Origin of the sequence: Pseudomonas sp. QL9 (assembly GCF_041409665.1) — a bacterium.
In the GTDB taxonomy this organism is placed as follows: domain Bacteria; phylum Pseudomonadota; class Gammaproteobacteria; order Pseudomonadales; family Pseudomonadaceae; genus Pseudomonas; species Pseudomonas knackmussii.
Map to the genome: position 1 here is coordinate 2,360,016 of NZ_CP166971.1, position 55,075 is coordinate 2,415,090.

Consider the following 55,075-nt stretch of genomic DNA (forward strand, 5'->3'; position numbering starts at 1 on the left):
GATCCAGAACGCCGACGATTTCAGCAAGCCCCTGCAGGAGCTAGTCACAGAGTACTGCTGGGGCCACGTCTGGGGCCGCGAGGGTTTGTCGCTGAAAGAACGCAGCATGATAAACTTGGCGATGATTTCGGCCCTCAACCGGCCGCACGAACTGAAGCTGCACATCCGAGGCGCCCTGCGCAACGGCCTGAGCCGCGAGCAGATTCGCGAGATCCTGCTCCAGGTCGGCATCTACTGCGGTGTGCCGGCGGCAGTCGACAGCTTCCGCATCGCCCGCGAGGCCTTCGCCGAGGCCGAGGCCGAAGCCCAGAGCTGAACCGCGAACGATCCGGCCGACTCGCTTCATCCCTACGGACAGCCATAACCAGAGCGGACCACATGAAACGCTTGCCCCTCGACGATAGCTTCAAGGTCAACCGCAACCCCGTGACCCTGCGCGAGATTGTGCTGGACAAGCTGCGCGGCGCCATCCTCAACTTCCAATTGCTGCCGGGCGACCGCCTGGTCGAGCGCGACCTCTGCGACCGCCTGGGCGTCAGCCGTACCTCGGTACGCGAAGCGCTGCGCCATCTGGAGTCCGAGGGCCTGGTCGAATTCGCCGACGCCAAGGGTCCGCGCGTCGCCATCATCACCCTGGAAGACGCCTGCGACATCTACGAGCTGCGCTGCGTGCTCGAGGGCATGATCGTCCAGCTGTTCACCCTGAACGCCAAGGCCAAGGACATCCGCGCCCTGGAGCGCGCCCTCGACGAGAACCGCGAGGCGCTCGAAACCGGCGACCTGCAGCAGGTTCTGGATTCGGTGCAGGGCTTCTACGACGTACTGCTGGAAGGCTCGGGCAACCGCATCGCGGCCACCCAGCTGCGCCAGCTGCAGGCGCGCATCAGCTACCTGCGCGCCACCTCGGTATCCCAGGCCAACCGCCGCGGTGCAAGCAACCAGGAGATGGAAAAGATCGTCGCGGCGATCAAGAGCGGCGACCCGCAGGCCGCGCACCAGGCCTCGGTGGACCACGTGCGCGCAGCGGCAAAGGTGGCGCTGGACTACCTCAGGTCCAAGCAGGAAGAAGGCGGCAAGGTCCGCGAGATCGCCACCCCCATCCTCATCAAAGAGCCGCGCATAGGTCGCTGACGCCATGCCTGCGCCGCGCTTCTGCCCGCAATGCGGCGGCGACCGGATGGAACGCCGCCAGCCGCCCGGGGACACCCATGAGCGGCTGATGTGCGGCGGCTGCGGCTACATCCACTACGAGAATCCCAAGGTCATAGCCGGCTGCATCATCGAGCGCGATGGCCGTTATCTCCTGTGCCAGCGCGCCATCCCTCCGCGCCCCGGCACCTGGACCCTGCCCGCCGGTTTCATGGAAAGCGGCGAAACCACCGAGCAGGCGGCCCTGCGCGAAGTCTGGGAAGAAAGCGGCGTGCGCGCGGAGATCCTTTCGCCCTACTCCATCTTCAGCGTGCCGAGAATCAGCGAGGTGTACATCATCTTCCGCGCCCAGGTCCTGGAGATCGCCGACGAATTCGGCCCGGAGACCCTGGACCGGCGCTTCTTCGCCCCCGAGGAAATCCCCTGGGAGCAGATCTACTACCCGGCGATCCGGCAGATCCTCGAGCGCTACATCGAGGAGCGGCAGGCAGGGGTGTACGGCATCTACATGGGCAACGACGACTGCGGGAAGATCCACTTCATCCGCTGAGGGCCCGCCGGCCTGTGGCATGACCTCCTTCTCCGCGATTCGCGGACATGGCCCGCTCCTGCAGGTGGGGCCGTACACCGTTCGCGGTCATACGCCGCCGTCCAAGCGGAGATCGCTCGATCCCGCGCCCCTCACCTCAAGGCTCCACCCCCTCGACGATGATCACCTCGGCCTTCGCTGCGCCCTGCCGCTTGGCGCAGGCTTCCTGGTATTCCGCCGAGTGGTAGCAGGCCAGCGCCTGCTCGTAGGAATCGAACTCGATCACCACGCTGCGCTGCGGCGTCTCGCGCCCTTCCATCGCCTGGGAACGGCCGCCGCGAGCGAGCATGCGGCCTCCGTACAGGGCAAAGGCAGCAGGCGCGCGGCTCGTGTATTGGCTGTACTGATCAGGGTCGGTTACGTCCACATGGGCGATCCAGTAGGCCTTCATGGTTACCTCACGGCGATGGCTCATTTCGTCTGATGGTATACCATAAGTTCATTCCTGCCACCCGGAGCTCGACATGCCGTTCAACACCACCCAAGAAATCATCGAAGACTTCCGCCAAGGCCGCATGGTGCTGCTGGTGGACGACGAGGACCGCGAGAACGAGGGCGACCTGCTGCTGGCCGCCGAGTTCTGCAACGCCGAAGCTATCAACTTCATGGCCCGCGAGGCGCGCGGACTGATCTGCCTGACGCTGACCGAGGAGCACTGCCTGCGCCTGGGCCTCGAACAGATGGTGCCGAGCAATGGCAGCGCCTATTCCACGGCCTTCACGGTATCCATCGAAGCCGCGACCGGCGTGACCACCGGCATCTCCGCGGCCGACCGCGCGCGCACCGTCCAGGTGGCGGTAGCGCCGGGCGCCCGCGCCGAAGACCTGGTGCAGCCCGGGCACATCTTCCCGTTGCGCGCCCGCGAGGGCGGCGTACTCACCCGCGCCGGGCACACCGAGGCCGGCTGCGACCTGGCGCGCCTCGCCGGGTTGACGCCGGCTGCAATAATCGTCGAAGTGATGAACGACGACGGCAGCATGGCCCGTCGCCCTGAGCTGGAAGCCTTCGCCCGGCAGCACGGGATCAAGATCGGCACCATCGCCGACCTCATCCACTACCGCCTGAGCACCGAGCACACCGTGCAGCGCATCGGCGAGCGCGAGCTGCCGACCGTGCATGGCACCTTCCGCCTGGTCACCTTCGAGGACCGCATCGAAGGTGGCGTACACATGGCCATGGTGATGGGCGAGATCACCCACGACGAGCCGACGCTGGTGCGCGTCCACGTGATCGACCCGCTGCGCGACCTGGTCGGCGCCGAGTACGCCGGGCCGAAGAACTGGACCCTGTGGGCGGCGCTGCAACGCGTGGCCGAGGAAGGCCGCGGCGTGGTGATAGTCCTGGCCAACCACGAATCCTCGCAGGCCCTCCTGGAGCGCGTACCGCAGCTGACCCAGCCGAGCCGGCCGTTCACCCGATCGCAGTCGCGCATCTATTCGGAAGTCGGCACCGGCGCGCAAATCCTCCAGGACCTCGGAGTCGGCAAGCTGCGCCACCTGGGGCCGCCGCTGAAGTACGCCGGTCTTACGGGCTACGGCCTGGAAGTCGTGGAAAGCGTGCCTTTCGACGACTGGAAGCCAGCCAGCGAGGCATGACCATCGGTCGGCGCCCGCTGGCCGTCGTCCAAGCCCAGGGCCTCCAGGCGCGCTGACAAATCCCAGGTAAATCAGTGAATTGACGCTCAGGCGCAGGAGCGTCAAGGCCACCGGAGGGGCCGCCATACGCAGTCATGCGCAGCCTTCGCCCGTCCGGAGGCTTGCAGAAAGTTTGGAATACCATAATATGGAACTCCGTAGGCCGAACACTGCCAGGGCATCCCTCGAGGACCGCCCCACCGACCGGCCAGGCCCCCGAGGCCATTGCTCCAGATGAGCGGGCACGAAAAGCCCGCCCTCCTACAAACACAAGAAAGAGGGCAAGTAGATGGTGTTCAAGAAACGTGCAGTGGCAGCGGTACTCGCTGCCTCCCTGGGTCTGGCCGGCGCCGCCAGCGCAGCCGACAGCATCAGCTTCGTCAGCTGGGGTGGCACTACCCAGGACGCCCAGAAGCAGGCCTGGGCCGAGCCCTTCAGCAAGGCCAGCGGCATTACCGTGGTGCAGGACGGCCCTACCGACTACGGCAAGCTCAAGGCCATGGTCGAGAGCGGCAACGTGCAGTGGGACGTGGTCGACGTCGAGGCTGACTTCGCCCTTCGCGCCGCCAGCGAGGGCCTGCTGGAACCACTGGACTTCAATACCGTCAAGCGCGACCGCATCGACCCGCGCTTCATCTCCGACCATGGCGTCGGCTCCTTCTACTTCTCCTTCGTCCTGGGCTTCAACCAGGGCAAGGTCGGCGGCAAGGCGCCGCAGGACTGGACCGCGCTGTTCGACACCAAAACGTATCCGGGCAAGCGCGCGCTGTACAAGTGGCCGAGCCCCGGCGTGCTCGAACTGGCCCTGCTGGCCGACGGCGTGCCCGCCGACAAGCTCTATCCGCTGGACCTCGACCGCGCCTTCAAGAAGCTCGACACCATCAAGAAGGACATCGTCTGGTGGGGCGGCGGCGCCCAATCCCAGCAACTGCTGGCCTCCGGCGAAGCGACCCTCGGCCAGTTCTGGAACGGCCGCGTCTACGCCCTGCAGCAGGACGGCGCCCCGGTCGGCGTGAGCTGGAAGCAGAACCTGGTCATGGCCGATTTCCTGGTCATTCCCAAGGGCTCGAAGAACAAGGACGCGGCCATGAAATTCCTGGCCGAAGCCAGCAGCGCCAAGGGCCAGGCCGACTTCGCCAACCTGACCGCCTATGCCCCGGTCAACCTCGACAGTGTCGGCCAGCTCAAGGGCGATCTCGCCCCCAATCTGCCGACCGCCTACGCTAAGGATCAGATCACCCTCGATTACGCGTACTGGGCCAAGAACGGCCCGGCCATCGCGGCACGGTGGAACGAATGGCTGGTCAAGTGAAGATGACGGCCGCTTCCCACGGCCGCCCTGCCACTCCCGTCGACGGCGCCTCGCGCGCCGCCGACGCGGTCGAAAAGAGGTCGTCGATGAAGCCGCAGCAGCACAGCGTTTCGCGTTGGCGCGGTTCGGCCAAGCTGCTGCCGGCCCTGCTGTTCCTCGGCCTGTTCTTCCTCGCCCCGCTGATCGGCCTGCTGCTGCGCGGCGTGCTCGAACCCACTCCGGGCTTTGAGAACTATGCCCAGCTGTTCGCCAACTCGGCCTATTCGCGGGTGCTGTTCAACACCTTCGCGGTTGGCGGCCTGGTCACCCTGATCAGTCTGCTGCTGGGCTTCCCGCTGGCCTGGGCGATCACCCTGGTGCCGCGCGGCTGGGGCCGCTGGCTGCTGAACATCGTGCTGCTGTCGATGTGGACCAGCCTCCTGGCGCGCACCTACTCCTGGCTGGTGTTGCTGCAGGCCTCAGGCGTCATCAACAAGGTGCTGATGGCCCTGGGCATCTTCGACCAGCCGCTGGAACTGGTGCACAACCTTACCGGTGTGGTGATCGGCATGAGTTACATCATGATCCCGTTCATCGTCCTGCCACTGCAGGCGACCATGGCCGCCATCGACCCGATGGTGCTGCAAGCCGGCTCCATCTGCGGCGCCAGTCCCTGGACCAACTTCTTCCGGGTGTTCCTGCCGCTGTGCCGCTCCGGGCTGTTCTCCGGTGGCCTGATGGTCTTCGTCATGTCCCTGGGTTACTACGTCACCCCGGCGCTGCTCGGTGGCGCGCAGAACATGATGCTGCCGGAGTTCATCGTCCAGCAGGTGCAGTCCTTCCTGAACTGGGGCCTGGCCAGCGCCGCCGCGGCGTTGCTGATCCTGATCACCCTGGTGCTGTTCTACGTCTACCTGAAAGTGCAGCCGGAATCCCCGGTCGGCGCCAGCAACGCGAGGTAAGCCGCCATGCTGCTCTCCCCCAATGCCATGGGCCCGCGCCTGCGCGGCGGGCTCTACCTGGTCACAGCGGCCATCGCCCTGTTCCTGCTGCTGCCCATCGTGTTCATCGTGCTGCTGTCGTTTGGTTCCTCGCAGTGGCTGGTGTTCCCGCCACCGGGCTGGACCCTGAAGTGGTACACGCAGTTCTTCTCCAACCCCGAGTGGATGCAGGCAGCCCTGGCCAGCCTCAAGGTCGCGGTGCTGACCACGATCTGCGCGGTGGCCCTCGGCATGCCGACCGCCTTCGCCTTGGTGCGTGGCAAGTTCCCCGGCCGCGAACTGCTCTACGGGCTGTTCACCCTGCCGATGATCGTGCCGTTGGTGATCATCGCCGTGGCGGTGTATGCGCTGTTCCTCAAGCTCGGCTACACCGGCACGCTGTTCGCCTTCGTGGTCAGCCACGTGATAGTCGCCCTGCCCTTCACCATCATCTCGATCATCAACTCGCTGAAGCTGTTCGATCAGTCGATCGAGGACGCGGCGGTGATCTGCGGCGCCTCGCGCCTGCAGGCGGTGTTCAAGGTGACCTTCCCGGCGATCCGCCCGGGCCTGGTCGCCGGCGGCCTGTTCGCCTTCCTCGTCTCCTGGGACGAGGTGGTGCTCAGCGTGATGATGGCCAGCCCGACCCTGCAGACCCTGCCGGTGAAGATGTGGACCACCCTGCGCCAGGACCTGACCCCGGTGATCGCCGTCGCCTCGACGCTGCTGATCGGCCTGTCCGTCCTGGTTATGCTCGCCGCCGCCGTGCTGCGCCGGCGCAATGAAGTCAGCGCCTGAGCGCGAGGAGAACAACAATGAGTGCCGTCATCCAAGAATCCGCACAGCCCCGCACCCTGGTCAGCCTGCGCAACCTGAACAAGCACTACAGCGACTTCGCCGCGGTGGACAACATCAACCTGGAGATCCAGGACGGCGAGTTCCTCACCTTCCTCGGCTCCAGCGGCTCGGGCAAGAGCACCACGCTGTCGATGCTGGCCGGCTTCGAGACGCCCAGCAGCGGCGAGATCCTGGTCGAGGGCAAGTCGCTGGTGAACGTGCCGCCGCACAAGCGCGACATCGGCATGGTGTTCCAGCGCTACTCGCTGTTCCCGCACCTGTCGGTGCGCGACAACATCGGCTTCCCGCTGGACATCCGCAAGCTGAAGGGCGACGACCGCGAGCGTCGTGTCGACGCCATGCTCAAGCTGGTGCAGCTGGAGAAGTTCGCCCATCGTCGCCCGGCGCAGCTTTCCGGTGGCCAGCAGCAGCGCGTAGCGATCGCCCGCGCGCTGGTCTACGAACCGCGCATCCTGCTGATGGACGAACCGCTCGGCGCGCTGGACAAGAAACTGCGCGAAGACCTGCAGGACGAGCTGCGTCACCTGCACCGTCGCCTGGGCATCACCATCGTCTACGTGACCCACGACCAGGAAGAAGCCATGCGCCTGTCGCAGCGCATCGCGATCTTCAGCCACGGCAAGATCGTCGGCCTGGGCAGCGGCTACGACCTCTACCAGAACCCGCCGAACACCTTCGTCGCGTCCTTCCTCGGCAACTCCAACTTCCTCCGCGTGCAGGCCCAGGGCAACGCCGCGGCGCGCTTCGAGAACGGCGTGCTGGGCATCCGCCCGACCGCCAACCTGCGCGAAGGCCAGGAGCTGGTGCTGATGGTCCGCCCGGAAAAAGCCCTTGCCCTGACCGCCGAACAGGCCGCCGCGCAACCGCTGGCCGCCGGCTGGAACGAGATCGGCGCGACCGTCCAGGAAGTGGTGTTCCTCGGCGAAAGCCAGACCTGCAGCGTGGTCACCGCCGGTGGCACCCCAATGACCCTCAAGGCGCTGTCCGGCACCCAGCCGCTGCACCCGGGCAGCCCGGTGCGCGTGCGTTGGGCCGCGGCCGATGCCTGCGTCTACAGCGAGTGGAACGAGAGCGACCTGATCAAGGGCGCGCACTGATTTCCTGATGTCCCTTGCGCCCCCGGCCGTTATGGCGGCCGGGGGCTTTTTTTCGCCTGGATGAATTCAGGCCGATGCACTCCGAGCAGCCGCCTTGCCGGCTGCGCCGAAGCCCGCTCCTACGAAAAACCGCGCCGTCCGCTGAGGTAGGAGCAACTGTCTTCTGGGCTCCCGCGTTCGCGGGAGTGACGGAACTAAGATTCGTTTTCCCCTTCGTCATCCCCGCGAACGCGGGGACCCAGAAACCACACAGGCGGACCATGTCCGCGATAGCCGGAGGTTCCGGCGCGCATCGCGGATGAGACACGCTCCTACGCTCCCACCCACACCGCTCCCCGCAGGAGCGCGCCATGCGCGCGAATCGCAGTCAAAGCCCGCGCCTACATTCCACCTGGGCAACGGCATTTCCCGGTGGGCGCGCGCCTTGCGCGCTGATCGCGGGCAAGGCCCGCTCATGCAGGGTGACGCCGAACGCCGGCCAGCCCGTAGGGCGAATAACCCTTCGCGGTTATCCGCCGCAGACCTCCGCACCATTACTACCGACGGAAGCGAGAGCTTCCCTTTCCGAATCGCAGGCAAAAAAAGCCCCGTCAGAGCTGCTACACAGGACGGGGCGGAGAGGTGGAACGGTAGAAGCTTATTCAGCCAGGCCCAGCGCGCCTTGTACGCCTTCACTCGACTGGCCGCGGGTGGCCAGGCAGTAATACAGCGGGCAGGTCACCAGCAGGCCGGCGAGCCAGGACAGGTCCACGCCCGACAGGTAGTTGGCGTACGGGCCGACGTAGAGCGCGGTGTTGGCGAACGGCAGTTGCACCAGGATGCCGATGAAGTAGGCCGTGATCGCGTGCGGGTTGACCCGGCCGTAGATGCCGCCGTCGGCGCGGAAGATCGAGGCGATGTCGTAGCGGCCGCGCTTGATCAGGTAGAAGTCGATCAGGTTGATCGAAGCCCAGGGCACTAGAACCAGCAGCAGGGGCAGGATCAGCCCGATGAACTGCGAGATGAAGTTCGCCGAGGCGCTCAGCGCCACCAGGCAACTGCCACCGAGCACCACGGAGGACAGCACTACGCGCAGGCGCACGCTGGGCGTCCAGGTGCTGGCGAAGGTCTGGATCGAGGTGACGATGGAAAGCACCGCGCCATACAGGTTCAGGGCGTTGTGGCTGATGATGTTGAGCAGGAACAGCACCATCAGCGCCGGGCCGAATACGCCGGTGGCCTGTTTCACGGCGGCCATCGCCTCGGTGCCTTCCGGGGTCGCCAGCACCGCCACCGCGCCGAAGCTGAACGAGAGGCTGGTGCCCAGCACCGCGCCGAAGAAGGTGGCGAAGAACGGCTTTGCGATGCCGATGCTGGCAGGCAGGTAGCGCGAGTAGTCCGAGGTGTAGGGAGAGAAGCTGATCTGCCAGATGATGCCCAGGCACAGGGTGGCGAGGAAGCCGGAGAGGTTGAAGCCACCCCGCGTGAAGAAGTCCGCCGGCAGCTCATGGCCGAAGATGTAGGCGAAGCCGGCCAGCAACGCGCCGCCCATCACCCAGGTACCGATGCGGTTGAGGGTGTGGATGAAGCGGTAGCCGATCACGCCGCTGGCGGTCGCACCCAGCGCACCGAGCAGGATGCCCGCGGGCAGCGGTATCGAGGGGGCGATACCGTGGATCGACTCGCCCGCCAGGACGATGTTGGAAATGAAGAAGCCGACGTAGATGAGCGCGGTGAAGAACACGATCAGCAGCGCGCCGTAGCGGCCGAACTGGCCCCGGCTCTGGACCATCTGCGGGATGCCCAGTTGTGGCCCCTGGGCCGAGGCCAGGGCGATGCCGACGCCACCCAGCACATGGCCGAGGACGATGGCCAGCAGGCCCCAGAGCAGGTCCAGGTGGTAGACCTGGACGACCATGGCGCCGGTCACCACCGGCAGGGGAGCGATATTGGTGCTGAACCACAGGGTGAACAGGTCACGCGCGCGACCATGGCGTTCGGCTGGCGGCACGTAGTCGACGGTGTGGTTCTCGATGAGCGGGGTGGACGGGGACTGGGACATCTTCGGACTCGCAGCGGATCATCGGCGCGGCCACGGATCGCCACGGCGCGTGCGCAGGCACGGCCAAGGGCAGACTACGACGGGCGCGGACAGTCAGGAAACGGGTGACAGGGTTCAGGCCGCGAAGGGCCGGGCGGCGGACCTGGGGTCCACGCGCGGAGATAACCTGGGAGAGTCGTACCAGACCCGGATACGGGCACAGCGGAAGTGCGTATTGGACAGCATCGTTTTGCCTTGCTTCTTGTCTTTGTTCGAAAGCCACACGGAAAAGCCGTGTCGCAGCGCAGTCCCCTAGGGTGGCAGGCGCCGCAAACTGAAGACCATATTATGGTATTCCAAACTTCAGGCAAGCGTTTTCCGCGCAACGGACCGGCCATACAACGGCCCCTCAAGCCCCTGTCGAGCACCCGAAATCACCCTGAAAGTCAGACCGCATGCGGCCTCTCCCATATGCCACAGGCAGCGGAGAGATCCGACTAACGGCATCCCGGGGGCTTGAACTTTCAGTATTACGGTATACCATCAGACGAAAGAACCTCGTCCAACCCGCCACCCAGCTGGCAGCAGGTACCCGCAATGATCGACGCCAACGTCTACAAGCAAGTCATGGGCTCCTTCCCCTCCGGCGTGACTGTGATCACCACCCTGGACGAGGACGGTCACCTGGTGGGCCTGACCGCCAGCGCCTTCAGCTCGCTGTCGATGGACCCTGCGCTGGTGCTGTTCTGCCCGAACTACAGCTCCGACTCCTACCCGGTGCTGATCCGCCGCAAGCAGTTCGCCATCCACCTGCTCTCCGCCGAGCAGCAGCGCGAAGCCTACAGCTTCGCCAAGAAGGGCAAGGACAAGGCCGAAGGCATCGAATGGCAGTTGAGCGAGCTGGGCAACCCCGTCCTGGATGGCGCGACCGCCGTGATCGAATGCGAGCTGTGGCGTGAATACGAAGGCGGCGATCACGCGATCATGGTCGGCGCGGTGAAGAACCTGATCGTCCCCGAGCAGCGCGTGCAGCCGATGGTCTACTGCCGCGGCAAGATGGGTGCGCTGCCGGCGATGGCCTGAACCGCCAACGCCCCCGCAAGAATCCGAAAAGGCGCTGCCGTCGATGACGCAGCGCCTTTTTTGCGTTTGGGCGTACTTGTAGGAGCGGACCTTGCCCACGATTCGCGCGCATGGCGCGCTCCTACAGGGGGGTGTTGGTGCGGGGATTTTCGCGGATGAGATCCGCTCCTACAGGATGACGCCGCACCTTCCGGCCACGCCGATCAGCCCCCTCTCCCGCTCGCGGGAGAAGGTTAGGGAGAGGGAGCTGGATCAATCACCAGCACAATCGTTCAGGAGCAAGCCCGTCTCTGGTTCCCCGCGTTCGCGGGAATGACGTGATGAAGAGCGGTGCGCGGAGGTTCCACGTAGGGCGAATAACCACGAAGTGGTTATTCGCCGCCACTCAAATCCCCTCAAGTCCTGAACCGCGAAACCAGCCGATTCAACTCATCCGACAGCCCGTTCAACACCTGCGCATCCCCGCGCGTGGCGTCGGCCAGGCCGGCGACTTCCTGGGCGTCGCGGTGGATCTGGCTGATGTGGCGGTTGATCTCCTCGGCCACCTGGTGCTGCTCTTCCGCCGCCGTGGCGATCTGCGCATTCATGTCGCGGATCACGTCCACCGATTCGCGGATGGCGCCGAAGCAGGCGCGGGCCTCGCGGATCGAGCCGACCGTGCGCTGCGAGGCTTCCAGGCTGGCCTGCATCTGCTTGCCGGTGTCGTGGGTACGACGCGCCAGGTTGCCCAGCAGCGCGTCGATCTCGCCGGTGGACTCGGCGGTCCGTCGCGCCAGCGCGCGAACCTCGTCGGCCACCACCGCGAATCCACGTCCCTGGTCACCAGCGCGGGCCGCTTCGATGGCGGCGTTGAGCGCCAGCAGGTTGGTCTGTTCGGCGATCGAGCGAATGGTGCCAAGGATCGACTGGATGTCGTTGCTGTCCTGCTCCAGCTGACGCATGGCGTCGGCCGAGTGGGCGATCTCGTCGCTCAGGCGGCCGACGCTCTCCACCGCCTCGTCGATCTGCTGCTGGCCGTCGTGGGCCTGGCGCTGGCCGCTCTCGGCGGAGTCCGCGGCCTGGCTGCAGGAACGCGCCACCTCGTTGGCGGTCATGACCATCTCGTTGAAGGCCGTGGACACCATGTCCACCGCCTCGCGCTGGCGTGCCGCCGTATCGGCCAGGGCCTGGGAGGTTTCGCGGGAGCTGCCGGAACTCTGGTGGATGCTCGCCGCGGCCTGGCCGATGTTCTGCACCAGGCGGCGGATCGCGTCGAGGAACTGGTTGAACCAGCCGGCGAGCTGCGCCGTTTCGTCGCGCCCGCGCACCGCCAGGCGACCGGTCAGGTCGCCGTCGCCCTGGGCGATGCCCTCCAGGCCCTCGGCCACCGCGCGCACCGGGCGCACCACCAGGCCGGCAAAGAGCGCACCGACACCGGCGAAGGCCAGCGCGATGATCGCCGCGATCAGCGCCACGCCCCAGGTCAGGCGGGTCGCCGCGCTCATCACCTCGCTTTCCTTGATCACGCCGACGAAGCGCCAGCCCAGCGCGTCGGACGGCCAGACGTTGGCCAGGTAGCGTTCGCCGTCGATGGTCACTTCCACCAGGCCCTTTTCCGCACTTGCCAGCTGCGCGTAGTTGGCGCCCAGCTCGCCGAGCTTCTTGAAGTTGTGCTCCGGCTGGTTGGGGTCGACGAGGATGGTGCCGTCGCCTTCCATCAGCATCAGGTAGCCGCTGCTGCCCAGCTTGATGCCCTTGACGATGTCGGTCAGGCGCTTGAGGGACACGTCGATGTTGACTACCCCTCCCTGCTCGCCCAAACGGTTGCCGAAGGTGCGCACCGTGCTCACCAGCGCCACCTTGTCCGCCGCCCAGTAGTAGGCGTGGGTGCGCTGGGTCTTGCCCGGCTGGGCCATGGCCGCCTGGTACCAGGGACGGGTGCGCGGGTCGTAGCTGGCGAGCTGGTCGTCGCCGGGCCAGAAGGCGTAGCCGCCGTCGCGGGTACCGACGGAGACATAAGCGTAGTCCGGGTGGCTGTGGGCCAGGCCGGCGAACAGGTCGAACACCTGGCGGTCCAGCGGGCCAGCCGGGTGCTGCGGGGCGTCGGCGCCGATGAACTGCTTGAGGCTGCCGTCGATGGCCTGCATCTGCGGGTGGCTGGCCAGGTACTCGACATTCTGGGTGATGCCATCGAAGAACAGCTGCATGGCGTTCTCCACCTGGCGGATCTCGCGGCCACTGCCGTCGATGAAGCTTTGCCGCGCCTCGCTGCGCAGGTTGAGGATCACCAGTACGGCGACGAGGATCACCGGCAGGCTGGCGATGGCGGAAAAGGCGAGGATCAGTTTCTTTTTGAGATTCATCCTTTCTTCCTTGGCTGCACGCTGGGCAGAAACGCCTTGCAGATATTCCGTATTATGGTATACCAATAATCCATGGAAACCCAGTACCGTGATGGCAGCCCGCCATGACCGTGCCGATCCCCGAATTCCGTGGCGCGCCCCTCCGCGCCTCCCCATCCGCCGGGCCGCAAGCCCGGATACAAGAAAGGTTCGAGGTAAGCGATATGAAATTTTCCCTGTTCGTGCACATGGAGCGCTACGACGAGCAACCCAGCCATCGCCAGCTGTTCGAAGAACTCACCGAACTGACCCTGATGGCCGAGGCCGGTGGCTTCAGCACCGTGTGGATCGGCGAACACCACGCCATGGAATACACCATCTCGCCGAGCCCGATGCCGCTGCTGGCTTACCTCGCCGCGCGCACGGAGACCATCCGCCTGGGCGCCGGCACCATCATCGCGCCCTTCTGGCACCCGATCCGCGTCGCCGGCGAATGCGCCCTGCTCGACGTGATCAGCAACGGCCGCATGGAAGTGGGCCTGGCGCGCGGTGCCTACCAGTACGAATTCGACCGCATGGCCAACGGCATGCCGGCCACCGACGGCGGCAAGTACCTGCGCGAGATGGTCCCGGTGGTCAAGGCGCTGTGGCAGGGCGACGTCGCACATGACGGCGAGATCTGGAAATTCCCCACCTCGACCTCCTCGCCGCGCCCGCTGCAGAAGCCGACTCCGCCAATGTGGATCGCCGCGCGCGACCCGGACTCGCACAACTTCGCGGTGGCCAACGGCTGCAACGTGATGGTCACCCCGCTGATGAAGGGCGACGAGGAAGTGGTCGACCTGAAGAACAAGTTCGAGGCCGCCCTGGCCAACAACCCCGGCGTGCCGCGCCCGCAACTGATGGTCCTGCGCCACACCCACGTACACACCGCGGACGATCCGGAAGGCTGGAAGGTCGGCGCCGCCGCCATCTCGCGCTTCTACCGCACCTTCGACGCCTGGTTCGGCAACAAGCAGACCCCGGTCAACGGCATCCTGCCGCCCAGCCCGGAAGAGAAGTTCAAGGATCGTCCGGAGTTCGAGCTGGAAAACATCCGCAAGAACACCATGATCGGCACCCCCGAGGAAATCATCGCGCGCATCCGCCACTACCAGGAGCTGGGCGTCGACGAGTTCAGCTTCTGGGCGGACAACAGCCTGCCGTACGCCGAGAAGAAGAAGTCCCTGGAACTCTTCATCAAGCACGTGGTGCCGGCCTTCCGCTGAGTGCCGACTGTGCCGAATGCACTGAAAAGAGCCCGCCTTGCGCGGGCTTTTTCATAGGCCTCCGCGGCCAGACCGTCCCTCAACGCCGGTTCCCTTATTGCCCAGGATATCCGCCTACGTGATGCATCACTCGGCCTCTGGGCCGAAGCCCATGACACGCCCGCCCCCTGGTGCTGGCCGACGCCGTACTGGCGGAATTTGGCCTCGACTTGCAGATCGGGGCCCGGGCGGTCTCGCTGGCTGAAATCGCCCGACCGGTGGGTAGCGCGCTGAGGGGGGTCATGACCCGCGGCGAAAAACGGCGATGACCGGACAGCGGGATCGCCCTGCGCCGACTAGTCTTAAGCACCTGCCCCACACATCTCCAGCCGTGAGTGGATATTCCTCTTACAAGAAAAAAGGAGTTCACCGTGCGCACCCTATTAGTCGTGCTCCTGGCGGCCGGACTTGCCGGCTGCGCGGCAGAGGTCAAGAAGGACGACGGCATGTCGCCGATCAGGACCTACGCCGATACCCAGAACCATCTGCTCGTGAGCTTCCAGGGCGATCCGTCGATCACCGCCCGTCCGGATTGGCCGCGCCTGACCGGCGCCTGGCGGCGCGCCCTGCAGCAGGCCGCCAGCGACGCGGACTACCAACTGAGCGAACAGGTCGGTGCGCTGCCCGGCGGCGCCCAGGCCGCCACTTTGCTGGTCGTCGAAGTGCAGCGCCTGCAGCAGGCCGGCCCGGCTGGCGGCGACCTGGGCGATGCGGTGATGCGTGTCGACGTGCGCTTCGCCGATGGCCCAAGCGGTCGTCTGCTCGGCTCGCGCCGCTATGAAAGCGAATCCGACGAGCCGGAATCGGTGCAGGGCCAGATCAAGACCATCTCCGCGGAAATCATCAACGAACTCACCAGCGCCCAGCGCATCGCCAAGCGCGAGCCCCTGCCCGCGCCGCCGGCCACCAGCCCCGAGCAGGAGCCTGCCAAAGCCAAGCCGGCACCGGGACCCGGGCAGTCACTGGCGGGAAGCGAGCACCTGGGCAAGCCCGTGGCGGTAAATGACGGGCGCGAGCAGCAGTTGCAGAAATTGCAGGGCAGCAACCTGCCGTTCGACCAGTACCAGACGGAGTACCGCCGCCTCACCGGCCAGTAGCCGGGGGCCGGCTCAGTCGTCGTGCCAGTGGGCGTCGGAGTCGTCCTCATCCCAGTCGTCGAGCGCCGCGTCTTCCTCGCCTTCCTCCTCGACCGTTTCCTCAAGATCGTCCAGCAGGCCGGTGGCGTCGTCCTCACCGGTCTCGGGCAGGTCGTGGAATTCGTGGTCCAGCAGGTGGTCGTGTTCCGGTTCGGGAAGGTCGATGTCGTCGTCGTTCATGGGGGCAGCCTCGATCGGCCTGGGGTTGATGCGGGGCGCACATGCTAAGGCGTTGCGGTCGCGGCGGGAACTGCGCGGGTCGCTCGCCGGGCAAGCCGCGGGCGAGCGAGCTATACACTCAAGTGTGACGCATGAGGTTTCGCTATCGAAGCGATGGATTGCGCGGTGTTGCCCGCCGTCCGTCGCCTGACGATCCTGTTGCCTACCCAGCGCCCAGCGCCCCCAGCCAGCCACCGAGGGACACCCTGAATGAAGACCGTTGCGCAGATCCTCCACACCAAACAGGAACAGCAAGTACACACCATCGGCTCGCAGGAGATGGTGCTCGACGCCCTCCGGGTGATGGCGGCGAAGAACGTCGGTGCCCTGCCGGTGGTGGACAACGGGGTGGTGGTGGGTGTGATCAGCGAGCGTGACTATGCGCGCAAGATGGTCCTGCAGGGCCGTTCCTCGGTCGGCACGCCGGTGAAGACCATCATGAGTTCGCCGGTGGTCACGGTGGACTCGCAGCAGAACGTCGACACCTGCATGCAACTGATGACCGACCGCCACCTGCGCCACCTGCCGGTGGTGGAGAACGGCAAGCTGATCGGCCTGCTGTCGATCGGCGACCTGGTCAAGGAAGCCATCGCCGAACAGGCCGCGCTCATCCAGCAGCTGGAGCAATACATTCGCGGCGAATGACGATCACCGCCTCCCGAAAGCCCCGGCCACGCCGGGGCTTTTTTCATCCCGCCGCCCCGTCCCAGCGCCAGGCCGCTGCCAGTCGCTCGCGCAGGTAGTCGACGAACACCCGCACCCGCGGTGCCAGGTGTCCGGCATGCGGATAGAGCGCATGCAGCGGTGCCTCGGGCGCGCGGTAGTGAGGCAGGATGCGCTGCAGCTGCCCGGCGGCCAGGGCGTCGCCGACATCCCAGATCGACTTCAGCGCTATGCCCATGCCGGCCAGCGCCCAAGCCTGCACCGCGCCACCATCGTTGCTCACCAGCGCCCCGCGCACCTTCACCGCGACACGCTCGCCGTCCGGCCCGCTGAAGCGCCATTCGCCGCGGGGCTGGTCGCTGTTGAGCAGGCAGCGGTGCTCGGCCAGCTGCGCCGGGTGCTGCGGCTCGCCGCATTCACGCAGGTAGGCCGGCGCAGCGCAGAGCACGCGGTAGTTGTCCGCCAGCGGGCGGGCGATCAGCGAGGAATCGGCCAGGCTGCCGACGCGGACCGCCAGGTCGAGGCCGTCGTCGAGCAGGTCGGCCAGCGAGTCGCTCAGTTCCAGCTGGATGTCCAGGTGCGGATGCAGGCGCTGGAAGTCGCCGGCGATGGGCGCGATCCAGCGTCGCCCAAGGTCCACCGGCGCCCCCAGGCGCAGCAGGCCGCTCACCGCTTGGCGGCGTTGGCCGAGCAGCGCCTCGGCGGACTCCAGCTCGGCAAGGATGCGCACCACGCTGGCATGGAATAGCGCGCCTTCCTCGGTCAGCGTCTGACGCCGGGTAGTGCGCTGCAGCAGGCGTACGCCGAGCCCCGCCTCCAGCTGCGCAAGACGCTTGCTGACCACGGCCAGGGAGAGGTCCAGCTCGCGCGCCGCGGCGGAGAGGCTGCCGCTGCGGACGATACGGTCGAATGCGACCAGGGCGGGCAGGTTATCGATCATCGAATCCTTCGCTTTTCAGAAAGAATGCATCTTCCCGAATAGCGTATTTCCCCACGAATCGGCAACCAACAATAGGCGCATCCCCACCGCAGCCCTTGAGGAGCCGCCATGACCCGCCTGCGTTCCACCCTCGCCAGCCTCGCCCTGCTCACCGGCATCGCCGCCCAGGCGCACGCCGAACCCGCCCTGCTCGAACCTGCCCAGGTGATTGCCGACGCCTCGCTGCCGGCCTCCCAGCGCGACGCGCAGATCCTCGCCGCACGCCGCTACGCCAGCTTCTGGAACAGCGGCGACCCGGCGCTGGCGCGCGCCGCCCTGGCCGCCGACTTCACCGACCGCACCCTTCCCGCCGGACGCGTGCAGGGCATCGAAGGTCCCCTGCAGGCCTCGAAGATGATGAAGAGCGCCATTCCCGACCTCGATTGCCACATCGAGCAACTGCTGGTCGCCGGCGACCGGGTGGTCGTCCACCTGCGATTCCGCGGCCACTTCAGCGGGCGCTTCCAGCAGGTCCAGGGCAAAGGCCAGACGGTGGACTTCATCGCCACCGACATCTACCGAGTGGTCGACGGGCGCATCGCCGACAACTGGCACATCGAGGACAACCTGACCCTGCTGCGCCAGCTCGGCGTGGTCGGCAGCTGAGGAGCGCGGCCATGGACAAGCCCTCCACCCACGGCGTCGGACGCCGCACCTTCCTCGGCGGCGTCGGCGTGCTCGCTGCCGGCGCCGCCCTCGCCCAGACCGCCTCGGCAACCACCCCGGCCGTGCAGCCAAAACCCGGCAAGGGCGGCTTCTGGCCCGACGGCGTCCGCCTGGTGATCTCCATCTCCATGCAGTTCGAGGCGGGCGGCCAGCCGCTCAAGGGCACCGACAGCCCCTTCCCGAAGGTCGACTTCCCGGCCAGCGTGCCGGCCGACGCGGCGGCCAACAGCTGGTTCGCCTACGGCTACCGCGAAGGCATCCCACGGCTACTCGACCTGTGGGACAAGCATGGCGTGAAGGTCACCTCGCACATGATCGGCGAAGCGGTGCGGAAGCACCCCGAGCTGGCCCGCGAGATCGTCCGTCGCGGCCACGAGGCGGCCGGCCACGGGCCGCGCTGGAGCTCGCAGTACGCCATGCCGCGCGACGAGGAACGGGCCTTCCTGATCGCCGCGCGCGACATGGTCGAGGCGGTCACCGGCCAGCGCCCGCAGGGCTACAACTGCAACTGGCTGCGCCGCGGTCCCAACACGCTGTCGCTGCTGCAGGAGCTGGGCTACCTCTACCACATCGACGACTTGAGCCGGGACGAGCCCTTCATCGAGCCGGTCAACGGCAAGGACTTCGTGGTGGTGCCCTACACCCTGCGCAACAACGACATCCTGCTCGTCGAAGGGCGCAACTACTCGCCGCAGCAGTTCCTCGCACAGATCCGCGGCGAGTTCGACCAGCTCTACGAGGAGGCCGGCAGCCGGCGGCGCATGATGTCCCTCAGCGCCCACGACCGTATCAGCGGCACTCCACAGATGACGCGGGTGTGGGACGAATTCCTGGCCTACGCGCGGCAACATCCGGGCGTGGCCTTCCTGCGCAAGGACGAGATCGCCCGCTTCACCCTCGCCAGCCCGGCGAGCCTGCGCGAAAGCGAGGTCATCTGAATGCCACGCAGGCGGCGCTCGCCAGGAGTGCCGCCGGCGGAACGGGCGCCGTGCCATGGCAGCCGGCGGAGCGCGGCATTAGAATTCGATGCACATCCGCATCCGAGCAAGCAGACCGGCCCATGGAAAACCGCACCGCACGCCTTACCGTGCTGATCGACCCGCAGAAGAAGAAGGCCTTCGAGGAACTCTGCGCCAGCCAGGACCTGACGCCCTCGCAGGTGGTCCGCCAGCTGATCCGCGACTACCTGGAGAGCCACGGCGTCAGCTACGCCAGCCAGGCGAAGGGCGGCGCGGAGCAGGACTGAGCCAAGCGCGTTACCGCGCATGGCCCCTGTAGGAGCGGATTCATCCGCGAAGATCCCCGTGCCAATACCCACCTGTAGGAACGCGCCATGCGCGCGAATCGCGGCCATGGGCCGCTCCTACGAGGGGACACCGTGCAAGGCCGTTCGCGGATGAGATCCGCGCCTACGGGGCGCCCGCTTCTTCACGCTGCTCGCAGGCCGCCAACGCCAGCGCAAAGGTGGCGTGATAGTTCTGCCGCCCCACCGCCTCGATGATCCCCGCGCGCAGCAGCTTGTGCCTGACCCGCGCACTCGCCTCGCAGAGCTTCACCGTGACCCCGCGCTTGCGCAGTTGCTGGATCACTTCCTCCAGGGTCTGCATGCCGGTGATGTCCATGAAGGGCACATGGCGCAGGCGGATCACCAGCAGGCGCGGGTCGCTGTGGGTCTGCTGGAGGGCGCGTTCGAAGGTTTCGGCGGCGCCGAAGAACAGCGGGCCTTCGATGCTGTATACCAGCACGCCCGGCGGCAGCGCCTTGGGCAGCTCGCCCTGAAGTTCGGCGTCTCCTTGCTGCGACACTTCCACCGCCGAGGCCATGCGCCGCATGAACAGCAGCATGGCCAGGATCACGCCGATGTTCACCGCGATCACCAGGTCGCTGAACACCGTCAGGCCGAAGGTGATCAGCAGGATAGCCACATCGGGCCGGGGCGCGCGGCGGACCATGCGCACGAAGTGGCGGGCCTCGCTCATGTTCCAGGCCACCACGAAAAGGATTGCCGCCAGCGCGCACAGGGGAATGCCCGAGGCCAGCGGGGCGAGGAACAGGACGATCAGCACCAGGGTCGCCGAGTGGGCCACGCCGGCCAGCGGGCTGCTGCCGCCGTTGCGGATGTTGGTGGCGGTACGGGCGATGGCGCCGGTGGCGGCGAAGCCGCCGAACAAAGGTGCCAGGAGGTTGGCGATGCCCTGGCCGATGAGCTCCTGGTTGGAGTCGTGGCGGGTGCCGGCCATGCCGTCGGCGACCACCGCCGAGAGCAGCGACTCGATGGCGCCGAGCATGGCGATGGCGAAGGCCGGGCCGATCAGCTCCAGCACGCGCGGCAACGTGATCTCCGGCAGGCTCGGGGTCGGCAGGCCGCGCGGAATGCCGCCGAAGGCGCTGCCGATGGTGGCTACCCCGTCGAACTGGAACAGCGTCTGCAGCGCGCTCACCAGGACCATCGCCAGCAGCGGCCCGGGCACCCGCGAGAGGTACGGCAGCCGCGGCCCGTAGAGCACCGTCGCCAGCCCCAGCAGGGCCAGCAGGGTGGTCGCCAGGTGCAGTTGCGGCAGCACCTGCAGCAGGTGCCAGAGCTTCTGGTGGAAATGCTCGCCGCCCACCGCCGGCAGGCCGAAGAAGTCCTTCCACTGGCCGACCCAGATGATCACCCCGATGCCGGCGGTGAAGCCGACGATGACCGGGTCGGGGATGAACTTGATGACGCTGCCCAGGCGGCTGACGCCCAGCAGCAGGAGGATCGCCCCGGCCATCAACGTGGCCAGCTGCAGACCGTCCACGCCGTAGCGCGCGGTGATGCCGGCGAGGATGACGATGAAGGCGCCGGTCGGCCCGGCGATCTGCACTCGGCTGCCGCCGCAAAGCGACACGACCAGGCCCGCGACTATCGCGGTGTACAGGCCCTGCTCGGGCTTCACGCCGGAAGCGATGGCGAAGGCCATGGCCAGCGGCAGCGCGACCACCCCGACTATCACTCCCGCCAGCAGGTTGCGCGGCCAGTGCCGCCCTTGCAGCAGGCCGGCCTGCCAGGCTTCGCGTATGGCGATCATGCTCCGCTCCTTCGTCGAAGAATGCACATCACATTAACATCACATGTTAATCAAAGTTTACTCGTTTTCCGCCATCAAACCCCTTCGTCGCCCATCGACTGACGGGCTGGCGAACAGCCGCTACCTTCGTTGCAATACGCTGCGCATTCGCCAACAGTGCTGCAGATTTGCATACACCCTGGCCAGCCGCCCCCCACAGCAGCGGGCCCGCGCGCCTGGCACGCAACCTGCCTGGATGCCAGGATGGCCGTCGCCCCACCGCGTCGACCGCCGCTATCCCGTATGGAGAAACATAGATGGACCCGCTACGCCTGTTGTCCGATCGCGGCCTGCTGCTGGCCGACAGCATCGCTTCGGACGGACGTTTCCTCGAGGTGTCCGCCGAGCAGAGCGACCAGCTCGGCTACCCGCCGGGCAGCCTGCCCGGCCAGGGCATCGAGCAGGTCTACACCGCCGAGTCGGTGCGCACCCTGCAGCAGCTGTTCGCCAATCCGCCAGCCGACGAGCGCGTGCAGGACCTGGAGCTGACCCTGATCCGCCACAGCGGCGGCCTGCTGCCGGTGCTGGCCAGCGGCGTGCTGCAGTGGCGCGACGGCCAGCCCGCCCGCCTGCACCTGGTGAAGATGCCGCTGGGCGGCATCAGCCGGCGCCTGGGCGAGTTGCAGAACGCCAACGAAGTGATGAGCCAGATGCTCTACAGCGCCAAGGTCGCCTACTGGTGCATCGAGTTCGACGAGCCTGTGGATATCCGCCAGACGCCCGACGAGATCGTCCGCCAGGTATTCGAGAACCGCTCCTACTGGCGCATGTGCAACCGCGCCATGGCGGCGATCTACGAGATGCCCGCCGACGTCGACTTCAGCCAGCAGCCGGTGCGTCTGTACTGGCCGCGCAGCCCGGCCAACGAGGAGTTCGTGCGGCGTCTGATCGAAGCCGAGTTCCACGTCGACGGCGCGCTCTCGGTGGACCGCCGCCACGACGGCTCGCCGGCCTATGTGGAGAACGACGTGCGCGCCAGCATCCACAACGGCAGCCTGCTGCGCATGTGGGGCAGCCTGCGCGACGTCAGCCAGGAACTGCGCATGCAGCACGACGCCGAGCAACGCATCGAGTCCCTGCGCCGGGTGTTCGACGCCGTGCCCGACGCGGTCCTGGTGATCGACGAAGACGCCCAGCCGCAATGGCGCAACGCCGCCTTCGAGCAGGTCTTCGGCATCACCCGCGCCGCCGGCGTGGCCGCCACCCTCGACCGCCTGCCGCTGCCCGAACGCACCTGGCAGCGCCTCGACCTGCCCGACCAGTACGGCAGCTACCGCACCTTCGACAGCCACTGCTCGCGCATCCTGATCCGCGAACACCAGGCCTGGCGCGTGATAGTGCTGCGCCCCGACGGCGTCGAACGCCGGCCGGCGGAACTGCATCCATGAACGGCGAGGGCTTCTTCGCGCCCATGCGCATGGGCATGCGCTCGTCGGTCAACGTCAGCGCCGAGATGCTCGCCGCGCTGCTGGAGACCCCGGCGCTGCACGCCCTGCTCGACGGTTTCGGCGAGGCCCTGATCGTCTGCGACGGCGACTCGCGGGTGCGCTTCCTCAACCTGGCAGCCGAGCGCATAAACCGTGTCGCCCGCCAGGACGTGCTGGGCCTGGCCGACAGCGACTTCTTCCAGCGCTCGGCGCTGCAGTTCGACGACTTCCTGCAGGCCGTGCGGCGCGGCGGCAAGAGCGCGCTGACCCGCTCGCGCGACGGCCGGCTGTTCCTCACCCGCGTGCAGAGCGTGCCGGTCGGCGCCTACGAGAAGCCCTACACGCTGCTGATCCAGCACGAATACGAAGCCCGCGAGAGCGCCGGCCGCGCCAGCGCGCCAAGTCTGCCGGACACCCCAGCGAGCCTGGGCGACCCGCAGGACAGCGCGCTGCACATGTCGCCGCTGCTCTCCAGCATCGCCGACATGGGCGTGCGCGCCTTCCGCCGCCGCGCGCGCCTGTTGCTGCTCGGCGAGCCCGGCGTGGGCAAGACCGCCATCGCCCGGCACATCCACCGCGCCGCCGGCTGGGGCGACCGGCCCTTCATCGACGTGAACTGCGCGAGCATTCCGGAAAGCCTGTTCGAGTCGGAGGTCTTCGGTTACGAGCGTGGCGCCTTCACCGGCGCGCTGCAGCAGGGCAAGCGCGGCTACATCGAAAGCGCCTCCGGCGGCACGCTGTTCCTCGACGAGATCGGCGAAATCCCGCTGCAGGTGCAGGCCAAGCTGCTCAAGTTCCTCGACGACGGCACCATCCAGCCGGTCGGCTCGCCGCTGTCGAAGAAGGTCCAGGTGCAGGTCATCGCCGCCACCAACAAGGATCTCAGGGCGCTGGTCGCCGCCGGGCTGTTCCGCGCCGACCTCTACTACCGCCTGGCCGTGCTGCCGGTGGACATCCCGCCGCTGCGCGCCCACCGCGACGACCTGCCGGTGCTCATGGACATCCTCCTGGCCCGCATCAACCGCGACCGCCAGCCGCCTCTGCGCTTGTCCACAGCCTGCCGCCAGCGCCTGCTGGGCTACGACTTCCCCGGCAACATCCGCGAGCTGGTGAACATCTTCGAGCGCCTGGCGGTGCTGGCCGACGACGTGGCAGACGATCACCACCTACCGCCGGAACTGCTCGGCATGACGCTGCCGGCCAGCGACGACGAGCCCTTGCCCATCGCCATGGGCAGCGACGAGCCGCTCAAGGCGCAGGTGCAGCACTTCGAACGCCAGGTGATCCTCCACGCCGTGCGCCTGTGCGGCAGCAAGCGCAAGGCCGCGCAGCACCTGGGCATCGACGTCGGCACGCTGATTCGGAAGTTGCAGCGGGATTGAGATTGATCGGCACGCGGCTGTAACGCTGTGCGAGCGGCGGATTCCCTTCCCTCTCCCCAACCCTCTCCCGCAAGCGGGAGAGGGGGCCGTACGGCGAGAGCGCAAGGCTCGGCGCCATCCTGCAGGAGCGGATTCATCCGCGAAATTCCCCACGCCGATCTACCTGTAGGGCGCATAACCGCGTTCGCGGTTATGCGCCGTGGCCCGGCACGAAAACGGCGGATAACCCCTTAGGGGTTATTCGCCCTACGGGGTTGGTATTCGTGCCGTGCGGTTCGCGCATGGAGAACGCTGCAGTTTTGCCTACGACCGTTGTCATTTCTGCTTACACCCTTGGTCGCAGTCGAATCAATAAATCCTTTTATTTTAACAACTTAGAATATTGGCACAGCCTGTGCTCTACCTCCTTCGACCCGTGACCGTGCACGGGTCCTCGAATCGCGCCTGGCTTTCCCGACCGAGGAGCCCGGCAGTTCTGGAGGCACAACAACAATGCTCATCACAGGTATCAAGAGCCGGCCGGTATACGACCGCCTCGAGCCGCTTGCCGGCGGCACCCACCACATCGTCGCCGGCCAGGGCAGCGGCGGCAGCGCCATGCTTCGCCTGCTCGCGCAGATGCCGCGTACCGCGCCCATCCGCGTGCTCTATTCCACCGAGACCTTCTCCGGGCAGAACCACCTGGCCGCGCTGCGCGACCTCGGCGACGTCGAGCTGCAGGTCTATCCGAGCAACCGCTCTCTGGTCGAGGACCTGCACGCCCTGCTCGGCGAGTCGCGCATGGGCACCCGCCTGTACCTGGCGGGTTCGGAAAGCTTCATCGGCACCGCGATGCAGGCCGCCACCGCGATCAACCTGAACAAGGACGAAGTGCTGCGCGAGCACTGCGGCTCGTTCGTCCGCCGCGTCTGGTGCGTGCACTGCGACGGCTACACCGAGAACGTCACCCAGCGCGTGTTCACCTGCCCGCACTGCGCGCGGACGCTGGTGGTGCGCGACCACTACTCCCGCCGCCTCGCCGCCTTCCAGGCGGTCAAGGCCGACGCCGAAGTCCCCGGCGAACTGCCGGCAGCCGAGGAGCTCGACACATGAGCCAGTCCACCGGAACCCTCAACGTCCGCGTCGCCCGCATCGAGCAGGTCACCCCGGAGATCAAGCGTTTCACCCTGGTGTCCACCGATGGCGCGCACCTCACGCCCTTCTCCGGCGGCAGCAACGTCGTGGTGCTGATGCCCCATGCGACCGGCACCTACCGCAACGCCTACTCGCTGATGAGCTCGCCCTACGACGCCAGCGCCTACCAGATCGCCGTGCGTCGCGTGGAAGAGGGCCGTGGCGGCTCGAAGCACATGCATGACGTGGTGAAGGAAGGCGACGAGCTGGAAATCCTCCGCCCGGTGAACCTCTTCCCGCTGAGCAAGCACGCGCGCCTGCACCTGTTCATCGCCGGCGGCGTGGGCATCACCCCGGTGTGCTCGCAACTGGCCGAGCTGCGCCTGCGCGGCACGCCCTTCGAAGTGCACCTGGCGGTGCGCGGCGACGCCCATGCGACCCTCGGCGAAGAGCTGGTCCGCGAATACGGCGACGCCGTGCGCCTGTACCGCGACGACCGCGGCGAGCGCCTGGACATCAGCGCCGTGCTGGCCGACCGCCCGCTGGGCAGCGACGTCTACGTCTGCGGCCCCGAGGGCATGATCCAGGGCACCATCGACGCGGCCCGCGCCCACGGCTGGACCGACAGCCACATCCACTACGAACGCTTCCTCGAACAAGGCAGCGTCGGCGAGGCCTTCAGCGTCACCCTGGCGCGCAGCGGCGCGACCATCGACGTGTCGCCCGACCAGAGCCTGCTGGAAGCCGCCGAGGCCGCCGGCCACGAGATCCCCTACCTGTGCCGCGGCGGTGCCTGCGGCATGTGCGAGACCCGCGTCCTCGAACTGGACGGCGAGATCCTGCACACCGACGACTGGCTGTCCGACGAGGACAAGGCCGCCAACACCAAGATCATGCCCTGCGTGTCGCGTGCCAAGTGCTCGCGGCTGGTCATCGACTGCTGAGCCGGAGAACGCCCATGAGCATCCAATTCCGCCCCGACGAAACCTACCGCGACGACTACACCTACGCGAACAGCCCCGAGTGCATCGCCCGCGCACCCTGGCCCTTCCCGGACGACGAGTACATGTACTCGATGAACCTGGAGCCGCACGTCTCGGTCGGCGATGGCGCCTTCCGCGCGGTGTTCGACATCGACGAGCACTACATCAGCGAGTGCCGCGATCGTGCGATCACCCTGGAGAAGGACCCGGGCATGCACTACGTCTCCGCGCCGCACATGATGGAGGCGCAGTGGGACCTGCTCGAGCTGATCATGGAGTCCTACGCCAAGGACTACCCGGAGTACTTCGCGCTGGAGAAGGACGGTACGCGCTGGCACTGGACCAACAAGCTGCTGAACATCGACGACACCTTCACCTTCGGCGATCCGTCCACCCTGCCCTACGAGCCGATGGAGTACGTCACTCGCCAGGCCCAGGGCGACTGGGTGCTGCAGGAAGAGCGTGACGGCACCCTGTACTGGGGCGCCGGCATCGCCACCCAGCGCGCCGACTACTCGCTGCGCTTCAACCTCGGCATGGCCTGGCACGAGTTCCACGGCCCGGTGCCGCTGGTGAAGGAAACCGGCATGCTCGACCGCGCGCTGAAGTTCCTCCTGCGCCTGCGCAACGGCCACCCGGTGCGCCGCCTGAACTGGTCGCTGACGGTCAACCCGCGCCTGGACGTGTCCGCCGAGAGCCTGCCGGAGTGGGCCCCGGACCGCACCACCGTGACCGCCGAGAACGCCGGCAAGCTGGTCTACCTGCGCATTGAGCTGCAGCCGCTGCACCGCCTGCCGCGCAGCAACGCCATCGTCTTCCCGATCCGCACCTACCTGCTGAACCTGGAAGACATCGCCACCAACCCGGCCTGGGCCAAGCGCATGCACCGCGTGCTCAAGTCCCTGAACCAGGAACTGGTCGACTACAAGGGCTTCACCCGCTACCGCGACGCGGCGGTGGAGTGGCTCTCGAAGTACGACGACGGCAAGTAAGCCCACAACGACAACCCGAAAAGGGACAAGCCGGCGAGGCCGTGAGACTCGCCGGCCGCTTCAGCTCTGCCCATTACCCCCTGAGAGGAAACAACGATGAGTGGGTCCCCTGCCAAGCGTGCCGCTGGCGTAACCGATTCCGACGCCGAGCAGCTCGCTGCCCTCGGCTACAGCTCCAACTTCGAACGCAGCATGAGCCTGTGGGAGAACTTCTCCCTCGGCTTCACCTATCTGTCGCCCGTGGTCGGCGTGTACACCCTGTTCGGCCTGTGCCTGGCCGCCGGCGGTCCGCCGATGTTCTGGACCTACCTGCTGATCGGCCTCGGCCAGATGCTGGTGTGCCTGGTGTTCTGCGAAGTGGTCTCGCAGTTCCCGATTTCCGGTGGCGTCTATCCCTGGGCACGCCGCCTGGTCGGCAAGCGCTGGGCGTGGATGGTCGGCTGGGTCTACGCCTGGGCGCTGTGCACTTCCATCGCCGGCATCGCCGTGGGCGCCGCGCCGTACATGGCGGTCATGCTCGGCTTCGAGATGCACGGCAACGCCGCCATCGGCATCGCCCTGGGCCTGATCGCCCTGTCCACCGTGCTCAACCTCAGCGGCACCAAGCTGCTCGCCCGCGTCGCCATGTTCGGCTTCCTCTGCGAGCTGGTCGGCGCCCTGCTGGTCGGCGGCTACCTGCTGATCTTCGAGCGCCACCAGCCGTTCTCGGTGCTGTTCAACACCTTCGACATCAAGATCGACGGCTCCTACTGGCCGGCCTTCCTCGCCGCTTCCCTGGCGGGCCTGTTCCAGTACTACGGCTTCGAAGCCTGCGGCGACGTCGCCGAGGAAACCCCGAACCCGGGCAAGATGATCCCGAAAACCATGCGCATGACCATCTACATCGGTGGTGCCGCGGCGATGTTCGCCTGCCTCGCGCTGATCCTCTCGGTGCCGGACATCCAGCGGGTGATCCACGGCGAGGACACCGACCCGGTGACCACCATCCTGGCCAACGCCTTCGGCCCGGTCGGCTCGCGCCTGGTGATGGCAGTGGTCATGGTTTCCTTCGTCTCCTGCGTGCTCAGCCTGCAAGCCGCCGCCAGCCGCCTGCTGTTCGCCTATGCGCGTGACGAGATGATCGTCGGCAGCAAGCAGCTCTCGCGCCTCAACGCCAACCACGTGCCGGCCGTCGCGCTGGTCGTCGCCGGCGTGATGCCCGCCGCCATCGTCTGCCTGGGCCTGTTCATGGCCGACGCCGTGGCCACCATCGTCGGCTTCGCCGCCATCGGCATCTACGTGTCGTTCCAGCTGATCGTGATCGCCGCGCTGATCGCCCGCGCCAAGGGCTGGTCGCCCAGCGGCCAGTTCAGCCTGGGCAAGTGGGGCGTGCCGGTGAACGTCGCCGCGCTGGTCTACGGTGTCGCCGCGATCGTCAACATGGTCTGGCCGCGCACCCCGGACGCGCCCTGGTACATGAACTACTCGATGATCCTCACCACCGCCGTGGTGCTGGGCGCCGGGCTGTTCTACATGTTGCTGGCCAAGCCCTACGACAAGGGCACCGCGCCAGCTGGCGACGCCCACCGGATTTCCGGCCGCCAACGATCCGGGCGCGCTACGGGCGCGCTTTCCGAACCGGTTTGATCGCAACCCTGACGCAATTCGGGCCATACGCCTGAGGGGCTGCGTCAGGCAGCGGCGCGAGAACTCTCCCGCGCCACTGCCAAGTGGTTTGCGAACGGGCCTGCCATCCCCGATTGGCAGGCCCGTTTTTTATTCCAGGTTAAATGCCGCACCTGTAGGCGCGAGGGGGACGCCCAGTCCCTGCTCGCGAACCGCCCAGCAAAGGAGTCGCCGGGAAGTCCGTTCGCGAGCAAGCTCGCTCCTACGAAAAAACGTCCGCCACGCCACTCAGGCGATCACTTCACCAGGCGCGCATCCAGGCTGTTCTGCGCAAGGCGCTTGGCCTGGGCTTCGGTCATGCCCAGGTGCTCGCGCATGGCCTGGAAATTCTCGTTGACGTAGCCGCCGAAGTAGGCCGGATCGTCCGAGTTGACCGTCACCTTCACCCCGCGCTCGAGCATCTGCAGGATGTTGTGGTCGCGCATGTGGTCGAACACGCGGAGCTTGATGTTGGACAGCGGGCAGACGGTCAGCGGGATCTGCTCGTCGATGATGCGCTGCATCAGGCGCTCGTCCTCGATGGCGCGCACGCCGTGGTCGATGCGCTCGATCTTGAGCAGGTCCAGGGCCTCCCAGATGTACTCCGGCGGGCCTTCCTCGCCGGCGTGGGCGACGGTCAGGAAGCCCTCGGCACGAGCACGGTCGAACACACGCTGGAACTTGCTCGGCGGATGGCCGACTTCGGAGCTGTCGAGGCCGACGGCGACGAAGGCGTCGCGGAAGGGCATGGCCTGCTCCAGGGTCTTGAAGGCTTCTTCCTCGGACAGGTGACGGAGGAAGCTGAGGATCAGGCCGTAGCCGATACCCAGCTGCTTCTCGCCGTCCTTGAGCGCGCCCTGGATGCCGCGCAGCACTACTTCGAAGGGAATGCCACGGTCGGTGTGGGTCTGCGGGTCGAAGAAGGGCTCGACGTGGATGACGTTCTGTTCCTTGCACTTCTGCAGGTACGCCCAGGTCAGGTCGTAGAAGTCCTGCTCGGTGCGCAGCACGTCGGCGCCGGCGTAGTAGAGGTCGAGGAACTCCTGCAGGTTGTTGAAGGCGTAGGCCTTGCGCAGGGTCTCGACGTCGCCCCAGGGCAACGCCACCTTGTTGCGCTCGGCCAGGGCGAACAGCAGTTCGGGCTCCAGGGTGCCTTCCAGGTGCAGGTGCAGTTCGGCCTTGGGCAGGGCATTGAGCCAATCGGACATGGTGCGATCTCGTTATCAGGCAATCGTAGGAATTATCGCACGTCCGGACCTCTCCCGTAGGAGCGGCCCATGGCCGCGAATCGCGCGCATGGCGCGCTCCTACATTTCAACCCTCCGGTAGGCGTAGGTCGCGGCGAAGCGCGAGGTCAGCCACTCGCCGCAGGTAGTCGGCGGGTACTTCGGCGGGTTGTCCGCGTCGAAGCAGCCGGGCAGGCACTCGATGGGCGTGTCCATGTGCGGCTCGGCGAAGAACGGCATCGAGTAGCGGTCCACACCCTGCGGGCTGATTACCCGGTGCGGGGTGGAGCGATAACGGTCGTTGCTCCAGCGCGCCATCATGTCGCCGATGTTGACCACGAAGCTGCCCTCGATAGGCGGCGCGTCTATCCACTGGCCCTGGCGGTTCTGCACCTGCAGGCCGCCGGCATCGTCCTGGTAGAGCAGGGTCACGCAGCCGTAGTCGGTGTGCGCGCCGGCGCCGGGCTGGTCGGCACTCTGCCGCGCGGCAGCCGGCGGGTAATGGATCATGCGGAACACGCTGACCGGCTGGACGAAGCGGCGGTCGAAGAAGTCGCGCTCGATGCCCAGGGCGATGGCCAGTGCGCGCAGCACGGTCTTGGCCAGCTCCTGCATGTCGGCGTAGTGCGCTTCCAGCAGCGCCTCCCAGCCGGGCATGTCCGGGTGGCGGTTGGGCCCGTAGAAGGACTTGCCGGCGAGCACGTCGGGGTGCGACGCGGGCAGGTTCAGGGCCATGTCGAAGGTTTCCTTGAAGTCGCTGGGCAGCTCGGGATCGAGCTGCTCCGTGGCGATGGCCCCGTAGCCGCGGTGGTTGCGGCTCTGGGTGATGTCGATCTTCAGCTTCTCGGCCGCCGGCTGGGCGAAGAAGGTCTTCGCCGCCTGCAGCAGGTCGGCGAAGCGCTTCGCCGCGATCGGGTGGCCGGTGATGTAGAAGAAACCCCACTCGCGGCAGGCGCTGTCGATCTGCCGGGCCACGGCGGGCCAGGCGGACTCGTCGCGGCCGTAGAGCGGGGCGATGTCGATGATGGGTAGGCGGTCCATGGGTCGGTCTCGTGCAAAACCTGCTTTTCTCGTAGGAGCGGATCTCATCCGCGAATCGCGCCGGATTCTCCGGCTATCGCGGACAAGGTCCGCTCCTACAGGGGGAAGGTGCAGTGGTTACTTCGGCAGCTCGGCCTTGATGCCCTGCACGTAGTAGTCCATCGCCGCGAGGTCGGCGTTGCTGGCCACGGCGCCGGCGGGGATGCGCTCCTTGCCGCCCTGGTCCTTGATCGGGCCGGTGAACGGGTGGAAGGCGCCGCTCTTGATGTCGGCGATCATCTTGCTCGCCTCGGCCTGCACGTCGGCCGGCAGCACGTCCTTGTTCAGCGGCAGGACGATGGTGTCCTCGGCCAGGCCGCCCCAGAAGTCCTGCGGCTTCCAGGTGCCGTCCATGACCGCCTGGGTGGTCTTGATGTAGTGCGGGCCCCAGTCGTTGACGATGGAGGTCAGCACGGTCTTCGGCCCGAAGTGCTGCATGTCCGAGGCGTAGCCCACCGCGTAGACGCCACGGCGCTCGGCGGCCTGGATCGGCGCCGGGCTGTCGGTGTGCTGGAAGACCACGTCGACGCCCTGGTCGATCAGCGCGTTGGCCGCGTCGGCTTCCTTGCCCGGGTCGAACCAGGTGCTCACCCACATCACCTTCAGCTCGGCCTGCGGGTCGTACTTGTCCAGCGCGAGCTGAATGGCGTTGATGTCGCGGATCACCTCGGGGATCGGGAAGGAGGCGATGTAGCCGATCTTGTGGGTCTTGGTCATCTTCGCCGCCAGGTAGCCGCCGACGTAGCGGCCCTCATAGGAGCGCGACAGGTAGGTGCCGAGGTTCTTGTCCTGCTTGTAGCCGGTGGCGTGCTCGAAGACCACCTTGGGGAACTGCTTGGCAACCTTGGCGGTGGGGTTCATGAAGCCGAAGGAGGTGGAGAAGATCAGGTCGTAGTGGTCCTTGGCCAGGTTGCGGATGACCCGCTCGGCGTCGGCGCCCTCGGCAACGTTCTCGACGAAGGTGGTCTGCACCTTGTCGCCGAAGTGCTCGGCCAGCTCGCGGCGTCCCATCTCGTGCTGGTAGGTCCAGCCGTGGTCGCCGACCGGGCCGACGTAGACGAAGCCGACTTTCAGCGGTTCGGCCACCGCCGCGCCAACGCCGGCGCCAAGGCCCATGGCCAGAACCAGGCCACGCAGCAGGGTGTTCAGGGTCTTGTTCTTCATGATGCGGGGACGCTCCTGTCGATGCAGTGTCGAGAACGGAGGACGGGCTGCCCTCCGGGCGAAGCGCCCGATGCAATAACCTGACCAGGTGGACAAGTGCCGCGCGCCAGGCGCCCGCCGCGCTTTTCGAAGACATGGCGCGGCTTGCGTTGGTGCAGCCGTGCCACCTGCTGGTGCGCGGTGGGCAAGGCCCCGGGGTTTGCCTAAGATGGGCGCCTTGTCCACCGGAACGGATATCCCCCGGCATGTTGCGCCTGCTCAAAGACGAAAAATTCCTCCTCCTCGCCGCGCTCCTCGCGCTGGTGGTCTACCCCCTGGAACACAGCCTGCTGGAAGGCGGCAAGACGCTCGCCGGGGTGGTCGCGGTGGTCCTGCTGGCCTCGATCGTCAGCGTCTCGCTGCGCGTCGCGCACCACGCCGAGATCCTCGCCGAGAAGGTCGGCGAGCCTTACGGCACCATGATCCTGACCCTCGCCGCAGTGCTGGTGGAGGTGGTCATCCTGGCGATCATGATGGGCCACAACCATTCGCCGACCCTGGCCCGCGACACCATCTACGCGGCGGTGATGCTGGACATGAACGGCATCCTCGGCCTGGCCGCGCTGCTCGGCGGCCTGAAGTACGGCGAGCAGTCGTACAACGACGACTCGGGCAAGACCTACGTGACCATGATCCTCACCGCAGTGGGTGTCTCCATGGTGGTACCCGAGCTGATCCCGGCGGCGCAGTGGAAGCTCTACTCGTTCTTCACCATCGGCTGCATGGTGATGCTCTACGCGCTCTTCCTGCGCATGCAGACCGGCCAGCACAGCTACTTCTTCAGCTACAACTACGCCGCCCACGGCGAGGGGCACGACGGCCACGAGGCGCACGGCAGCGTGCGCCAGTCGATGGGCCTGCTGGTGGTCGGCGTGGTGTTGATCGGCGCGCTCGCCGAGGTGATGTCGAAAGCCCTGGACGTCAGCCTGGAAGGCAGCGGCGTACCGCCGATCGTGCCGGCGCTGCTGGTGGCAGCGATCTCCGCCAGCCCGGAAATCCTCACCGCGCTGCGCGCCGCGCTGGCCAACCGCATGCAGCCGGTGGTCAACATCGCCCTGGGCGCCTCGCTGTCCACGGTGATCCTCACGGTGCCGGTGATCGAGGCGCTGGCGCTGTTCCGCGACCAGCCGATCCAGATGGCCATGACCCCGCTGCAGACCGGCATGATGTTCATCACCCTGATCGTCGCCGGGCTCAACCTGCACGACGGCAAGACCAACGCCATCGAGGGCATGACCCACTTCGTGCTCTTCGCGACCTTCCTGATGCTCTCGCTCATGGGATTGTGAACATGCTGAAGATCTACCTGGCCGGCCCCGACGTGTTCCGCCCCGACGCCGCCGAATACGGCCCGCGGCTCAAGGCGCTGTGCGCCGAGTACGGCTTCGAGGGGTTGTTTCCGCTCGACGTGCAGGTGCCGGAGGAAATCACCGACCCGCACCAGCAGGCGATCTGGATCTACCGCGCCAACCTCAAGCTGCTCGACGCGGCCGACTGCGTGCTGGCCAACCTGGCGTCGTTCCGCGGCAGCGAGCCGGACAGCGGCACCTGCTTCGAGGTCGGCTACGCCGCCGCGCTGGGCAAGCCGCTGTACGGCTACATGCCCGACGCCAGCAGCTACCCCGAGCGCATGCGCCGCAAGTACCCGGAATGGCTCGGCACGGAGCCCGACCGCGACCGCGACGGCAACGTGCTGGAAGCCTTCGGCCTGCCGCTGAACCTGATGCTGGCGGTGCCCACCCAGATAGTCGCCGGCGGCCCGCGCGAGGCGCTGGAGCTGTTGAGCCAGGACCTCAAGCCGGCGCAGTAGAAGCGAGCTTGCTCCTACAAACGAAAAACGCGCCCGAAGGCGCGTTTTTCGTTTCCCGGCGCCGCGCTTCAGCGCAGCCCCTGGAGGTTGAAGCGGATGGTCCGGGTGGCCTGGCGTGCGGTGATCTGCCCGCCGCTCACCCGCGGTTCGAAGCGCCAGCGGCCCATGGCCTGGCGCACGGCGTCGTCGAAGACGCGCGGCGGCGAGGATTCCAGCACCTGGATGTCCTCGATGCGGCCATCGCTGGTCACGGTAAACAGCACCTTCACGTAGCCCTGGATGCTCCGGCGCTTGGCCATCGGCGGGTAGACCGGCGAATCCATGCGCAGCGGCTTGATGTCGCTGTCGTCGAGGCTGCCGGTGGGCAGGCCGGCCGGGCCTTGGGTGCCGGTCGGCGCGGCTTGGGCACCGGGCGTGCTCTCGCCGACCACAGGCGCAGCAGGCTTGGGCGCCGGCGCGGGCGGTGCCGGCTGGGCGGGCGCTTCCTGCACCGGTTCGGGCTGCGGCTTGGGTTTCGGCTTGGGCTTTGGCGACTTCTTCGGCACCGCCTTCTCCGGCGGCTTGGGCGCGGGCTTCGGCGGCTCCGGCTTGGGCGGCTCGACCACCGATGGCGGCGGCTCCGGCTGTACCTGCTGCGGCTCGGGTGCGGCGGCCGGCGGTTGCTGTTCCTGCTTGGCCGGCAGCTGCACGACGCTGACCTGCATGCTCGGCACCTCGCCGCGGCCAAGCTTCAGCTCGGCAGGCGACGGCGCCAGCCAGACCAGGCCGGCGACAATGCCCAGGTGCAAGGCGACGGCCATGCCGGAGGAGCGCCACCAGCGACCGTTCTGCGAGACCTCTTCGTTTTCCTCGACACCCTCCACGGGCGCCGCATAGGGAATCAGCACTTCTTCGGCGAGGTCGACCTCTTCGTCGCGTCGGGCCCCCGAGCAGTCCACCAGGTGCAGGTTGACTTCACCGCTGCGCTGCGCGCTGACGCATGGCAACGCGAGCCCCTCGTCCACGGCGGTGGACGACGGGTGATCGTCGAAGGACGCAGCTATAGCGGCGCCCGCCAACGAGCGTGAAGGGGATGGCGACATGGGGAGTGCCTGCGAAATGACTGGAATCTGATAATTATTATCATTCAGTATTTTCTGTAGGGCAACCTTGCACCTACTCCGGCGTCTGTAGGCAGGCCAGTAATCCCGCCTCCAGCGCGTCAGGATCGGCGTCGGTAGCGAAGATCAGTTCGATGCGGTTGTCCTTGCGCCAGGCGCTGGGCTGCCAGGCTTCATCGCCGCGCACCCGATTGCAGGACAGCCAGCCCTCCGCGCAATGCAGCACCGCCTTGGCCCGCACCAGATCGCCCAGCGACGCGAGCCAGTTATCCACAGCGTCACGATGGAAACGACAATCGCGATGCAGCCGCCAGCCCACGGCTGATCTGCCGTCCTCGACATGAACCTGCCGAATGGGCGCCTCTCGGGTCAGCAGGACCGGTATTTCGTTCATTGCCGCCGGTAGCTCCGCGGCAATCGCCGCATCAACAGCACGGCTCGGCAACGCCTGCAGCGGCACGTGGCCTTGCTCCGTCCAGCGCACCGCCACTTCCGGCAGACCGGCACGGATGCGCGCCTTGGTCGCATCGTCCAGCCCTTCGCTCTTGTTCAGCACCAGCAGTTCGGCATCGGCCAGCGCCTCGCTCTGGGCTTCGGGCAGCGCCTGGCCCGCCGCCAGCGCTTGGGCGTCGAGCACCAGCAGCAACGGCTGCGGCGCCAGCACGCCGCGCCAGGGCGCCTCGCCCAGTTGCCGTAGCAGGGTACGTGGATGGCCCAGCCCCGAGGGTTCGATGAACAGCCGTTGCGGCCGGGCCTTGCGCAGCAGGCGCGCCAGGCCGACCTTGAAGGGTGCGCCGTTGACGCAGCAGAGGCAGCCACCGGCGACTTCGCCGAGGGCCACGCCATCCGCATCGGTGGAGAGCAGCGCGGCATCCAGGCCAACCTGGCCGAATTCGTTGACCAGAACCGCCCAGCGTTCACCCTCCGGGCGCTGGCGCAGCAGGTCGCGGATCAGGCTGGTCTTGCCGGCGCCAAGTGGGCCGCCGATCACATGGGTAGGAATCTGTTCGAGCATCTGCCTATGGTGCGGCCTGACGGCGGCGGGGAAAAGCGCTAGAGTCGCCGCTTCGCAAATCGGACCCCCGCCCCATGCGTCTGCCGGCCTTCCTCCTGCTGTCCAGCCTCTCCCTCCTGCCCGCCCTGGCCCACGCCGAAGCCTGCGTGGTGCACAGTCGTGGCGACCGCCTCGATGTGAAGGTCTGCCAGCAGAACCGCAGCATCCCGGCGAAGCTGTTCCACGACGGTTTCTGCCAGCCGCAGCTGAAGGACCAGAAGGTCGAAGTCACCTATGCCGATAGCTGCCCGAGCGGCGCGTTCGGTGTGTGCAGCAACGCCCAGGTGCCGAATTCGCCCTATCGCCAGGACATCCACTACTACGGCGTGGCCAGCGACGCGCGCTTCCTCCAGCCGTTCTGCGAAAGCCAGAGCAACGGCCAGTGGCAGTCTGGAAAATGACCGTCACGTCACTGTCATCCTGAACTGCTCTACTGCTCGCGGGTACCTCACACCCACTGGCACCCCACGCCAGCAAAGATCTTGGTGATAGGGCCGCCAGCCACTGGCGGCCCATTTTTTTGTCCTTCAGGCTTCCACCGTCCAGGCTTCGAACGGATCGGCCAGGCGCACCCAGGCGCGCGGCCCGGCGGCAAACTCCGCATCGTCCAGCAGACAGGCATCGAGTTCGGCATGCAGGCGCGCGAAGTCGATGCCCTGGCCGATGAACACCAGTTCCTGCCGGCAATCCCCCGTATCCGCCTGCCAGTGCCGCAGCACCTGCTGCAGCGCCTGCGTGTCCTCCGGCCAGCGCGACTGCGGGACGAAACGCCACCAGCGCCCAGCCAAGCCATGGCGCATCAGCCCACCGGCCTGCGACCAGCTGCCCGCCTCGCGGTGACGGCTGGCGAGCCAGAAGAAGCCCTTGGAGCGCAGCAGCCGGCCATTCTCCCAGGTGCGTGCAAGGAAGTCGTGGAAGCGCTGCGGATGGAACGGCCGGCGCGCACGGTACGCGCTGGAGGCGATGCCGTACTCCTCGGTTTCCGGGACGTGCTCGCCGCGCAGCTCCTTGAGCCAACCCGGCGCCTGGGCCGCACGCTCGAAATCGAAGCGCCTGGTGTCGAGGATCCATTCCAGCGGCACCTGGCCCATCAGCATCGGCTGGATGTCCGCCTCGGGGTTGAGCCGGCGCAGGATCGCCAGCAGCTCCTCGCGTTCATCGGTGGAGATCAGGTCGATCTTGCTGACCAGGATGACGTCGGCGAACTCCACCTGCTCGATCAGCAGGTCGGCGATCGAACGTTGATCCTCTTCGCCCAGGCTTTCGCCGCGGCTGGCCAGGCTGTCGGCTTCATGGAAGTCGCGCAGGAAATTCAGACCGTCGACCACCGTGACCATGGTGTCGAGCCGCGCCAGGTCGGACAGGCTGCGGCCCTGCTCGTCACGGAAGGTGAAGGTCTCGGCCACCGGCAGCGGCTCGGAGATGCCGGTGGACTCGATCAGCAGGTAGTCGAAGCGGCCTTCGCCAGCCAGGCGCGCCACCTCTTCCAGCAGGTCCTCGCGCAGGGTGCAGCAGATGCAGCCGTTGCTCATCTCTACCAGTTTCTCTTCGGCGCGGTTGAGGCTGACGTCGCGCTGCACCTCGGCGCCGTCGATGTTGATTTCGCTCATGTCGTTGACGATCACCGCCACGCGGCGGTTCTCGCGGTTCTTCAGCACCTGGTTGAGCAAGGTGCTCTTGCCGGCGCCGAGGAAGCCGGACAGGACGGTGACGGGGAGGCGTTGCTTTACGGTCGGTTCTTTCATGGGAAGGCACGGGTCAGGTTCAAGACGAAGCACATTGTTATAATATAACATTTCTCTTCGAACAATCCGCTTCCCCACCGACGGACGCCGTGCCATAGATAGCGCCCCTGCCGCAGAGCCCACCGATGAAAGCCGCCCTTCTCACCTGCAGCCTTCTGCTAGCTGCCCCGCTGGCACACGCCGAAGGCACCGCGCCGCTGCCCTTCCCCGGCATGGCGACGGCCGCCTGCGCCTGGCTGGCCAACGTGCTCGCGTGCATGGAAAGGGACGGCAGTCATTACAGCGTCGCCACACTGGGCCACGACACCTACCTGCGCGGCTTCGACGCGAGCAGCGGCCTGGACTGGGCGCAGACCGGCACGCGCTACGGAAAGGTCACCTTCTTCAGCGGCGTATCGAGCGACGGCCAGGTGTGGATCGGCTCCAGCCGCGGCATCGGCTGGACCAGCATCAGCCGCCTCAGCAGTTCCAGCGGCGGCCAGGCGAAGCTCAGCTGCGGCCGGGTCAGCGGCTGCAGCCAGCAGGTGCGCTAGCCCGCGAACGCTTTACCCCAGTCCCGCCAGCAGGCTTCCTTGCGGCGGGCGCTGGCGGAAATAGCGGTGCAGGCCATCGAAGATCGCCTCGGCCAGTAGCTGCTGGTGCCGCGCGTCGAGCAACCGTCGGCAGTCCGCGTCGTTGGAGATGAAGCCGGTCTCGACCAGGATCGACGGGATATCCGGCGACTTGAGCACGGCGAAGCCGGCCTGGTCGACGCGCTCCTGGTGCAGTCGGGTGATGTCGCCGAGACTGCGCAGCACGCTGTGGCCGAGGTCCAGGCTGGAGGCGATGGTGGCGTTGATCGACATGTCGAGGATCACCCCGGCCAGCACCGGGTCCTTGCCCTTGAGCGGCAGGTTGCTGGATGCGCCTATCAGATCGGCGCCGTTCTCGCGCTCGGCCATGAAGCGCGCCAGGGTCGAGGTGGCGCCGTGTTCGGAGAGGGCGAACACCGAAGCGCCGGAAGCCGTGCGCCGGGGCGCGGCGTCGGCATGCACCGAGACGAACATGTCGGCATTGCAGCGCCGCGCCACTTCCACGCGCTGGCGCAGCGGGATGAACACATCGACGTTGCGCACCAACCGCGCCCTGAAGCCGGGCTGACGCTCAATCCGCCTGGCCAGGTTCTGTGCGATCAGCAGCGCCACGTCTTTCTCCCTTTCGCCGCGCGAGCCGAGCGCACCCGGGTCCTTGCCGCCGTGGCCGGCATCGACCACCACCACGATGTCGCGGCCCTTGCCGGCAGCTCTCGTCGAGCTGACCGGTGCTTCGACCAGGCGCCTCTGCAGACGCAGGTCGAGCACCAGGCGATGGCCCTTGCCGCCTTCCGGGGCGAGAGCGAAGGCATTGAGGTCCACCGGCTCGGCGAGGTCGAGGACCAGCCGCAAGCCATCGCCCAGGCGTCCGCTGCGGATGTCGCGTAGCGGGCCCGAGGGCAGCGCCAGCCGACCCAGGTCGGCGCTCGGCCGAGCGCCATCGAGATCGATGACCAGCCGCTCCGGCGCGGACAGCTGGAAGGTGCGGAAGTGGAAGGGACCGTCCAGGTCGAGGACCAGGCGCAAGCCGTCGGCCGAATGGAAGGCACGGGCGTCGAGCAGGCGGACGCCCGCGAAGGCGTCCAGGGCGGGTAGCCAGGCGGCGCTGGCGAGCAGGCTCTGCAGCAGGCGGCGTCGATTCATGGTGGAGGTGGTTGCAGGAAGGATCGGGAAGCAATACGTTATATTATAACATTCACTATCACCAGCCATTCCCATGACCGCCTTCCTCCCGGATATCGCCACCCAGGCCGCGCCCGCCCAGCTCGCGCTCGACTGGGTCGGCATGCAGGGCATCGCCCTGCCCCTGCGCCTGCACGGCGAACGCCTGAGCGCGCTGGCCGACGCCGGCGTCAGCCTCGACGACAGCAACGCGCGCGGCATCCATATGTCGCGCCTGTACCTGGCGCTGGCCCGCCTCGAACGCCATGAGCTCACCCCAGCCCTGCTGCGCGCAGTCCTCGACGACTTCCTCGCCAGCCACGTCGGTCTGTCACGCCGCGCCAGTCTGCGCCTGGCCTTCGACCTGCTGCTCGAACGCGCGGCGCTGGTCAGCCCGTTGCAGGGCTGGAAGGCGTATCCCTGCGAAGTCCGGGCACAACTCGACGAGCAGGGCCAGCGCCTCGAACTGCAGCTGCGCCTGCCCTACTCCTCCACCTGCCCCTGCTCGGCGGCCCTGGCGCGTCAGCTGATCCAGCAGCGCTTCGCCGCCGACTTCGCCGAACGCACGCCGAGCCGCGAGGCCGTGCACGCGTGGCTCGGCAGCAGCGCCGGGATAGTCGCCACGCCGCACAGCCAGCGCAGCTTCGCCGAGCTGCGGATCGAACTGCGCGACGACCTCGAACAGCTGCCCCTGAAGGTACTGATCGACCTCGCCGAAGCCAGCCTTGGCACTGCCGTGCAGACCGCCGTGAAGCGCGCCGACGAACAAGCCTTCGCCCTCGCCAACGGGCAGAACCCGATGTTCTGCGAAGACGCCGCACGGCGCCTGCACCTGGCCCTCGCCGGGCACGCGGACGTGCGCGCCTTCTCGCTGCAGGTGGTGCACGCCGAAAGTCTCCACGCCCATGACGCCGTGGCCCGCAGCCGGTGGCGCCGGGAGGTCGCATGATCCATTGCCAGTCCCTGCAGTGGGGGCCGCCGCGCCTGCCGCTGACACCGCCGTTGAACCTCGACCTCGCCCCCGGCAGCCTGACCGCCGTGATCGGCGCCAACGGCTGCGGCAAGAGCAGCCTGCTGAAGGTCCTCGCCGGGCTGCAGAAGCCCCTGGCCGGGCGCGTGCGCGTCGAGCTGCGCACCCGCGAGATCGGCTACCTGGTGCAGCAGCAGGCGCTCGACCGACAGTTTCCGATCAGCCTCGGCGAACTGGTCGGTGCCGGCTTCTGGAACAGCCGCCTGCCCACTGCCGCGCGCCGCGAAAAACTCCGCGAAGCCCTCGCCGAATGGCACCTCGAAGGCCTGGAACAGCGCCCGCTGGCGGCGCTTTCCGGCGGCCAGCTGCAGCGCGCCCTGCTCGCTCGCCTGAGCCTGATGGACTGCCCCCTGCTGCTGCTCGACGAGCCCGACGCCTGCCTCGACGAAGCCGGGCAGGCGCTGCTCTGGCAACGCATCGCCGCCTGGCAGGAGGAAGGCCGCACGCTGCTGCTGGTCTGCCACGACCTGGCGCGGGTGCGCGAGCACGTGCCTGACTGCCTGCGCATCGCCGCCGAGGGCTGCCGCCACGGCAGCAGCCAAAAGTTGATCGCCCGGCGCGACCTGGCCTGGGTGGCGTGATGATCCTGCACGCGCTCTGGCAGCCCTTCTGCGAATTCGCCTTCATGCGCCGCGCCCTCTTCGGTGGCGTGGCCCTGGCCCTGAGCGCCGCGCCGCTCGGGGTGTTCCTCATCCTGCGGCGCATGAGCCTGATCGGCGACGCCATCGCTCACGGCATCCTCCCCGGCGCCGCCGTCGGCTTCTGGCTGGCCGGGCTGTCGCTGCCGGCGCTGACCCTCGGCGGCCTCGGCGCCGGCCTCGCGGTAGCCGGGCTGGCCGCCTGGGTGACGCGCCACACCGGGCTGCGCGAGGACGCCAGCCTGGCCGCCGTCTACCCGATCTCGCTGGCCAGCGGCGTGCTCCTGCTCGGCCTCGCCGGCAAGCGCCTGAACCTGCTGGAAGTGCTGTTCGGCTCGGCCCTGGCGGTGGACCGCACGACCCTGCTGGGGATGCTCGGCGTCGCCGCACTCAGCCTGCTGCTGCTCGCGGTCATCTACCGCAGCCTGCTGCTGGACAGCCTCGACCCGCTGTTCCTGCGCAGCGTCAGCCGCCTTGGGCCATTCGCCCACGGCCTGTTCCTCGGCCTGGTGGTGCTCAACCTGGTCATCGGCTTCCAGGCCCTGGGCGCACTGATGATGGTCGGCCTGATGATGCTGCCGGCCGCTGCCGCCCGCTTCTGGAGCCGCCGCCTGCCGCTGCTGCTGGCGCTCGCCGCCGGCTTCGGCGCGCTCTCGGTGTGGCTCGGCCTGGCGGCGTCCTACGCCTGGTCGCTGCCCAGCGGGCCGGCCATCGTCCTCTGCGCCGGCCTGTTCTACCTGTTCTCGGTGTTCCTCGGCCCGGTGCACGGCCTGTTGCGCCGCGGCCTGCTGCCCATTCCGCAATGACATCCCTATCGAGGAGTTTCCCCATGCGTGCCCTGCTGCTCCTGTTCGCCTTCTGCCTGCCCCTGTCGCTGTCCGCCGCCGAACGGCTGAAGGTGGTGACCAGCTTCAGCATCCTCGCCGACATGACCCGCGCGGTCGGCGGCGAACATATCCAGGTCAGCAACCTGGTCGGTCCCGACAGCGACGCGCATACCTACGAGACCACCCCGGACGACGCCCGTGCGGTACGCCAGGCCGGCCTAATCGTGGAGAACGGCCTGGGCTTCGAGCCCTGGCTCGACCGCCTGGTAAAGAGCACCGAGACGCGCGCGAAGGTGATCCAGGCCAGCCACGGCGTAATCCCGCGCAGCCTGGAGGAAGACGGCCAGACCATTCCCGACCCGCACGCCTGGAACAACCTGGCCAACGCCGACATCTATGTCGGCAACATCGCCAAGGCCCTGGCCCAGGTCGACCCGGCCAACGCCGCCGATTACCAGCGCAACGCCGCGGCCTACTTGAAGCAGGCCCACGAACTGCTCGCCTACGCCAAGGGCAAGCTCGGCAACCTGCCGGCCGACCGCCGCAGCCTGGTGACTTCGCATGACGCCTTCGGCTACCTCGGCCAGGCCTACGGCCTGACGCTGCTGGCGCCACAGGGCCTGTCCACCGAGCGCGAGGCCTCGGCCAGCGACGTTGCTGCGCTGGTGCGGCAGATCCGCGAGCAACACATCCGCGCGGTCTTCGTCGAGAACATCAAGGACCCGCGGCTGATGCAGCAGATCGCCGAGGAAAGCGGCGCGGCCATCGGCGGCACCCTGCACTCCGACGCCCTCGCCAGCGACGGCCCGGCCAGCACCTACCTGGGGCTGTACCGCGACAACGTCGACACCCTCTACCGGGCGCTGGCCGGCAAGCCCTAGAGCACCAGGCTCAGGCGCAGGCGGTCGCGGCAGGGAATGCCGTTCTCGACGATGGGCTCGGGGTAGTTGAGCGTGAAGTAATCGGGTTCCACCGCGCAGATGCGAAAGCCCATGCGCTGGTAGAGCCCGAGCTGCGCCAGGCTGGAGTTGCCGGTCGCGATGTCCAGGCGCAGCGCACCGGCGGCACGCGCGGCGTCGATGGCTGCGGCCAGCAGGCGCTTGCCCAGGCCCTTGCCCTGCCAGGCCTCGTCGACCGCAAGGTTGGTGATTTCTAGCACGCCCCAGCTCACCGGCGTCAGCGCCAGCACGCCGCGCACCGCATCGCCCTCGCACAGCGCCAGCAGGCGCGAGTTCGCCAGGTAGCGCTCGACCTGCTCGCGGCTGGGATCGGCGAGCAGCAGCAGGGCCCAGGGCGCCTGGTCGAGGGGCAGTTCACGAAGTTCGAGGGCGGACACGCAAGGCTCCTGGCAACGCACGAAATGGCTGGTTAGAGTGGGCCATTCTGACAGACCCAAGTGAAGGAAGGTCACGTTGGGCATCTGGAAGCAACTGCATCGCCATGAAAAGGAATGGGCCATCGAGACGCTGCTGGTGCTGATCGGCACCGCCGTCGTCGCCCTGCTGTTCGCTGCCTTCCTGCTCATCATCGGGATCACCCGGCTGGTGGAGGCGCTGCGCACCCAGGACTCACCCTACCCCGGCATGAGCGACGCCCAGTTCAGCCGCTGCGTGGATATCTCCGAAAAGACCCTGCAAGCCCGCCTCATGGTCGAGCGCCTGGGAGCGAACCCGCCGCCGGGTACGGCCACCGACGCCGCACTGAATCGAGTCGAAGGCCTGGCAGCCAACTACGCGCAGAACTGCTCGGCCAAACGCTGGCAGGCGGCCTTCGATGCCGCGCGGGCCGAGGGCGTGCCGCCGGCATTGCGCGCGGAAGACTGGATAGAAATCGCCCGGCGTTGAGCCGGGCGCGGGAAATAGCGGCAACGCTGCTCAGACGTAGATATCGCCGCGGCTCCAGGGCACCTCGTGGCTGCCGTCCGCATGGGGCTTGCTGGCGAGAATCTGGTGCAGGTTCACCCAGCCCTTCTGGAAGCCATAGGCGCAACCGGCAAGGTAAAGACGCCAGATGCGCAGCGCCGTCTCCGGCACCAGGCTCGCGGCCTCGGCCAGTTTCGCCTCCAGGTTGGCGCTCCAGAACTCCAGGGTGCGCGCGTAATGCAGGCGCAGGCCCTCGACGTCGACCACCTCCAGCCCGGCCTCGCTCATCCGCGCCACCGCCAGCGACAGGTGCGGCAGTTCGCCGTGGGGGAAGACGTAGCGGCCAATGAAGTCGCCGGCGCCGCGGCCCACTGGACGCCCGTCGACGTGCTGCGAAGTGATGCCGTGGTTCATCACCAGCCCGCCCGGGCGCACGGCGTCGTACAGGTGCTGGAAGTAGATGCCCAGGTTGGCGTGGCCGACATGCTCGAACATGCCCACGCTGACCACCTTGTCGTAGCGGCCGTCGCGCGGCAGGTCGCGGTAGTCGCGCAGCTCCAGGTGAACCTTGTCTTCCAGCCCCTCAGCCTTGGTCCGTTCGCGGCCGAGCTTGAGCTGCTCCTCGCTGAGGGTGATGCCGTGCACCTGCGCGCCGAACTCGCGGGCCGCCAGACGTGCCAGGCCGCCCCAGCCGCAACCGACGTCGAGCAGCCTCTCGCCCGGCTTGAGCCGAAGCTTGCGACAGAGGTGGCGCAGCTTGGCGAGCTGGGCCGTGGCGAGGTCCTCGTGGCCGGTCTCGAAGTAGGCGCAGGAGTACACCATCTCCGGGTCCAGCCAGAGCTGGTAGAAGTCGTTGGACAGGTCGTAGTGATAGTGGATCGCTTCGGCGTCGGTAGCCTTGTCGTGGCTTTCGTGGACATAGTCGGTCGAGCCCTCGTCGCCACCCAGCGCCTCGCTGAGGGCATAGCCCATGGCGATCACTTCACTGATCGGCCCTTCGATGTCCATGCGTTTCTCGACGTAAGCGCGCCCGAGCACGTCGAGGCTCGGCTGGGCGATCTCGCTGAGCAGCGTCGGGTCGCGCACGATCAACGTCACCCGTGGCTCAGGGCCGAGGTCGAAGGCCTGGCTCTCGCCGATGCGGATACGCAGAGGCAATTGCAACGACAGCAACTCAGAGGGCAGATTGGCTTTCATGCAATCCTCCTGGCACATATAGAAAACTATAGATCGGAACCGCATAGCCTTCGTCTAGGGGCGTTCCGGGCAGTTTTCCATCGCGGTGGGCGGCAGGTGCGAACGAAGCGCTGGAAAAGCGTAGCAGGTGATTTTCATGCGTCTTTTGCCAACGTCGAAACAGAGCCTTGTCGAAATCGCAAAAGTCCGACGCACCTGGCGTAGCCACATTTCGTTAGACTGCCCAATCCCCGTGCTGTCCCATCGAATTCGCCTGTCGCCCAGGGGGGCTCCTTGAATACCCTCAGCCAGCCGCGTCCCGCGGTGCGCACCATTCTCGTCGGGCTGATGCTGGCGATCTTCCTCGGCGCCCTCGACCAGACCATAGTCGCGGTCTCGCTGCCGGCTATCTCCGCCGGTTTCGGCGACTTCGACCTGCTTGCCTGGGTGATCTCCGGCTACATGGTCGCGATGACCGTCTCCATGCCCATCTACGGCAAGCTCGGCGACCTCTACGGCCGCCGCCGGCTGATGCTCTTCGCCATCGCCTTGTTCACCATCGCCTCGCTGCTCTGCGGCCTGGCGCAGAGCATGGAACAGCTGGTGCTGGCGCGGGTGCTGCAGGGCGTTGGCGCCGGCGGGCTGATGTCGGTGAGCCAGGCGATCATCGGCGACATAGTCCCGCCGCGCGAACGCGGTCGCTACCAGGGCTACTTCAGCAGCATGTACGCGGTGGCTAGCATCGCTGGCCCGGTGCTGGGCGGGCTGCTAACCGAGTACCTGTCCTGGCGCTGGGTGTTCCTGATCAATCTGCCGGTGGGCCTGGTCGCCCTCAAGGTGTCGCGACGCACCCTCGTCGGCCTGCCGGTGCCGGGCCATCGGCCGCGCATCGACTACCTCGGCACCACGCTGATGATCGCCGGGCTCGGCAGCCTGCTGCTGGCAATCACCCAGGTCGGCCAGGGCGCGGACTGGCGCGATCCGCAGATGCTCGGGCTGTTCGCCGGGGCGCTGGTCCTGTTGGTGCTGTTCATTCTGCAAGAGCGGCGCTTCAGCGAGCCGCTGGTGCCCATGCACCTGTTCGCCATCCGCGCGGCCACCCTGAGCTGGCTGGTCGGCTTCTTCGCCAGCTTCCAGGTCATTTCGCTCTCGGTGCTGGTGCCGCTGCGCTTCCAGTCGGTAACCGGCGCCGGCGCCGACAGCGCCGCGCTGCACCTGCTGCCGCTGGCCATGGGTGTGCCGATCGGTGCCTATTGCTGCGGTCGCCTGACCGCCGTGATCGGCCGCTACAAGCCACAGATCCTTGCCGGCGCCCTGCTGCTGCCCTGCGCCGTCGCAGGGATGGCGCTGACGTCGCCGGGTGCGGCGCTGCCTTCCGCGGTGCTCATGCTGCTCTTCGGCATCGCCGCCGGTACTCAATTCCCAACGGCCCTGGTCGCCGCGCAGAGCGCGGTGGAGCAGCGCTACCTCGGGGTAGCCACCAGCAACGTCACGCTGTTCCGCTCACTCGGCGGCGCGGTGGGCGTCGCCCTGATGTCGGCGATTCTGCTGGCCATGCTGCAGCCCCTGGCAACAGGCGAAGGCCTGGGCCACGGCGTTGCGGTCAACGAGTTGCTGAGCAGCCTCGGCGGCCCTGGCCATGAGGACCGCCGGCAAGCACTGGGCGCGGTGTTCCGCGAGCTGTTCCTGGTCAACGCCGGAGTCGGCCTGCTGGCCCTGTTCATCGCCCTCGGCCTGCCGAACAGCAAGCTGCGCGGCAAGGCCGATTGAGCGGGGTCAGTCCTCGTCGTTGAGGTAGCTGACCTTGCGCAGGTCCGGCAGCAGCAGGCAGACCACCAGCGCCACGCCGCACAGCACCGAGACGTAGAGGTAGAAGTACTCCTCCACGCCCATGCTCTTCAGCCACAGCGCCACGTATTCCGCCGAGCCGCCGAAGATCGCGTTGCCCACCGCATAGGAAAGGCCGACGCCCAGCGCGCGGATCTGCGGCGGGAACAGCTCGGCCTTGATCAGCCCGCTGATCGAGGTGTAGAGGCTGACGATGGCCAGCGCCAGGATGATCAGGCCGAAGGCCGCCACCGGGCTGTGCACGGTCTTCAGCGCGCTGAGGATCGGCCAGGTGCAGAGCATGCCCAGGACGCTGAACCAGAGCATCGAGGTCTTACGCCCGATGCGGTCGGAGAGCGAGCCGAACACCGGCTGCAGGCACATGTAGACGAACAGCGCGAAGGTCATCACGCCGCTGGCGGTCTTGGCGTCCATCCCGGCGGTGTTGACCAGGTACTTCTGCATGTAGGTGGTGAAGGTGTAGAAGATCAGCGAGCCGCCGGCGGTGAAGCCGAGCACCGTGAAGAAGGCGCGCTTGTGCTTGGAGAAGAGCTCGGTGAGGGTGCCGGACTCGCTGCGATGCAAGTTCTCGTCCTTGGCCGTCTCGCTCAGCGAGCGGCGCAGGTAGAAGGCGATCACGGCGGTGATGGCACCGACCACGAAGGGAATCCGCCAACCCCAGGCGCGCAGCTCCTCGTTGGTCAGCAGCTGCTGCAGGATCACCACCACCAGCACCGCCAGCAATTGGCCGCCAATCAGGGTGACGTATTGGAAGGACGCAAAGAAACCACGCTGGCCCTTGAGCGCAACCTCGCTCATGTAGGTCGCGCTGGTGCCGTATTCGCCGCCCACTGAAAGCCCCTGGAACAGCCGCGCCAACAGCAGGCCGGCCGGCGCCAGCACACCGATGCTCTCGTAGGTGGGCATCACTGCGATGGCCAGGGAGCCGCCGCACATCATCAGCACCGAAATCATCATCGCCGTCTTGCGCCCCGCGCGGTCGGCGATGCGGCCGAACATCCAGCCGCCGATCGGGCGCATCAGGAAGCCCGCGGCGAATACCCCGGCGGTGTTCAGCAACTGCACCGTGGGGTTGTCCGAGGGGAAGAAGGCGTGGGCGAAGTACAGGGCAGTGAAGGCGTAGACGTAGAAGTCGAACCACTCCACCAGGTTGCCCGAGGAGGCACCGACGATGGCGAAGATCCGCCGGGAACGTTCCTCGGCTGAGTAGTGAACAGTGTTCATACGAGCTCTCTTGTAGGTAAGGACATTATCGGAGCGGGCTCGACGGACCTCCCTGTGACCGCCGGGATCGGGTCGGCGGCGCTCTGGCGCAAGGCAAAAACGCCGACACATTCGGTAACGAGTATAGTCGGGTGCCGATAGCCAGCTAACGAAAGCCCCTCGAAATTCGCCGATCCGGGGTATTCAAAGGGCGAATATCGAACATCCATTCGATTTTTCCGATTGACCGCCGGGAGGGTGCCTTCTATCGTTTCGCCACCCTGCCGTGCCTGCTGGGACTCCATGTCAGGTACCCCTCGGTGGGCCGCAGGGTTCTCGTCCTTGTCCACAAGACCGGGACGTTACCTTCCCCATGTAGGGCGGCTCCTGCCGCGCAGCCTCGGTGCCCCGTCCACACCCCCGGACGCGCAGGCACCGGGGGGATGACGATCCCCTCCTCCGCCTCTCCCCTTCGCTTCAGCATCCAGCCCGACTCTTCGCCTGTCCGCCGGTTCCCCAGCTGACGGAATTGTCATTCGTCGCTCATCTTCGGGTTATCCCGCCGTCATCAGGATGGACTCCGCCCGCGCGGCGCCAGCCGTTCGCGGACGCAAAACGACAACGCGGCGCGCACGCGCGCAGCCGCCCACTCCTGGAGCGATCGATGACACAGCGGAACATTCCCCTGGCCCTCACCCTGCTCGCCGCCGGCCTCACCAGCCCGCTGGCAGGCGCAGAGGAAAAGCCCGAGGGCTTCCTCGAAGGCAGCAGCCTGGAAATCCTCAACCGCAACTTCTACTTCAACCGCGACGACCGCAAAGGCCAGTCCAGCCCCAAGGGCAACGGCTACTCCGAAGCCTGGGCACAGGGCCTGATCGGCCGCTTCCAGTCCGGCTTCACCCAGGGCACCGTCGGCTTCGGCGTCGATGCCTTCGCCATGCTCGGCTTCCAGCTGGACAGCGGCGACGGGCGCAACGGCGGACAGGGCTCCTTCGGCGTATTGCCGGTAGACGACCAGGGCCGCACCGAGAGCGAATATGCCAAGGCCGGCGGCGCCGCCAAGGTGCGCCTGTTCGACACCGTGATCAAAGCCGGCGACGTCTTCCCGGCAACCCCGGTGGCGCACTACGGCGACTCACGCCTGCTGCCCGAAACCTTCCGCGGTGTGACCCTGAACAACACCAGCATCGACGGCCTCGGCCTGCAGGCCGGACGCCTGCACTCGATGAGCCAACCGGCCGAGCGCCGGATACGCGGCGGTTTCGCCACCACCTATGCAGGCCCGGTGGACGCCGCATCCCTCGACTACCTGGGCGGCGACTACGCACTGACCGACACCGTCAGCGTCAGCCTCTACGGCAGCCGCCTGCAAGACACCTGGAAGCAGTACTACGCCGGCACCTCGATGGAATATCCGCTGGCCGACGACCTCACCTTGTTCGGCGCACTGAACTACTACAAGTCGGTGGACGACGGCGGCCGCGAGCTGCTCGGCGAGTTCAACACCAACATCTGGAGCGGCAAGCTCGGCGTACGCTTCGGCGCCCACAGCCTCGCCCTGAGCCACCAGCGCAACAACGGCAACAACGACTTCGACTACCTGCGTCACTCCGACAGCATCTATCTGGACAACTCGATCCAGTACAGCGACTTCAACGCCCCAAAAGAGCGCTCCTGGATGCTTCGCTACGATATCGACATGAGCGCCTACGGCGTCCCGGGCCTGAGCTTCATGACCCGCTATGGCAAGGGCACCGATGCCGACTACAGCCATGCCAACGCCACCTACATGCGCCGCGACGAAAACGGCAACCCGTTGACCGACCAGAAGCGCTGGGAGCGCAACATCGAGGCGAAATACGTGGTGCAGAGCGGCCAGTTCAAGGACCTGTCATTCCGCATCCGCCAGGCCACCACCCGCGCCAGCGCCTTCGAATCGGACCTGGACGAAACGCGCGTGATAGTCGAATACCCGCTGCAAGTGCTCTGAAATCCAGGCAACGAAAAGGCCCCTGCGGGGGCCTTTTTCATGCGAGCGCGAAACGCCTATCAGAATCGTCATTTACGCCTCAGCGTCCTGTTAGGCCCACCGGGTTTCAATGTGCAGGTCAGCCATTCATCCGTGAACTGACGGCCCTCTCGGAAGCGACCACGCTCCTTTGGTAAGAGACGGCCCCTGAGGCGCCCACCCCGCGGGCGCCTTTTTTTTGCCTGCGTTCAGGCGTCCTCGGCGCGGCGGTGCGCCCAGCGATACAGCGCCGGCAGCACCAGCAGGGTCAGCGCGGTGGACGAGAGGATGCCGCCGATCACGACGGTCGCCAGCGGACGTTGCACTTCGGCACCCGTGCCGGTGGCCAGGGCCATGGGCACGAAGCCCAGGGACGCCACCAGCGCGGTCATCAGCACCGGCCGTAGGCGGGTCAGCGCGCCCTCGCGGATCGCCGCGTCCAGGCCGAGCCCCTCCTCACGCAGATTGCGGATGAAGGCCAGCATCACCAGGCCGTTGAGCACCGCCACCCCGGACAGGGCGATGAAGCCGACACCCGCCGAGATCGACAGCGGAATGTCGCGCAGCCACAGCGCCGCTACCCCGCCGGTGAGGGCGAAGGGAATCCCGGTGAACACCAGCAGGCCGTCGCGGACGTTGCCAAACATCATGAACAGCAGCACGAAGACCAGCAGCAGCGCCACCGGCACCACGATCTGCAGGCGCTTGGCCGCCGACTGCAACTGCTCGAACTGGCCGCCCCAGGTGGTCCAGTAGCCGGCCGGCACCTGCACCTCGGTATCCAGACGCTGCTGCGCCTCGGCGACGAAGGAACCGATGTCGCGGCCACGCACGTTCGCGCTGACCACCACCAGGCGCTTGCCGTCTTCCCGGCTGACCTGGTTCGGCCCCTGCACCATCCGCACCTGCGCCACCTCGCCGAGGGGAATGAAGCCGATGCGCCCATCCGCGCCGGCCGGAACCGGCAGCAGCAAGCGCGCCAGGCCATCGACATCGCTGCGCAACGCATCCGGCAAGCGCACCAACAGGTCGAAGCGCCGGTCGCCCTCGAACAACGTGCCGGCCTGACGCCCACCGACGGCCACGGCGATGAAATCCTGCACGTCGCCGACATTCAGGCCGAAGCGCGCAGCGCGTTCGCGGTCGATATCCAGGGTCAGCACCGGCAGGCCGCCGGTCTGCTCGACCTTCACCTCGGACGCACCGGGGACCTTGCGCAACGCGGCGGCGATCTTCCCGGCAGTCGCCTCCAGCACGCCCATGTCGTCACCGGAAACTTTCACCGCCACGTCGCTGCGCACACCGGAAATCAGCTCGTTGAAACGCAGCTGGATCGGCTGCGACAGCTCGTAGTTGCTGCCCGGCACCTCGGCGGCGGCCTGCTGGATCTTGGCGATCAGTTGCTCGCGCGGCTTCTTCGGGTCCGGCCACTGCGCGTTGGGTTTGAGCATCAGATAGCCGTCGGAAATGTTCGGCGGCATGGGGTCGGAAGCGATCTCGGCGGTGCCGGTGCGGGCGAAGACGCGCTCGACCTCCGGCACCCGTTCGAGGATGCGCCGTTCCAGGCTTTGCTGCAGTTCCAGCGACTGCGTCAGGCTGGTGCCCGGCACGCGCAGGGCCTGCAGGGCGAAATCGCCCTCGCTGAGGCTGGGCACGAACTCGCTGCCCAGGCGCGACGCCAGCAGGCCGGCGCCCAGCACCAGTACGGCAGCTGCGGCGAAGACGCCGGCGCGCCGGCCCATCACCCAGCCCAGCACCGGCTCGTAGGCTTCGCGTGCGCGGCGCATCAGAGCGTTCTCTTCCTCTTGCACGCGGCCGCTGACGAAGATGGCGATGGCCGCCGGGACGAAGGTCAGCGACAGCAGCATGGCGCCGGCCAGGGCGATCACCACGGTGAAGGCCATGGGATGGAACATTTTCCCCTCGACCCCGGTGAGGGCGAAGATCGGCAGGTACACCACCATGATGATCAGCTGGCCGAACACCAGCGCGCGGCGCGCCTCCTTCGAGGCGGCGAAGACTTCGTGCAGGCGCTCGCCCAGGGTCAGCAGGCGGCCGTGCTGGCGTTGCGCGTGGGCCAGGCGGCGGATGGCGTTCTCGACTATGACCACCGCGCCATCGACGATGATGCCGAAGTCCAATGCGCCCAGGCTCATCAGGTTGGCGCTGACGCGGTTGGCGAACATGCCGGTGAAGGTGAACAGCATCGCCAGCGGGATCACCATGGCAGTGATCAGCGCCGCGCGGATGTTGCCGAGGAACAGGAAGAGCACGGCTATGACCAGCACCGCGCCCTCGACCAGGTTCTTCTTCACCGTGGCGATGGCCTTGTCCACCAGCTGCGTGCGGTCGTAGACCGGCACCGCCTGCACACCCGCCGGCAGGCTTCGGTTGATCTGCTGCAAACGCTCGCCCACCGCGCGGGCGACCTCGCGGCTGTTCTCGCCGATCAGCATGAACACCGTGCCCAGCACGACTTCCCGGCCATTCTCTGTAGCTGCGCCGCTGCGCAGCTCGCGGCCGATCTGCACCTGGGCCACGTCACGGACGCGGATCGGCGTGCCGTCGAGGCGGCTGACCACGATGTTGCCGATGTCCTCCAGCCCGCCCAGTTGCCCCGGCGCGCGCACCAGCAACTGCTCGCCGTTGCGCTCGATGTATCCGGCGCCGACGTTGGCGTTGTTGCGCTCCAGCGCGGCCAGCAGATCGGCCAGGGTCAGGCGATGCGCGGCCAGCCGCTGCAGGTCGGGAGCGACCTGGAACTGCCGCGCCTCGCCGCCGATGGTGTTGATCTCGGCAACACCCGGCACGTTGCGCAGCTGCGGCTTGACGATCCAGTCCTGGATGACCCGCAGGTCGCCTGGCGTGTAGGGCGTACCGTCTTCCTTGCGCGCGCCTTCGGCGGCTTCGATGGTCCACAGGAAGATTTCGCCCAGGCCGGTGGAAATCGGCCCCAACGCCGCCTCGACGCCTTCGGGCAGTTGCTCGCGGGCCTGTTGCAGGCGCTCGTTCACCAATTGGCGGGCGAAGTAGAGATCGGTGCCGTCGGCGAAGATCACCGTCACCTGGGACAAGCCGGAGCGCGAGATCGAGCGCGTCTGCTGCAACCCCGGCAGGCCCGCCATCGCGGTCTCGATGGGATAGGTGATGCGCTGCTCGGTCTCCAGCGGCGAGTAGCCGGCGGCGGCGGTGTTGATCTGCACCTGGACATTGGTGATATCCGGCACCGCGTCGATCGGCAGCTTCTGGTAGCTGAAGACGCCAAGGGCAGCCATGGCGAGAACGGCGAGCAGCACCAGATAGCGCTGCTCGATGGCGAAACGGAGGATGCGTTCGAACATGCTGGACACTCGGTGTCAGTGGGAGTGTTCGGCGCTGGCTTTGCCCAGCTCCGACTTGAGGGCGAAGCTGCCAGCGGCGGCGACCTGCTCGCCGGCCACCAGGCCCTGCAGAACCTCCACCTGGCCCTGGTCACGCACGCCCAGGCGCACCGGTTGCGCGACGAAAGCGCCGTCGCGGCGGACGAACACCACGGTCTGCTGCTCCAGAGTCTGCAACGCGCTCTGCGGAACGCTGACTGCCGCCTGGCGTGCCGTGCCCGCCAGCGAGAGCTGCACCGGCAGCCCCGGTCGCCAGGCGCCATCGGGGTTGTCCAGCAGCACGTGGGCGCTGGCCATCCGCGACTGCTCGCCCAGCAGGTTGCCGACGCGGATCACTCGCCCCTGCACCCGCTTGCCCAGGTCGCTCGCCTCGACCTCCGCCAGCTTGCCGACCTGCACCTGGGCAAGGTCGCGCGGCGCCACGTTGAAGGTCGCCCAGACCCGCGACAGATCGGACAGGGTGAAGGCCGCGGTGCTCTCGCCAACCACTTCGCCAGGCACCAGGTGCTTCTCCACCACGACGCCGTCGAAAGGCGCGCGCAGCTCATAGCGATTGCCGCCGGCGCTGCCGAGGGCGCCGAGCTTCTGCTGCGCATTGCCCAGGGCGATCTCGGCTTCCTGCAACGCCTGGCGCGCCTGTAGGTAATCCTGTTCGGCGGAGACTTTCTCCTCCCACAGCTGCCGCTCGCGATCCAGGGTGACGCGCGCCAGTTCCACGCGCCGCTGCGCCGCCGCCCGCTCGCTGCGCAGGTCGGAAAGCTGCGGACTGGCGATCACCGCCAGCAAGTCACCGCGTTTGACCGCCTGGCCGAGTTCGGCGGCAACCTGCTCGACCACCCCGCTCACCCGCGGCACCAGGTGCGCGGTGCGGTCGGCGTCGAAGGCGATCTCGCCGGGCAGGATGAGGCGGCCGGCCAGCTCGCTCGGCGCGGCAGTGGCCAGCTCGACGCCGGCCGCGCGCAGTTGCTCGTCGCTCAGGCGCATGCCCTCGTCTTCGTCATGCTCCTCGCCGGTGTTCGTCGAGTGTTGCTCGCCGTCGGCATGCACGTCTGGCGCCTGGGCGACACGGCCCAAGGTCATTCCGGCCACGCCGCCCAGCGCCAGCAGCAGGAGCCCGGCGACGGCGATCTTCATCTGTTTCGGTTTCATGGATACCCCCGGAAGGTCCCGCGGCCTCAGGCGCCAACGATCACGCCCAGGACGCGGAACAGGTCATGGATGCACCAGTGCTCGGCGACAGCGCCGGCCTGGAAGGGAAGGTGCTCGCCGCTGCCCGGCGCCAGCGCCGCGGTCAGGCCGAGCGGCAGGCCGGCCAGCCAACGCATCAGCGCGGCGCCGCCAGGTCGCCGTAGATGCGCTCGGTGCGCCCGCGCGCCTCGGCCAGGCGGGCGAGCGCCTGCAGGTACTGGTCGCGCACGGCAAGCAAGGTGCGCTGCGCGTCGAGTACTTCGAGGAAGCCGAACTTGCCCATCTCGAAGCCACGGGTGGCGCTGTCCACGGCCTGGCGTGCGGCGGGCAGCTGGC

The 55,075-nt window shown here is 67.3% G+C and carries 52 protein-coding genes and 1 pseudogene (2 of these 53 only partly in view); 32 read left to right on the forward strand and 21 right to left on the reverse strand.

Annotation, left to right across the window (positions count from 1 at the left end):
* The 3 genes from ACA097_RS11225 to ACA097_RS11235 form a co-directional block, all read left to right on the forward strand.
* Window positions 1–316 carry the 3' portion of a carboxymuconolactone decarboxylase family protein gene (locus tag ACA097_RS11225; protein WP_043248395.1) on the forward strand. Its footprint begins 74 nt before the window's first position, so the window shows 316 of its 390 coding nt (coding positions 75–390); its start codon lies beyond the left edge, outside the window; its stop codon occupies window positions 314–316.
* Window positions 317–378: 62 nt separating this feature from the next.
* Entirely contained in the window at window positions 379–1,131 is a 753-nt protein-coding gene (locus ACA097_RS11230; protein WP_371370149.1) for a GntR family transcriptional regulator, read from the forward strand.
* A gap of 4 nt (window positions 1,132–1,135) precedes the next feature.
* Window positions 1,136–1,699 carry an NUDIX hydrolase gene (locus tag ACA097_RS11235; RefSeq protein ID WP_043248392.1) on the forward strand — a complete coding sequence of 188 codons (564 nt, stop codon included), beginning with the start codon at window positions 1,136–1,138 and terminating at the stop codon, window positions 1,697–1,699.
* A gap of 136 nt (window positions 1,700–1,835) precedes the next feature.
* Here ACA097_RS11235 and ACA097_RS11240 read toward each other — a convergent pair whose 3' ends face one another.
* On the reverse strand, window positions 1,836–2,129 hold the full coding sequence (locus tag ACA097_RS11240; protein WP_371370507.1) for a DUF1330 domain-containing protein: 294 nt from the start codon (window positions 2,127–2,129) through the stop codon (window positions 1,836–1,838).
* 73 nt (window positions 2,130–2,202) lie between these two features.
* Here ACA097_RS11240 and ribBA point away from each other — a divergent pair, with 73 nt between their 5' ends.
* From ribBA to ACA097_RS11265, 5 genes are all read left to right on the forward strand, one after another.
* Window positions 2,203–3,333, forward strand: coding sequence for a bifunctional 3,4-dihydroxy-2-butanone-4-phosphate synthase/GTP cyclohydrolase II (ribBA, locus tag ACA097_RS11245; RefSeq protein WP_371370150.1), 1,131 nt, complete (start codon window positions 2,203–2,205; stop codon window positions 3,331–3,333).
* Window positions 3,334–3,661: 328 nt separating this feature from the next.
* Window positions 3,662–4,684, forward strand: coding sequence for an ABC transporter substrate-binding protein (locus ACA097_RS11250; RefSeq protein ID WP_043248387.1), 1,023 nt, complete (start codon window positions 3,662–3,664; stop codon window positions 4,682–4,684).
* A complete protein-coding gene (locus tag ACA097_RS11255) occupies window positions 4,669–5,625 on the forward strand; it encodes an ABC transporter permease (RefSeq protein ID WP_371370151.1) in 957 nt (318 codons plus the stop codon). The genes ACA097_RS11250 and ACA097_RS11255 overlap by 16 nt, the downstream gene beginning before the upstream one ends.
* A gap of 6 nt (window positions 5,626–5,631) precedes the next feature.
* Entirely contained in the window at window positions 5,632–6,441 is an 810-nt protein-coding gene (locus ACA097_RS11260) for an ABC transporter permease (RefSeq protein WP_043248384.1), read from the forward strand.
* A 17-nt stretch (window positions 6,442–6,458) separates the two neighbouring features.
* Window positions 6,459–7,598, forward strand: coding sequence for an ABC transporter ATP-binding protein (locus ACA097_RS11265; protein ID WP_371370152.1), 1,140 nt, complete (start codon window positions 6,459–6,461; stop codon window positions 7,596–7,598).
* Window positions 7,599–8,235: 637 nt separating this feature from the next.
* Here ACA097_RS11265 and ACA097_RS11270 read toward each other — a convergent pair.
* Complete coding sequence (locus ACA097_RS11270; protein WP_371370153.1) at window positions 8,236–9,639, reverse strand: cytosine permease; 1,404 nt, start codon at window positions 9,637–9,639, stop codon at window positions 8,236–8,238.
* A 576-nt stretch (window positions 9,640–10,215) separates the two neighbouring features.
* Here ACA097_RS11270 and ACA097_RS11275 point away from each other — a divergent pair.
* Window positions 10,216–10,701: a flavin reductase family protein gene (locus tag ACA097_RS11275; protein ID WP_160285560.1), complete on the forward strand. Its 486-nt coding sequence runs from the start codon at window positions 10,216–10,218 to the stop codon at window positions 10,699–10,701.
* Window positions 10,702–11,096: 395 nt separating this feature from the next.
* On the opposite strand, the gene ACA097_RS11280 is transcribed toward ACA097_RS11275, so the two are convergent.
* Both ACA097_RS11280 and ACA097_RS11285 read right to left on the reverse strand, forming a co-directional pair.
* Entirely contained in the window at window positions 11,097–11,825 is a 729-nt protein-coding gene (locus tag ACA097_RS11280; protein WP_371370508.1) for a methyl-accepting chemotaxis protein, read from the reverse strand.
* A gap of 129 nt (window positions 11,826–11,954) precedes the next feature.
* Window positions 11,955–13,199: pseudogene (locus ACA097_RS11285) on the reverse strand (cache domain-containing protein); the annotation flags it as partial.
* A 47-nt stretch (window positions 13,200–13,246) separates the two neighbouring features.
* On the opposite strand from ACA097_RS11285, the gene ACA097_RS11290 reads away from it, so the two are divergent.
* Together ACA097_RS11290 and ACA097_RS11295 are read left to right on the forward strand one after the other, a co-directional pair.
* Window positions 13,247–14,290 (forward strand): LLM class flavin-dependent oxidoreductase, encoded by a 1,044-nt coding sequence (locus tag ACA097_RS11290; RefSeq protein WP_371370154.1) that lies wholly within the window; start codon window positions 13,247–13,249, stop codon window positions 14,288–14,290.
* A 410-nt stretch (window positions 14,291–14,700) separates the two neighbouring features.
* Entirely contained in the window at window positions 14,701–15,426 is a 726-nt protein-coding gene (locus ACA097_RS11295) for a hypothetical protein (protein WP_371370155.1), read from the forward strand.
* 12 nt (window positions 15,427–15,438) lie between these two features.
* Here ACA097_RS11295 and ACA097_RS11300 read toward each other — a convergent pair whose 3' ends face one another.
* Window positions 15,439–15,645 (reverse strand): hypothetical protein, encoded by a 207-nt coding sequence (locus ACA097_RS11300; RefSeq protein ID WP_043248371.1) that lies wholly within the window; start codon window positions 15,643–15,645, stop codon window positions 15,439–15,441.
* Between the two features lie 249 nt (window positions 15,646–15,894).
* Between ACA097_RS11300 and ACA097_RS11305 the strand changes: the two genes are divergently transcribed.
* Window positions 15,895–16,329, forward strand: coding sequence for a CBS domain-containing protein (locus ACA097_RS11305; protein WP_043248368.1), 435 nt, complete (start codon window positions 15,895–15,897; stop codon window positions 16,327–16,329).
* Between the two features lie 43 nt (window positions 16,330–16,372).
* On the opposite strand, the gene ACA097_RS11310 is transcribed toward ACA097_RS11305, so the two are convergent.
* Complete coding sequence (locus ACA097_RS11310; RefSeq protein ID WP_371370156.1) at window positions 16,373–17,287, reverse strand: LysR substrate-binding domain-containing protein; 915 nt, start codon at window positions 17,285–17,287, stop codon at window positions 16,373–16,375.
* Window positions 17,288–17,395: 108 nt separating this feature from the next.
* Here ACA097_RS11310 and ACA097_RS11315 point away from each other — a divergent pair, with 108 nt between their 5' ends.
* From ACA097_RS11315 to ACA097_RS11325, 3 genes are all read left to right on the forward strand, one after another.
* On the forward strand, window positions 17,396–17,932 hold the full coding sequence (locus ACA097_RS11315; RefSeq protein ID WP_371370157.1) for an ester cyclase: 537 nt from the start codon (window positions 17,396–17,398) through the stop codon (window positions 17,930–17,932).
* A gap of 11 nt (window positions 17,933–17,943) precedes the next feature.
* Window positions 17,944–18,930 carry a polysaccharide deacetylase family protein gene (locus tag ACA097_RS11320; RefSeq protein ID WP_371370158.1) on the forward strand — a complete coding sequence of 329 codons (987 nt, stop codon included), beginning with the start codon at window positions 17,944–17,946 and terminating at the stop codon, window positions 18,928–18,930.
* Between the two features lie 122 nt (window positions 18,931–19,052).
* Window positions 19,053–19,238, forward strand: a complete 186-nt coding sequence (locus ACA097_RS11325; RefSeq protein WP_371370159.1) for a ribbon-helix-helix protein, CopG family — start codon at window positions 19,053–19,055, stop codon at window positions 19,236–19,238.
* Window positions 19,239–19,401: 163 nt separating this feature from the next.
* Here ACA097_RS11325 and ACA097_RS11330 read toward each other — a convergent pair whose 3' ends face one another.
* Entirely contained in the window at window positions 19,402–21,048 is a 1,647-nt protein-coding gene (locus ACA097_RS11330) for a SulP family inorganic anion transporter (protein WP_371370160.1), read from the reverse strand.
* A gap of 296 nt (window positions 21,049–21,344) precedes the next feature.
* On the opposite strand from ACA097_RS11330, the gene ACA097_RS11335 reads away from it, so the two are divergent.
* From ACA097_RS11335 to ACA097_RS11360, 6 genes are all read left to right on the forward strand, one after another.
* Window positions 21,345–22,475: a PAS domain-containing protein gene (locus ACA097_RS11335; RefSeq protein WP_043248356.1), complete on the forward strand. Its 1,131-nt coding sequence runs from the start codon at window positions 21,345–21,347 to the stop codon at window positions 22,473–22,475.
* On the forward strand, window positions 22,472–23,896 hold the full coding sequence (locus ACA097_RS11340) for a sigma-54 interaction domain-containing protein (RefSeq protein ID WP_371370161.1): 1,425 nt from the start codon (window positions 22,472–22,474) through the stop codon (window positions 23,894–23,896). Before ACA097_RS11335 ends, ACA097_RS11340 begins: the two co-directional genes overlap by 4 nt.
* A gap of 492 nt (window positions 23,897–24,388) precedes the next feature.
* The gene (locus tag ACA097_RS11345; protein WP_043248352.1) at window positions 24,389–24,988 is read left to right on the forward strand and encodes a dimethylamine monooxygenase subunit DmmA family protein; all 600 of its coding nucleotides are present in this window, start codon (window positions 24,389–24,391) and stop codon (window positions 24,986–24,988) included.
* The gene (locus ACA097_RS11350) at window positions 24,985–25,953 is read left to right on the forward strand and encodes a 2Fe-2S iron-sulfur cluster-binding protein (RefSeq protein WP_371370162.1); all 969 of its coding nucleotides are present in this window, start codon (window positions 24,985–24,987) and stop codon (window positions 25,951–25,953) included. Before ACA097_RS11345 ends, ACA097_RS11350 begins: the two co-directional genes overlap by 4 nt.
* A 14-nt stretch (window positions 25,954–25,967) precedes the next feature.
* On the forward strand, window positions 25,968–26,984 hold the full coding sequence (locus tag ACA097_RS11355; protein ID WP_371370163.1) for a DUF3445 domain-containing protein: 1,017 nt from the start codon (window positions 25,968–25,970) through the stop codon (window positions 26,982–26,984).
* Window positions 26,985–27,080: 96 nt separating this feature from the next.
* Window positions 27,081–28,610, forward strand: a complete 1,530-nt coding sequence (locus ACA097_RS11360) for an APC family permease (RefSeq protein WP_371370164.1) — start codon at window positions 27,081–27,083, stop codon at window positions 28,608–28,610.
* A gap of 275 nt (window positions 28,611–28,885) precedes the next feature.
* Here the strand turns inward: ACA097_RS11360 and ACA097_RS11365 are convergent, their stop codons facing one another.
* The 3 genes from ACA097_RS11365 to ACA097_RS11375 all read right to left on the reverse strand — a co-directional run bounded on the left by ACA097_RS11365 (window position 28,886) and on the right by ACA097_RS11375 (window position 32,098).
* On the reverse strand, window positions 28,886–29,836 hold the full coding sequence (locus ACA097_RS11365; protein ID WP_043248345.1) for an adenosine deaminase: 951 nt from the start codon (window positions 29,834–29,836) through the stop codon (window positions 28,886–28,888).
* Between the two features lie 99 nt (window positions 29,837–29,935).
* The gene (locus ACA097_RS11370) at window positions 29,936–30,895 is read right to left on the reverse strand and encodes an isopenicillin N synthase family dioxygenase (RefSeq protein WP_371370165.1); all 960 of its coding nucleotides are present in this window, start codon (window positions 30,893–30,895) and stop codon (window positions 29,936–29,938) included.
* Between the two features lie 117 nt (window positions 30,896–31,012).
* A complete protein-coding gene (locus ACA097_RS11375) occupies window positions 31,013–32,098 on the reverse strand; it encodes a BMP family ABC transporter substrate-binding protein (protein WP_371370166.1) in 1,086 nt (361 codons plus the stop codon).
* Window positions 32,099–32,343: 245 nt separating this feature from the next.
* Between ACA097_RS11375 and ACA097_RS11380 the strand changes: the two genes are divergently transcribed.
* Window positions 32,344–33,426, forward strand: a complete 1,083-nt coding sequence (locus tag ACA097_RS11380; protein WP_043248339.1) for a calcium:proton antiporter — start codon at window positions 32,344–32,346, stop codon at window positions 33,424–33,426.
* 2 nt (window positions 33,427–33,428) lie between these two features.
* Window positions 33,429–33,947 carry a nucleoside 2-deoxyribosyltransferase gene (locus ACA097_RS11385; protein ID WP_371370167.1) on the forward strand — a complete coding sequence of 173 codons (519 nt, stop codon included), beginning with the start codon at window positions 33,429–33,431 and terminating at the stop codon, window positions 33,945–33,947.
* Window positions 33,948–34,015: 68 nt separating this feature from the next.
* On the opposite strand, the gene ACA097_RS11390 is transcribed toward ACA097_RS11385, so the two are convergent.
* Window positions 34,016–35,029 (reverse strand): energy transducer TonB, encoded by a 1,014-nt coding sequence (locus tag ACA097_RS11390; protein ID WP_371370168.1) that lies wholly within the window; start codon window positions 35,027–35,029, stop codon window positions 34,016–34,018.
* A gap of 73 nt (window positions 35,030–35,102) precedes the next feature.
* A complete protein-coding gene (locus ACA097_RS11395) occupies window positions 35,103–36,062 on the reverse strand; it encodes a GTP-binding protein (protein ID WP_371370169.1) in 960 nt (319 codons plus the stop codon).
* A 74-nt stretch (window positions 36,063–36,136) separates the two neighbouring features.
* On the opposite strand from ACA097_RS11395, the gene ACA097_RS11400 reads away from it, so the two are divergent.
* The gene (locus ACA097_RS11400; protein WP_371370170.1) at window positions 36,137–36,502 is read left to right on the forward strand and encodes an NADH:ubiquinone oxidoreductase; all 366 of its coding nucleotides are present in this window, start codon (window positions 36,137–36,139) and stop codon (window positions 36,500–36,502) included.
* A 126-nt stretch (window positions 36,503–36,628) separates the two neighbouring features.
* Here the strand turns inward: ACA097_RS11400 and zigA are convergent, their stop codons facing one another.
* The gene (gene zigA / locus ACA097_RS11405) at window positions 36,629–37,846 is read right to left on the reverse strand and encodes a zinc metallochaperone GTPase ZigA (RefSeq protein ID WP_371370171.1); all 1,218 of its coding nucleotides are present in this window, start codon (window positions 37,844–37,846) and stop codon (window positions 36,629–36,631) included.
* A gap of 125 nt (window positions 37,847–37,971) precedes the next feature.
* On the opposite strand from zigA, the gene ACA097_RS11410 reads away from it, so the two are divergent.
* On the forward strand, window positions 37,972–38,379 hold the full coding sequence (locus tag ACA097_RS11410; protein ID WP_371370172.1) for a hypothetical protein: 408 nt from the start codon (window positions 37,972–37,974) through the stop codon (window positions 38,377–38,379).
* 12 nt (window positions 38,380–38,391) lie between these two features.
* Here ACA097_RS11410 and ACA097_RS11415 read toward each other — a convergent pair whose 3' ends face one another.
* Window positions 38,392–39,561, reverse strand: a complete 1,170-nt coding sequence (locus ACA097_RS11415) for an N-acetylmuramoyl-L-alanine amidase (RefSeq protein WP_371370173.1) — start codon at window positions 39,559–39,561, stop codon at window positions 38,392–38,394.
* Window positions 39,562–39,634: 73 nt separating this feature from the next.
* Between ACA097_RS11415 and folE2 the strand changes: the two genes are divergently transcribed.
* The 4 genes from folE2 to ACA097_RS11435 are packed head-to-tail and all read left to right on the forward strand — an operon-like array spanning window position 39,635 to window position 42,955.
* Window positions 39,635–40,528, forward strand: coding sequence for a GTP cyclohydrolase FolE2 (gene folE2, locus ACA097_RS11420; RefSeq protein ID WP_371370174.1), 894 nt, complete (start codon window positions 39,635–39,637; stop codon window positions 40,526–40,528).
* Entirely contained in the window at window positions 40,525–41,190 is a 666-nt protein-coding gene (locus tag ACA097_RS11425; RefSeq protein ID WP_043248321.1) for a metal ABC transporter ATP-binding protein, read from the forward strand. Before folE2 ends, ACA097_RS11425 begins: the two co-directional genes overlap by 4 nt.
* Entirely contained in the window at window positions 41,190–42,053 is an 864-nt protein-coding gene (locus tag ACA097_RS11430; RefSeq protein WP_371370175.1) for a metal ABC transporter permease, read from the forward strand. The genes ACA097_RS11425 and ACA097_RS11430 overlap by 1 nt, the downstream gene beginning before the upstream one ends.
* A 23-nt stretch (window positions 42,054–42,076) precedes the next feature.
* A complete protein-coding gene (locus tag ACA097_RS11435) occupies window positions 42,077–42,955 on the forward strand; it encodes a metal ABC transporter substrate-binding protein (protein ID WP_371370176.1) in 879 nt (292 codons plus the stop codon).
* Here ACA097_RS11435 and ACA097_RS11440 read toward each other — a convergent pair.
* Window positions 42,952–43,410 (reverse strand): GNAT family N-acetyltransferase, encoded by a 459-nt coding sequence (locus ACA097_RS11440; protein WP_371370177.1) that lies wholly within the window; start codon window positions 43,408–43,410, stop codon window positions 42,952–42,954. The two genes, ACA097_RS11435 and ACA097_RS11440, sit on opposite strands and share 4 nt — an antisense overlap.
* Window positions 43,411–43,486: 76 nt before the next feature.
* Here ACA097_RS11440 and ACA097_RS11445 point away from each other — a divergent pair, with 76 nt between their 5' ends.
* Window positions 43,487–43,918 carry a hypothetical protein gene (locus tag ACA097_RS11445; protein ID WP_371370178.1) on the forward strand — a complete coding sequence of 144 codons (432 nt, stop codon included), beginning with the start codon at window positions 43,487–43,489 and terminating at the stop codon, window positions 43,916–43,918.
* 30 nt (window positions 43,919–43,948) lie between these two features.
* Here the strand turns inward: ACA097_RS11445 and cfaB are convergent, their stop codons facing one another.
* Window positions 43,949–45,133, reverse strand: coding sequence for a C17 cyclopropane fatty acid synthase CfaB (gene cfaB, locus ACA097_RS11450; protein ID WP_371370179.1), 1,185 nt, complete (start codon window positions 45,131–45,133; stop codon window positions 43,949–43,951).
* A 273-nt stretch (window positions 45,134–45,406) separates the two neighbouring features.
* Here cfaB and ACA097_RS11455 point away from each other — a divergent pair, with 273 nt between their 5' ends.
* Complete coding sequence (locus ACA097_RS11455; RefSeq protein ID WP_371370180.1) at window positions 45,407–46,882, forward strand: MDR family MFS transporter; 1,476 nt, start codon at window positions 45,407–45,409, stop codon at window positions 46,880–46,882.
* A gap of 6 nt (window positions 46,883–46,888) precedes the next feature.
* Here ACA097_RS11455 and ACA097_RS11460 read toward each other — a convergent pair whose 3' ends face one another.
* Entirely contained in the window at window positions 46,889–48,184 is a 1,296-nt protein-coding gene (locus tag ACA097_RS11460) for an MFS family transporter (protein ID WP_160285529.1), read from the reverse strand.
* A gap of 643 nt (window positions 48,185–48,827) precedes the next feature.
* Here ACA097_RS11460 and ACA097_RS11465 point away from each other — a divergent pair.
* Complete coding sequence (locus tag ACA097_RS11465) at window positions 48,828–50,153, forward strand: OprD family porin (protein ID WP_371370181.1); 1,326 nt, start codon at window positions 48,828–48,830, stop codon at window positions 50,151–50,153.
* A gap of 227 nt (window positions 50,154–50,380) precedes the next feature.
* Here the strand turns inward: ACA097_RS11465 and ACA097_RS11470 are convergent, their stop codons facing one another.
* The 4 genes in view from ACA097_RS11470 to ACA097_RS11485 are tightly spaced (at most 26 nt apart) and all read right to left on the reverse strand, a layout consistent with a single transcriptional unit that may run on beyond the window.
* Window positions 50,381–53,512: a CusA/CzcA family heavy metal efflux RND transporter gene (locus ACA097_RS11470; RefSeq protein ID WP_371370182.1), complete on the reverse strand. Its 3,132-nt coding sequence runs from the start codon at window positions 53,510–53,512 to the stop codon at window positions 50,381–50,383.
* A gap of 15 nt (window positions 53,513–53,527) precedes the next feature.
* On the reverse strand, window positions 53,528–54,700 hold the full coding sequence (locus ACA097_RS11475; protein ID WP_371370183.1) for an efflux RND transporter periplasmic adaptor subunit: 1,173 nt from the start codon (window positions 54,698–54,700) through the stop codon (window positions 53,528–53,530).
* 26 nt (window positions 54,701–54,726) lie between these two features.
* Window positions 54,727–54,876: a hypothetical protein gene (locus ACA097_RS11480; RefSeq protein WP_371370184.1), complete on the reverse strand. Its 150-nt coding sequence runs from the start codon at window positions 54,874–54,876 to the stop codon at window positions 54,727–54,729.
* Window positions 54,876–55,075: the end of a TolC family protein gene (locus ACA097_RS11485; protein ID WP_371370185.1), read on the reverse strand. The gene runs 1,027 nt beyond the window's last position; only the last 200 of its 1,227 coding nucleotides appear in the window; its start codon lies beyond the right edge, outside the window; its stop codon occupies window positions 54,876–54,878. The genes ACA097_RS11480 and ACA097_RS11485 overlap by 1 nt, the downstream gene beginning before the upstream one ends.

Excerpts from the sequence above, each read along its gene's own strand:
- ACA097_RS11230 (WP_371370149.1), top strand. The coding sequence starts at position 379 with ATGAAACGCTTGCCCCTCGACGATAGCTTCAAGGTCAACCGCAACCCC.
- ACA097_RS11235 (WP_043248392.1), top strand. The coding sequence starts at position 1,136 with ATGCCTGCGCCGCGCTTCTGCCCGCAATGCGGCGGCGACCGGATGGAA.
- ACA097_RS11240 (WP_371370507.1), bottom strand. The coding sequence starts at position 2,129 with ATGAAGGCCTACTGGATCGCCCATGTGGACGTAACCGACCCTGATCAG.
- ribBA (WP_371370150.1), top strand. The coding sequence starts at position 2,203 with ATGCCGTTCAACACCACCCAAGAAATCATCGAAGACTTCCGCCAAGGC.
- ACA097_RS11250 (WP_043248387.1), top strand. The coding sequence starts at position 3,662 with ATGGTGTTCAAGAAACGTGCAGTGGCAGCGGTACTCGCTGCCTCCCTG.
- ACA097_RS11255 (WP_371370151.1), top strand. The coding sequence starts at position 4,669 with ATGGCTGGTCAAGTGAAGATGACGGCCGCTTCCCACGGCCGCCCTGCC.
- ACA097_RS11260 (WP_043248384.1), top strand. The coding sequence starts at position 5,632 with ATGCTGCTCTCCCCCAATGCCATGGGCCCGCGCCTGCGCGGCGGGCTC.
- ACA097_RS11265 (WP_371370152.1), top strand. The coding sequence starts at position 6,459 with ATGAGTGCCGTCATCCAAGAATCCGCACAGCCCCGCACCCTGGTCAGC.
- ACA097_RS11270 (WP_371370153.1), bottom strand. The coding sequence starts at position 9,639 with ATGTCCCAGTCCCCGTCCACCCCGCTCATCGAGAACCACACCGTCGAC.
- ACA097_RS11275 (WP_160285560.1), top strand. The coding sequence starts at position 10,216 with ATGATCGACGCCAACGTCTACAAGCAAGTCATGGGCTCCTTCCCCTCC.
- ACA097_RS11280 (WP_371370508.1), bottom strand. The coding sequence starts at position 11,825 with ATGGTGTCCACGGCCTTCAACGAGATGGTCATGACCGCCAACGAGGTG.
- ACA097_RS11290 (WP_371370154.1), top strand. The coding sequence starts at position 13,247 with ATGAAATTTTCCCTGTTCGTGCACATGGAGCGCTACGACGAGCAACCC.
- ACA097_RS11300 (WP_043248371.1), bottom strand. The coding sequence starts at position 15,645 with ATGAACGACGACGACATCGACCTTCCCGAACCGGAACACGACCACCTG.
- ACA097_RS11305 (WP_043248368.1), top strand. The coding sequence starts at position 15,895 with ATGAAGACCGTTGCGCAGATCCTCCACACCAAACAGGAACAGCAAGTA.
- ACA097_RS11310 (WP_371370156.1), bottom strand. The coding sequence starts at position 17,287 with ATGATCGATAACCTGCCCGCCCTGGTCGCATTCGACCGTATCGTCCGC.
- ACA097_RS11315 (WP_371370157.1), top strand. The coding sequence starts at position 17,396 with ATGACCCGCCTGCGTTCCACCCTCGCCAGCCTCGCCCTGCTCACCGGC.
- ACA097_RS11320 (WP_371370158.1), top strand. The coding sequence starts at position 17,944 with ATGGACAAGCCCTCCACCCACGGCGTCGGACGCCGCACCTTCCTCGGC.
- ACA097_RS11325 (WP_371370159.1), top strand. The coding sequence starts at position 19,053 with ATGGAAAACCGCACCGCACGCCTTACCGTGCTGATCGACCCGCAGAAG.
- ACA097_RS11330 (WP_371370160.1), bottom strand. The coding sequence starts at position 21,048 with ATGATCGCCATACGCGAAGCCTGGCAGGCCGGCCTGCTGCAAGGGCGG.
- ACA097_RS11335 (WP_043248356.1), top strand. The coding sequence starts at position 21,345 with ATGGACCCGCTACGCCTGTTGTCCGATCGCGGCCTGCTGCTGGCCGAC.
- ACA097_RS11340 (WP_371370161.1), top strand. The coding sequence starts at position 22,472 with ATGAACGGCGAGGGCTTCTTCGCGCCCATGCGCATGGGCATGCGCTCG.
- ACA097_RS11345 (WP_043248352.1), top strand. The coding sequence starts at position 24,389 with ATGCTCATCACAGGTATCAAGAGCCGGCCGGTATACGACCGCCTCGAG.
- ACA097_RS11350 (WP_371370162.1), top strand. The coding sequence starts at position 24,985 with ATGAGCCAGTCCACCGGAACCCTCAACGTCCGCGTCGCCCGCATCGAG.
- ACA097_RS11355 (WP_371370163.1), top strand. The coding sequence starts at position 25,968 with ATGAGCATCCAATTCCGCCCCGACGAAACCTACCGCGACGACTACACC.
- ACA097_RS11360 (WP_371370164.1), top strand. The coding sequence starts at position 27,081 with ATGAGTGGGTCCCCTGCCAAGCGTGCCGCTGGCGTAACCGATTCCGAC.
- ACA097_RS11365 (WP_043248345.1), bottom strand. The coding sequence starts at position 29,836 with ATGTCCGATTGGCTCAATGCCCTGCCCAAGGCCGAACTGCACCTGCAC.
- ACA097_RS11370 (WP_371370165.1), bottom strand. The coding sequence starts at position 30,895 with ATGGACCGCCTACCCATCATCGACATCGCCCCGCTCTACGGCCGCGAC.
- ACA097_RS11375 (WP_371370166.1), bottom strand. The coding sequence starts at position 32,098 with ATGAAGAACAAGACCCTGAACACCCTGCTGCGTGGCCTGGTTCTGGCC.
- ACA097_RS11380 (WP_043248339.1), top strand. The coding sequence starts at position 32,344 with ATGTTGCGCCTGCTCAAAGACGAAAAATTCCTCCTCCTCGCCGCGCTC.
- ACA097_RS11385 (WP_371370167.1), top strand. The coding sequence starts at position 33,429 with ATGCTGAAGATCTACCTGGCCGGCCCCGACGTGTTCCGCCCCGACGCC.
- ACA097_RS11390 (WP_371370168.1), bottom strand. The coding sequence starts at position 35,029 with ATGTCGCCATCCCCTTCACGCTCGTTGGCGGGCGCCGCTATAGCTGCG.
- ACA097_RS11395 (WP_371370169.1), bottom strand. The coding sequence starts at position 36,062 with ATGCTCGAACAGATTCCTACCCATGTGATCGGCGGCCCACTTGGCGCC.
- ACA097_RS11400 (WP_371370170.1), top strand. The coding sequence starts at position 36,137 with ATGCGTCTGCCGGCCTTCCTCCTGCTGTCCAGCCTCTCCCTCCTGCCC.
- zigA (WP_371370171.1), bottom strand. The coding sequence starts at position 37,846 with ATGAAAGAACCGACCGTAAAGCAACGCCTCCCCGTCACCGTCCTGTCC.
- ACA097_RS11410 (WP_371370172.1), top strand. The coding sequence starts at position 37,972 with ATGAAAGCCGCCCTTCTCACCTGCAGCCTTCTGCTAGCTGCCCCGCTG.
- ACA097_RS11415 (WP_371370173.1), bottom strand. The coding sequence starts at position 39,561 with ATGAATCGACGCCGCCTGCTGCAGAGCCTGCTCGCCAGCGCCGCCTGG.
- folE2 (WP_371370174.1), top strand. The coding sequence starts at position 39,635 with ATGACCGCCTTCCTCCCGGATATCGCCACCCAGGCCGCGCCCGCCCAG.
- ACA097_RS11425 (WP_043248321.1), top strand. The coding sequence starts at position 40,525 with ATGATCCATTGCCAGTCCCTGCAGTGGGGGCCGCCGCGCCTGCCGCTG.
- ACA097_RS11430 (WP_371370175.1), top strand. The coding sequence starts at position 41,190 with ATGATCCTGCACGCGCTCTGGCAGCCCTTCTGCGAATTCGCCTTCATG.
- ACA097_RS11435 (WP_371370176.1), top strand. The coding sequence starts at position 42,077 with ATGCGTGCCCTGCTGCTCCTGTTCGCCTTCTGCCTGCCCCTGTCGCTG.
- cfaB (WP_371370179.1), bottom strand. The coding sequence starts at position 45,133 with ATGAAAGCCAATCTGCCCTCTGAGTTGCTGTCGTTGCAATTGCCTCTG.
- ACA097_RS11460 (WP_160285529.1), bottom strand. The coding sequence starts at position 48,184 with ATGAACACTGTTCACTACTCAGCCGAGGAACGTTCCCGGCGGATCTTC.
- ACA097_RS11465 (WP_371370181.1), top strand. The coding sequence starts at position 48,828 with ATGACACAGCGGAACATTCCCCTGGCCCTCACCCTGCTCGCCGCCGGC.
- ACA097_RS11470 (WP_371370182.1), bottom strand. The coding sequence starts at position 53,512 with ATGTTCGAACGCATCCTCCGTTTCGCCATCGAGCAGCGCTATCTGGTG.
- ACA097_RS11475 (WP_371370183.1), bottom strand. The coding sequence starts at position 54,700 with ATGAAACCGAAACAGATGAAGATCGCCGTCGCCGGGCTCCTGCTGCTG.
- ACA097_RS11480 (WP_371370184.1), bottom strand. The coding sequence starts at position 54,876 with ATGCGTTGGCTGGCCGGCCTGCCGCTCGGCCTGACCGCGGCGCTGGCG.